Source organism: Nostoc sp. FACHB-892, assembly GCF_014698795.1.
GTDB lineage: Bacteria > Cyanobacteriota > Cyanobacteriia > Cyanobacteriales > Nostocaceae > Nostoc.
Genome location: NZ_JACJTR010000002.1, coordinates 346,029 through 403,092 on the forward strand (window position 1 = coordinate 346,029; position 57,064 = coordinate 403,092).

At 42.5% G+C, this 57,064-nt stretch carries 56 protein-coding genes, 1 tRNA gene and 1 pseudogene (2 of these 58 only partly in view); 39 read left to right on the forward strand and 19 right to left on the reverse strand.

Annotated features, from left to right (window positions below; translation table 11 throughout):
* Positions 1–1,077, reverse strand: the 5' portion of a protein-coding gene (locus tag H6G96_RS04205; RefSeq protein ID WP_190910282.1) for an NADH-quinone oxidoreductase subunit M. The gene continues 426 nt to the left of window position 1, outside the view; only the first 1,077 of its 1,503 coding nucleotides appear in the window; it begins with the start codon at positions 1,075–1,077; the stop codon falls past the left edge of the window.
* Between the two features lie 76 nt (positions 1,078–1,153).
* The gene (locus tag H6G96_RS04210; RefSeq protein WP_190910283.1) at positions 1,154–3,010 is read right to left on the reverse strand and encodes an NAD(P)H-quinone oxidoreductase subunit F; all 1,857 of its coding nucleotides are present in this window, start codon (positions 3,008–3,010) and stop codon (positions 1,154–1,156) included.
* Positions 3,011–3,671: 661 nt separating this feature from the next.
* Between H6G96_RS04210 and H6G96_RS04215 the strand changes: the two genes are divergently transcribed.
* The 11 genes from H6G96_RS04215 to H6G96_RS04265 all read left to right on the forward strand — a co-directional run bounded on the left by H6G96_RS04215 (position 3,672) and on the right by H6G96_RS04265 (position 14,817).
* Positions 3,672–3,980 carry a carbon dioxide-concentrating mechanism protein CcmK gene (locus H6G96_RS04215; RefSeq protein ID WP_012410633.1) on the forward strand — a complete coding sequence of 103 codons (309 nt, stop codon included), beginning with the start codon at positions 3,672–3,674 and terminating at the stop codon, positions 3,978–3,980.
* Between the two features lie 91 nt (positions 3,981–4,071).
* Positions 4,072–4,416, forward strand: coding sequence for a BMC domain-containing protein (locus H6G96_RS04220; RefSeq protein WP_039748664.1), 345 nt, complete (start codon positions 4,072–4,074; stop codon positions 4,414–4,416).
* 7 nt (positions 4,417–4,423) lie between these two features.
* Positions 4,424–4,726: a EutN/CcmL family microcompartment protein gene (locus H6G96_RS04225; protein WP_190910284.1), complete on the forward strand. Its 303-nt coding sequence runs from the start codon at positions 4,424–4,426 to the stop codon at positions 4,724–4,726.
* A 148-nt stretch (positions 4,727–4,874) separates the two neighbouring features.
* Complete coding sequence (locus tag H6G96_RS04230; protein WP_190910285.1) at positions 4,875–6,887, forward strand: ribulose bisphosphate carboxylase small subunit; 2,013 nt, start codon at positions 4,875–4,877, stop codon at positions 6,885–6,887.
* Between the two features lie 197 nt (positions 6,888–7,084).
* A complete protein-coding gene (locus H6G96_RS04235; RefSeq protein WP_190910286.1) occupies positions 7,085–7,867 on the forward strand; it encodes a transferase in 783 nt (260 codons plus the stop codon).
* A gap of 57 nt (positions 7,868–7,924) precedes the next feature.
* The gene (locus tag H6G96_RS04240; protein WP_100899924.1) at positions 7,925–8,713 is read left to right on the forward strand and encodes a BMC domain-containing protein; all 789 of its coding nucleotides are present in this window, start codon (positions 7,925–7,927) and stop codon (positions 8,711–8,713) included.
* Between the two features lie 247 nt (positions 8,714–8,960).
* Positions 8,961–9,902 (forward strand): LysR family transcriptional regulator, encoded by a 942-nt coding sequence (locus H6G96_RS04245; RefSeq protein WP_190910287.1) that lies wholly within the window; start codon positions 8,961–8,963, stop codon positions 9,900–9,902.
* A gap of 101 nt (positions 9,903–10,003) precedes the next feature.
* Positions 10,004–11,635: a mucoidy inhibitor MuiA family protein gene (locus tag H6G96_RS04250; RefSeq protein ID WP_190910288.1), complete on the forward strand. Its 1,632-nt coding sequence runs from the start codon at positions 10,004–10,006 to the stop codon at positions 11,633–11,635.
* A gap of 461 nt (positions 11,636–12,096) precedes the next feature.
* Positions 12,097–13,470, forward strand: a complete 1,374-nt coding sequence (locus H6G96_RS04255; RefSeq protein ID WP_190910289.1) for an alkaline phosphatase PhoX — start codon at positions 12,097–12,099, stop codon at positions 13,468–13,470.
* A gap of 119 nt (positions 13,471–13,589) precedes the next feature.
* The gene (locus H6G96_RS04260) at positions 13,590–14,090 is read left to right on the forward strand and encodes a GNAT family N-acetyltransferase (RefSeq protein ID WP_190910290.1); all 501 of its coding nucleotides are present in this window, start codon (positions 13,590–13,592) and stop codon (positions 14,088–14,090) included.
* A gap of 58 nt (positions 14,091–14,148) precedes the next feature.
* The gene (locus H6G96_RS04265) at positions 14,149–14,817 is read left to right on the forward strand and encodes a Uma2 family endonuclease (protein WP_190910291.1); all 669 of its coding nucleotides are present in this window, start codon (positions 14,149–14,151) and stop codon (positions 14,815–14,817) included.
* Positions 14,818–14,855: 38 nt separating this feature from the next.
* Here the strand turns inward: H6G96_RS04265 and H6G96_RS04270 are convergent, their stop codons facing one another.
* Positions 14,856–15,056, reverse strand: coding sequence for a hypothetical protein (locus tag H6G96_RS04270; RefSeq protein ID WP_190910292.1), 201 nt, complete (start codon positions 15,054–15,056; stop codon positions 14,856–14,858).
* Positions 15,057–15,257: 201 nt separating this feature from the next.
* Between H6G96_RS04270 and mnmE the strand changes: the two genes are divergently transcribed.
* The 4 genes from mnmE to H6G96_RS04290 all read left to right on the forward strand — a co-directional run bounded on the left by mnmE (position 15,258) and on the right by H6G96_RS04290 (position 18,435).
* Complete coding sequence (gene mnmE / locus H6G96_RS04275; RefSeq protein WP_190910293.1) at positions 15,258–16,679, forward strand: tRNA uridine-5-carboxymethylaminomethyl(34) synthesis GTPase MnmE; 1,422 nt, start codon at positions 15,258–15,260, stop codon at positions 16,677–16,679.
* Positions 16,680–16,774: 95 nt separating this feature from the next.
* Entirely contained in the window at positions 16,775–17,278 is a 504-nt protein-coding gene (locus tag H6G96_RS04280) for a GNAT family N-acetyltransferase (protein WP_190910294.1), read from the forward strand.
* Positions 17,279–17,284: 6 nt separating this feature from the next.
* Positions 17,285–18,055, forward strand: coding sequence for an SDR family NAD(P)-dependent oxidoreductase (locus H6G96_RS04285; protein ID WP_190910295.1), 771 nt, complete (start codon positions 17,285–17,287; stop codon positions 18,053–18,055).
* A gap of 50 nt (positions 18,056–18,105) precedes the next feature.
* Entirely contained in the window at positions 18,106–18,435 is a 330-nt protein-coding gene (locus H6G96_RS04290) for a hypothetical protein (RefSeq protein WP_190910296.1), read from the forward strand.
* A gap of 88 nt (positions 18,436–18,523) precedes the next feature.
* Here the strand turns inward: H6G96_RS04290 and H6G96_RS04295 are convergent, their stop codons facing one another.
* On the reverse strand, positions 18,524–19,222 hold the full coding sequence (locus tag H6G96_RS04295; RefSeq protein ID WP_206757662.1) for a DNA-directed RNA polymerase subunit alpha C-terminal domain-containing protein: 699 nt from the start codon (positions 19,220–19,222) through the stop codon (positions 18,524–18,526).
* A gap of 302 nt (positions 19,223–19,524) precedes the next feature.
* Positions 19,525–20,445 (reverse strand): alpha/beta hydrolase, encoded by a 921-nt coding sequence (locus H6G96_RS04300; RefSeq protein WP_190910298.1) that lies wholly within the window; start codon positions 20,443–20,445, stop codon positions 19,525–19,527.
* Between the two features lie 197 nt (positions 20,446–20,642).
* Between H6G96_RS04300 and H6G96_RS04305 the strand changes: the two genes are divergently transcribed.
* Positions 20,643–21,671 carry a 1-acyl-sn-glycerol-3-phosphate acyltransferase gene (locus tag H6G96_RS04305; RefSeq protein WP_242063162.1) on the forward strand — a complete coding sequence of 343 codons (1,029 nt, stop codon included), beginning with the start codon at positions 20,643–20,645 and terminating at the stop codon, positions 21,669–21,671.
* A gap of 69 nt (positions 21,672–21,740) precedes the next feature.
* Here the strand turns inward: H6G96_RS04305 and H6G96_RS04310 are convergent, their stop codons facing one another.
* Complete coding sequence (locus H6G96_RS04310; protein WP_190910299.1) at positions 21,741–23,390, reverse strand: hypothetical protein; 1,650 nt, start codon at positions 23,388–23,390, stop codon at positions 21,741–21,743.
* 87 nt (positions 23,391–23,477) lie between these two features.
* Here H6G96_RS04310 and H6G96_RS04315 point away from each other — a divergent pair, with 87 nt between their 5' ends.
* On the forward strand, positions 23,478–26,810 hold the full coding sequence (locus tag H6G96_RS04315) for an alpha-mannosidase (RefSeq protein ID WP_190910300.1): 3,333 nt from the start codon (positions 23,478–23,480) through the stop codon (positions 26,808–26,810).
* An 83-nt stretch (positions 26,811–26,893) separates the two neighbouring features.
* Here H6G96_RS04315 and psbN read toward each other — a convergent pair whose 3' ends face one another.
* The gene (gene psbN, locus H6G96_RS04320) at positions 26,894–27,025 is read right to left on the reverse strand and encodes a photosystem II reaction center protein PsbN (RefSeq protein WP_012410654.1); all 132 of its coding nucleotides are present in this window, start codon (positions 27,023–27,025) and stop codon (positions 26,894–26,896) included.
* A gap of 85 nt (positions 27,026–27,110) precedes the next feature.
* Here psbN and psbH point away from each other — a divergent pair, with 85 nt between their 5' ends.
* The 4 genes from psbH (at position 27,111) to pth (ending at position 28,711) form a co-directional block, all read left to right on the forward strand.
* Positions 27,111–27,314 (forward strand): photosystem II reaction center protein PsbH, encoded by a 204-nt coding sequence (gene psbH, locus H6G96_RS04325; RefSeq protein WP_100901200.1) that lies wholly within the window; start codon positions 27,111–27,113, stop codon positions 27,312–27,314.
* Positions 27,315–27,465: 151 nt separating this feature from the next.
* Positions 27,466–27,738 (forward strand): TatA/E family twin arginine-targeting protein translocase, encoded by a 273-nt coding sequence (locus H6G96_RS04330; RefSeq protein ID WP_190910301.1) that lies wholly within the window; start codon positions 27,466–27,468, stop codon positions 27,736–27,738.
* Between the two features lie 77 nt (positions 27,739–27,815).
* Positions 27,816–27,944, forward strand: a complete 129-nt coding sequence (locus tag H6G96_RS42280; protein ID WP_277932893.1) for a hypothetical protein — start codon at positions 27,816–27,818, stop codon at positions 27,942–27,944.
* A 125-nt stretch (positions 27,945–28,069) separates the two neighbouring features.
* Complete coding sequence (gene pth, locus H6G96_RS04335; protein WP_190910302.1) at positions 28,070–28,711, forward strand: aminoacyl-tRNA hydrolase; 642 nt, start codon at positions 28,070–28,072, stop codon at positions 28,709–28,711.
* A 265-nt stretch (positions 28,712–28,976) separates the two neighbouring features.
* Here pth and rpsU read toward each other — a convergent pair whose 3' ends face one another.
* The gene (rpsU, locus tag H6G96_RS04340) at positions 28,977–29,156 is read right to left on the reverse strand and encodes a 30S ribosomal protein S21 (RefSeq protein WP_190910370.1); all 180 of its coding nucleotides are present in this window, start codon (positions 29,154–29,156) and stop codon (positions 28,977–28,979) included.
* Between the two features lie 829 nt (positions 29,157–29,985).
* Here rpsU and H6G96_RS04345 point away from each other — a divergent pair.
* The gene (locus H6G96_RS04345; RefSeq protein ID WP_190910303.1) at positions 29,986–30,828 is read left to right on the forward strand and encodes an SPFH domain-containing protein; all 843 of its coding nucleotides are present in this window, start codon (positions 29,986–29,988) and stop codon (positions 30,826–30,828) included.
* 8 nt (positions 30,829–30,836) lie between these two features.
* Here the strand turns inward: H6G96_RS04345 and folP are convergent, their stop codons facing one another.
* Together folP and tpiA are read right to left on the reverse strand one after the other, a co-directional pair.
* Positions 30,837–31,685 (reverse strand): dihydropteroate synthase, encoded by an 849-nt coding sequence (folP, locus tag H6G96_RS04350; protein WP_190910304.1) that lies wholly within the window; start codon positions 31,683–31,685, stop codon positions 30,837–30,839.
* A gap of 52 nt (positions 31,686–31,737) precedes the next feature.
* Positions 31,738–32,469 carry a triose-phosphate isomerase gene (gene tpiA, locus H6G96_RS04355; protein ID WP_190910371.1) on the reverse strand — a complete coding sequence of 244 codons (732 nt, stop codon included), beginning with the start codon at positions 32,467–32,469 and terminating at the stop codon, positions 31,738–31,740.
* 217 nt (positions 32,470–32,686) lie between these two features.
* Here tpiA and H6G96_RS04360 point away from each other — a divergent pair, with 217 nt between their 5' ends.
* Entirely contained in the window at positions 32,687–34,168 is a 1,482-nt protein-coding gene (locus H6G96_RS04360) for a GTP-binding protein (RefSeq protein ID WP_190910305.1), read from the forward strand.
* Positions 34,169–34,306: 138 nt separating this feature from the next.
* On the opposite strand, the pseudogene H6G96_RS04365 reads toward H6G96_RS04360, so the two are convergent.
* Positions 34,307–35,134, reverse strand: a pseudogene (locus tag H6G96_RS04365) (DUF4351 domain-containing protein).
* Positions 35,135–35,374: 240 nt separating this feature from the next.
* On the reverse strand, positions 35,375–37,027 hold the full coding sequence (locus H6G96_RS04370) for a mechanosensitive ion channel (protein WP_190910306.1): 1,653 nt from the start codon (positions 37,025–37,027) through the stop codon (positions 35,375–35,377).
* A 255-nt stretch (positions 37,028–37,282) separates the two neighbouring features.
* On the opposite strand from H6G96_RS04370, the gene H6G96_RS04375 reads away from it, so the two are divergent.
* Positions 37,283–37,723: an SRPBCC family protein gene (locus H6G96_RS04375; RefSeq protein WP_190910307.1), complete on the forward strand. Its 441-nt coding sequence runs from the start codon at positions 37,283–37,285 to the stop codon at positions 37,721–37,723.
* 58 nt (positions 37,724–37,781) lie between these two features.
* Here the strand turns inward: H6G96_RS04375 and H6G96_RS04380 are convergent, their stop codons facing one another.
* Positions 37,782–38,606: a SirB1 family protein gene (locus H6G96_RS04380; protein ID WP_190910308.1), complete on the reverse strand. Its 825-nt coding sequence runs from the start codon at positions 38,604–38,606 to the stop codon at positions 37,782–37,784.
* 605 nt (positions 38,607–39,211) lie between these two features.
* Complete coding sequence (locus H6G96_RS04385) at positions 39,212–39,460, reverse strand: hypothetical protein (protein ID WP_190910309.1); 249 nt, start codon at positions 39,458–39,460, stop codon at positions 39,212–39,214.
* Between the two features lie 589 nt (positions 39,461–40,049).
* Here H6G96_RS04385 and atpD point away from each other — a divergent pair.
* The 4 genes from atpD to H6G96_RS04405 all read left to right on the forward strand — a co-directional run bounded on the left by atpD (position 40,050) and on the right by H6G96_RS04405 (position 42,911).
* Positions 40,050–41,498, forward strand: coding sequence for a F0F1 ATP synthase subunit beta (gene atpD, locus H6G96_RS04390; RefSeq protein ID WP_118167550.1), 1,449 nt, complete (start codon positions 40,050–40,052; stop codon positions 41,496–41,498).
* Between the two features lie 88 nt (positions 41,499–41,586).
* The gene (gene atpC / locus H6G96_RS04395; RefSeq protein ID WP_190910310.1) at positions 41,587–42,000 is read left to right on the forward strand and encodes an ATP synthase F1 subunit epsilon; all 414 of its coding nucleotides are present in this window, start codon (positions 41,587–41,589) and stop codon (positions 41,998–42,000) included.
* Between the two features lie 34 nt (positions 42,001–42,034).
* On the forward strand, positions 42,035–42,307 hold the full coding sequence (locus H6G96_RS04400) for a hypothetical protein (protein WP_190910311.1): 273 nt from the start codon (positions 42,035–42,037) through the stop codon (positions 42,305–42,307).
* A 109-nt stretch (positions 42,308–42,416) separates the two neighbouring features.
* On the forward strand, positions 42,417–42,911 hold the full coding sequence (locus tag H6G96_RS04405; protein ID WP_242063163.1) for a hypothetical protein: 495 nt from the start codon (positions 42,417–42,419) through the stop codon (positions 42,909–42,911).
* A gap of 10 nt (positions 42,912–42,921) precedes the next feature.
* On the opposite strand, the gene H6G96_RS04410 is transcribed toward H6G96_RS04405, so the two are convergent.
* Positions 42,922–43,221, reverse strand: coding sequence for a 30S ribosomal protein PSRP-3 (locus H6G96_RS04410; RefSeq protein ID WP_069071048.1), 300 nt, complete (start codon positions 43,219–43,221; stop codon positions 42,922–42,924).
* A 261-nt stretch (positions 43,222–43,482) separates the two neighbouring features.
* On the opposite strand from H6G96_RS04410, the gene H6G96_RS04415 reads away from it, so the two are divergent.
* Together H6G96_RS04415 and H6G96_RS04420 are read left to right on the forward strand one after the other, a co-directional pair.
* Positions 43,483–44,286, forward strand: a complete 804-nt coding sequence (locus H6G96_RS04415; RefSeq protein WP_190910312.1) for a TIGR01548 family HAD-type hydrolase — start codon at positions 43,483–43,485, stop codon at positions 44,284–44,286.
* 82 nt (positions 44,287–44,368) lie between these two features.
* The gene (locus H6G96_RS04420; protein ID WP_190910313.1) at positions 44,369–45,757 is read left to right on the forward strand and encodes a cytochrome P450; all 1,389 of its coding nucleotides are present in this window, start codon (positions 44,369–44,371) and stop codon (positions 45,755–45,757) included.
* Between the two features lie 58 nt (positions 45,758–45,815).
* Here the strand turns inward: H6G96_RS04420 and H6G96_RS04425 are convergent, their stop codons facing one another.
* Entirely contained in the window at positions 45,816–46,619 is an 804-nt protein-coding gene (locus tag H6G96_RS04425; RefSeq protein ID WP_190910314.1) for a tetratricopeptide repeat protein, read from the reverse strand.
* A gap of 149 nt (positions 46,620–46,768) precedes the next feature.
* Positions 46,769–47,869 (reverse strand): Holliday junction branch migration DNA helicase RuvB, encoded by a 1,101-nt coding sequence (gene ruvB / locus H6G96_RS04430; protein WP_190910315.1) that lies wholly within the window; start codon positions 47,867–47,869, stop codon positions 46,769–46,771.
* Positions 47,870–48,097: 228 nt separating this feature from the next.
* Here ruvB and hisF point away from each other — a divergent pair, with 228 nt between their 5' ends.
* The 6 genes from hisF (at position 48,098) to H6G96_RS04460 (ending at position 52,372) form a co-directional block, all read left to right on the forward strand.
* Complete coding sequence (hisF, locus tag H6G96_RS04435; RefSeq protein WP_190910316.1) at positions 48,098–48,871, forward strand: imidazole glycerol phosphate synthase subunit HisF; 774 nt, start codon at positions 48,098–48,100, stop codon at positions 48,869–48,871.
* Between the two features lie 99 nt (positions 48,872–48,970).
* The gene (locus H6G96_RS04440; RefSeq protein ID WP_100901219.1) at positions 48,971–49,165 is read left to right on the forward strand and encodes a hypothetical protein; all 195 of its coding nucleotides are present in this window, start codon (positions 48,971–48,973) and stop codon (positions 49,163–49,165) included.
* A gap of 94 nt (positions 49,166–49,259) precedes the next feature.
* A tRNA-Ala gene (locus H6G96_RS04445) sits at positions 49,260–49,332 on the forward strand.
* A 364-nt stretch (positions 49,333–49,696) separates the two neighbouring features.
* Positions 49,697–50,422: a GDSL-type esterase/lipase family protein gene (locus tag H6G96_RS04450; RefSeq protein ID WP_190910317.1), complete on the forward strand. Its 726-nt coding sequence runs from the start codon at positions 49,697–49,699 to the stop codon at positions 50,420–50,422.
* Between the two features lie 127 nt (positions 50,423–50,549).
* Positions 50,550–50,984, forward strand: a complete 435-nt coding sequence (locus tag H6G96_RS04455; protein ID WP_190910318.1) for a hypothetical protein — start codon at positions 50,550–50,552, stop codon at positions 50,982–50,984.
* A 554-nt stretch (positions 50,985–51,538) separates the two neighbouring features.
* Complete coding sequence (locus H6G96_RS04460) at positions 51,539–52,372, forward strand: AMIN domain-containing protein (RefSeq protein WP_190910319.1); 834 nt, start codon at positions 51,539–51,541, stop codon at positions 52,370–52,372.
* Between the two features lie 90 nt (positions 52,373–52,462).
* Here H6G96_RS04460 and H6G96_RS04465 read toward each other — a convergent pair whose 3' ends face one another.
* The gene (locus H6G96_RS04465) at positions 52,463–53,002 is read right to left on the reverse strand and encodes a DUF3172 domain-containing protein (RefSeq protein WP_012410728.1); all 540 of its coding nucleotides are present in this window, start codon (positions 53,000–53,002) and stop codon (positions 52,463–52,465) included.
* Positions 53,003–53,770: 768 nt separating this feature from the next.
* On the opposite strand from H6G96_RS04465, the gene H6G96_RS04470 reads away from it, so the two are divergent.
* Positions 53,771–54,601: an ABC transporter permease gene (locus H6G96_RS04470; protein ID WP_190910320.1), complete on the forward strand. Its 831-nt coding sequence runs from the start codon at positions 53,771–53,773 to the stop codon at positions 54,599–54,601.
* Positions 54,602–54,654: 53 nt separating this feature from the next.
* A complete protein-coding gene (locus H6G96_RS04475) occupies positions 54,655–55,128 on the forward strand; it encodes a GNAT family N-acetyltransferase (protein WP_190910321.1) in 474 nt (157 codons plus the stop codon).
* A 35-nt stretch (positions 55,129–55,163) separates the two neighbouring features.
* Here H6G96_RS04475 and H6G96_RS04480 read toward each other — a convergent pair whose 3' ends face one another.
* On the reverse strand, positions 55,164–55,640 hold the full coding sequence (locus H6G96_RS04480; protein WP_190727946.1) for an NAD(P)H-quinone oxidoreductase subunit N: 477 nt from the start codon (positions 55,638–55,640) through the stop codon (positions 55,164–55,166).
* Positions 55,641–56,596: 956 nt separating this feature from the next.
* Here H6G96_RS04480 and rplC point away from each other — a divergent pair.
* A protein-coding gene (gene rplC, locus H6G96_RS04485) for a 50S ribosomal protein L3 (RefSeq protein ID WP_190910322.1) crosses the window boundary here: on the forward strand, positions 56,597–57,064 show its 5' portion. 165 nt of this gene lie beyond the right edge of the window; only the first 468 of its 633 coding nucleotides appear in the window; its start codon is at positions 56,597–56,599; the stop codon falls past the right edge of the window.

A 57,064-nucleotide genomic window follows, 5' to 3' on the forward strand; every position in this document is an offset into this window, starting at 1 on the left:
TTGGAGAACTTCTAAATCCCGGCTTCCGGCTTTTTTATACACAACCCCTACCAGTAAAAACAGCATGGCGGAAATTAAGCCGTGGCTAATCATCTGCATCACAGCACCCAACACACTTAATGGTGTGGAAGCTGCCGCAGCTAAAAGCACATAGCCCATGTGTCCAATGGAACTGTATGCTACCATTTTTTTCATATCGGTCTGAGCGATCGCACATGATGCACCATACAATACACTCACTACAGCCCAAGTCGCTAACCAAGGAGCCACATAAGCCCAAGCTTCTGGTAATAAGTTCATACCAAACCGCAGTAAGCCATAAGTTCCTAACTTCAACAATACCCCAGCCAACAGCACAGAAATTGGTGTAGAAGCTTCAACGTGAGCATCTGGCAACCAAGTATGGAAGGGAACCAAGGGAATTTTAATGCCGAAACCTACCACAATCCCTGCTAGCAGTAAAAGCTGTGTCGCTAAAGGTAGAGTCGTAGAGTTCAAGGTTGATAGTGCAAAGCTAGAGGAACCACTCAGCCAAACCATACCGAGGAAACTTGCTAAAATCAAGATTCCTGAAACGGCAGTATAAATAAGAAATTTTGTTGCAGCATAACCCCGCTTTTCCCCACCCCAAATGGCTATCAAAAGATATAGCGGGATTAGTTCCAATTCGTAAAACAAGAAAAATAGTAGTAAATCCTGTGCCAGAAAAGCTCCAGTCACCCCAACGCTTAATAATAGTATCAAAGAGTAATAAAATTTAGGACGCTGTAGGGATTCGTCGCTGCTGTAGATGGCAATGCAAGTTAACAATCCATTTAAAACCAGCAGTGGCAAAGATAAACCATCTATTCCCAGATTATAGTTCAAGCCTAAAACATCTATCCAAGTTAGAGACTCGGCAAACTGTTGAGTTATTTCCCCTGGATGGAACTGAATTGCGAGTACTATTGTCCACAAGAAAGCGATACTGGCAAAGATTAAAGCCACCCCACGGGCAAATTTGTCACTGATGCCAGAGGGCGAGAAACCAATTAAAGCTGCACCGATTAACGGCACTAGAATTAAAACACTAAGCATAGACGGAATTCAGATTAGGGGAGCAGGGGGAGATGAGGGAGCAGGGGAGAGTAAAAACTTTTAACTCCTAACTCAGTTAAAAAGGTAATTTATCTAGCAAACCTAATGACCAGCTGATGAAAAAGCCCAGGACGCTAACAACTGCTAGGATGGTCAACATATAGCCCTGAGATTGCCCAGAAATACTGTACTTTAAAGTTTGTCCACCGAAAATAGTCGCAAATCCAACTAAGTTCACTAAACCATCGACTAAATAGCGATCACTCCAAGCAGAAATTTTAGATAGCAGTGCGACTGCACCCACTACCGTTACCCGATAAACTCGGTCAATATAAAAATCATAACCTAACAAGTCTTGCACAAATCTCCACGCCAAGATTCTGGATCTTGACCAAGCTTTGTGTAAATGAACTGTAGATCCTACGCCTACCCCAACAATAGTAGAAGTAAACAACGCTAATGCCACAGACCAATTAATACTTTCCCAATCTGGTAGCAAGTACCATTGCTGTAGCATCAGAGGCACAAGCAAAGTAAAGACTGTAAGAATCACCATTGGTAGGGCCATCTGCCAACCAACTTCTGGGGTACGACGCGTTTTCTGTTGCGGTTTCCCCCAGAAGACTAATCTAAATACTCTGGTCAAGTTTAATGCTGTTAAGCCATTAACCAATAATAAAACCCCAATTACCCAAGGGCTAATATTCACAAAACCGTCAGCCCATGCTAACATTGCCCAAAAGCTTCCTAATGGTAGGAGTGTTACCATTCCGGCTGCACCGACAATAAAAGCAGTAGTTGTGGCTGGCATCCTTGACCACAGACCGCCCATTTCTGTTAAGTCTTGGCTTTGGGTAGTCAAGATTACTGAACCGGAACTCATGAATAATAATGCTTTAGCGATCGCATGAGTTAACAGCAACATCAAGGCTACACCCCCTTGCTGCAACCCCACTGCCAAAAACACTAACCCCATATATGCACTGGTAGAATGAGATAGCGATCGCTTAATGTCAATTTGAGCTATAGATACTAATGTCGCCCCAATTGCCGTTACCGTTCCCATTACTACTAATACATTCAAGGCAACTGGCGACAGGGCTAACAATGGTTGAAGTTTATACAGCAAATAAGCTCCACCAGCTACTACTAGTGAGTTTCTCATTACCGAGGCGGGGTTGGGTCCTTCCATTGCCTCATCCAACCAAAGATGCAGGGGAAATTGAGCGCATTTACCCGCAGGCCCAGCAATTAACGCCAACCCCAACAATGTTGATGTTACTGGGCTTAAATTAGCCGTTTGCGCCCACTCATATAAATCCGAAAAGTTCAAGCTACCGGCTAAGGTAGAAAGCGTCACCACAGCCATCAGCAGCAACAAGTCTCCCACCCGTTTGGTTAAAAACGCATCCCGCGCCGCCGTCACTACTAGCGGTTGAGCATACCAGAATCCTACCAGCAAGTAAGTTGAAAGCGTCAGCACTTCTAAAAGGCAATAGCTGAAAAACAAAGAATCACTTATTGCTAAAGCACTCAGAGCTGCTTCAAAAAATCCCAGCAACGCAAAAAAACGTGCCAACGACCAGTCTTTTTCCATGTAACCCAGAGCATAAACTTGTGCAAGTAAGCTTAACCCTGTAATTAAAACCGTTGCCCCAATGCTGACTGCCGAAAGTTCCAAGGCAAAAGATAAGTCTAAATCAGCAGCTTTAAACCACGTCACCAGTAACTTTTCTGGTTCTCTATCCCAGATAATGTTAAATACAAACAGGCTATGGGCAAAAGCCAAAACACTCATCAACAAGTTTATGTATGCCGCAGGTCTTGGCCCCGTTCGCTGAATTATTCCTATTCCCCACGGCAACGTCAAAATTGCGCCTAATAAGCTATATAAAGGCACAAACCAACTTGTTGAAAATAGAAATTGATCCATTTAAATTCACCTTGACGACTCAGCCTTAATTTTAAAAAAGCTTTTATACAATTGTTTCTTTTACAAAATTAATTTAGTAGAAATATCAATATTTTTTTATTATTGTTCCAACTAAATTTTTATAAGTATTTTTACTTTTCTTTACCCTATTAAACTTTGATAAAATATAACTTTACATACGTTAAAGCATTTACTTGCTTTAAACTCACCTTTGTTTTTACATTTTTATTTCTACTTTCAACAAACTACTTTATAGGATATATTTGGAAAAATTATATATTTTTCACTTAGTCCTTGTTATATATAGCAAAAATTGGCAGAACCTTGACACAGCATAGTATAGAGCAGCTTGTCGTCCCTCCCCAGATAAAATTACCCTTGGTTATGAATGTCGTTTTGTAAATGAGATAAAGAAATTATAAATCATAAGTGGCTCCTCTAGGAATCAGTGAACTTTAATTGCTCAAGAGGGCAGATAAATTTTTGTTAAGTTTTTTAAAACTTTCTTATCATAAACTATTATAGTAATTTATATTGCCAGGAAGGCCAACCTTTCCTATGCTTAATTTGGAAGTGTTTTCTTAGCTATTAAGATCAAGCTCTCCCCGTCAAAAATTTTAAGCGACAGTACAGATTGGATTAATATTGTAGGAGTTCTGCGATGCCAATTGCAGTTGGGATGATTGAAACGAAGGGCTTTCCAGCAGTAGTGGAAGCTGCTGATGCGATGGTGAAAGCCGCCCGTGTGACTTTAGTAGGGTATGAAAAAATTGGTAGCGCTCGCGTCACCGTGATAGTTAGGGGAGATGTATCGGAAGTACAAGCTTCCGTAGCTGCTGGGGTTGAAGCGGCGAAAAGAGTTTTTGGTGGTGAAGTGTTATCCACTCACATTATTGCTCGTCCTCACGAAAACCTAGAATACGTGTTGCCAATACGTTACACAGAAGCTGTGGAACAATTCCGTACTTAAAAGCTGTTTAAACAAAGTAATTAACGCTCAAAACCTTTTTGAGCATCACTTTTGTCCAAGGCTAAAAACAATAAAAAAGGGATTAAAACTAATGTCAATTGCAGTGGGAATGGTTGAAACGCTAGGCTTTCCAGCAGTAGTGGAGGCTGCTGATGCAATGGTGAAAGCAGCCCGTGTTACTCTCGTAGGCTATGAAAAAATCGGCAGTGGTCGAGTTACCGTAATTGTTCGGGGTGATGTGTCGGAAGTTCAAGCTTCCGTGGGCGCAGGTGTTGAATCAGTGAAGCGAGTCAATGGCGGACAAGTTTTGTCTACTCACATCATCGCTCGTCCTCACGAAAACTTAGAATACGTCCTACCAATTCGTTATACCGAAGATGTAGAACAGTTCCGGGAAAATGTGAATGCTATTCGTCCTTTCGGTAGAAGACCGTAATTAAAGAATGCAAGTCGCTAAAGTTCGCGGCACAGTAGTTAGCACGCAAAAAGATCCAAGTCTTCGAGGTGTCAAACTACTGTTGTTACAATTAGTGGATGAAGACGGCAACATCTTGCCACAATATGAGGTAGCAGCAGATACTGTGGGAGCAGGAGTAGATGAGTGGGTACTTGTCAGTCGTGGCAGTGCCGCTCGTCAAGTTATTGGCAATGAACAGCGACCATTAGATGCAGTGGTAGTAGCGATTATAGATACTATTCACGTTGAAGATCGCCTAATTTACAGCAAAAAAGATCAATATCGATAAGTCATTAGTCATTTAATCATTAGTCACTTGTACTGAGCGACTTGCCCTGAAGGCAGTCGAAGGGAGCCGAAGTATTAGCTCTCGACAAAAGGCAAATGACAAAGGACAAATGACAAATGACAAATGACAATAGAGGAGGAATCTCGAAATGGCAGTCCGCAGCACGGCGGCACCTCCAACCCCGTGGTCGAGGAATTTAGCTGAAGCCCAAATCCATGAAACAGCCTTTGTACATTCATTTTCCAATCTGATTGGAGATGTACATATAGGTGCAAATGTAATCGTTGCTCCGGGGACTACGATTAGAGCGGATGAAGGCACACCTTTTTATATTGGTGAAAATACTAATATTCAAGATGGTGTTGTGATTCATGGCTTGGAGCAAGGTCGAGTAATTGGCGATGATCAAAATAAATACTCGGTGTGGGTAGGTAAAAACACTTGCATTACCCACATGGCTCTAATTCACGGTCCAGCTTATGTAGGGGATAATTCCTTCATTGGCTTTCGCTCTACGGTGTTTAATGCCAGGGTGGGTGCAGGTTGCATCGTGATGATGCACACTTTGATTCAAGACGTAGAAATTCCGGCAGGTAAGTATGTACCTTCGGGAGCGATCATTACCAATCAGCAGCAAGCTGACCGCTTGCCTGATGTGCAAGATCAGGATAAGGACTTTGCTCATCATGTGGTTGGGATTAATCAGGCGCTGCGAGCTGGTTATCTTTGTGCTGCGGATAGCAAATGTATTGCACCAATTCGGGATGAGAACACTAAATCTTATAAGGGTAATGGTGTTACTGTTTTAGAGCTAGAAAGGAGTAGTGAAGTGGCGAGCAATAGCTTGGGTGCAGAAACAATAGAGCAGGTGCGCTATCTATTGGAACAAGGGTATAAGATTGGTACAGAACACGTAGACCAGAGACGGTTCCGCACGGGTTCTTGGACTAGTTGCCAACCAATTGAACCGAGATCGATAGGTGAAGCGATCGCAGCATTAGAAAGCTGTGTTAGTGAGCATAGCGGCGAGTATGTCCGCCTGTTTGGTATTGACAAAGATAGACGACGTGTGTTAGAGAGCATCATCCAACGTCCGGATGGTAATTTTAAACCAGCTACCAATTTTAAGGCTCCGGCTAGTAGTCATAGCAATGGCAGCTACAGCAGTAATGGTAATAGTAACGGCTCTAGCAGCAGTGGCAAAGTCAATGGCGAAACTGTAGAGCAAATCCGCCAACTTTTGGCAGGTGGTTACAAAATTGGCATGGAACACGTAGACGAGCGCCGTTTCCGCACTGGTTCCTGGACTAGCTGCAAGCCAATTGAAGCAACTTCCATAAATCAAGTAATTTCCGGCTTGGAAGAATGTATAGAAAGTCATCAAGGCGAGTATGTGCGTTTAATAGGCATTGATACCAAAGCCAAGCGGCGGGTATTAGAAACGATTATCCAACGTCCAAATGGTCAAGTAGCCCCCTCTGGTAGTCAGAAATCATTTATTAGCAGTGGAACTTCTGGTAATTCTACGGCAACAGCTACTAGCAACCGTTTGAGTACAGAAGTGGTAGATCAACTCCGGCAATTATTGGCTGGTGGATATAAGATTAGCCTTGAACACGTAGACGAACGACGGTTCCGTACAGGTTCTTGGACTAGTACCGGTCAGATTCAAGCCTCCTCAGAAAGAGAAGCGATCGCAGCTATAGAAGGACACCTTGGCGAATACCAAGGGGAATATGTACGCTTAATTGGTATTGACCCCAAAGCCAAGCGTCGGGTATTAGAAACGATTATCCAACGTCCAAATGGCCAAGTAGCCTCCTCTGGCAGTCAGAAATCATTTACTAGCACTAGTAGCAGTGCGCCTTCTGCTACTGCAACAGCAACAGCTACTAGTACCCGCTTGAGTAGTGAAGTTGTAGACCAACTCCGACAATTATTGGCTGGCGGCTCTAAAATTAGCCTTGAACACGTAGACCAACGACGATTCCGGACTGGTTCTTGGACTAGTACAGGTCAGATTCAAGCCTCCTCAGAAAGAGAAGCGATCGCAGCCGTAGAAGAACACCTTGGCGAATACCAAGGGGAATATGTGCGCCTAATTGGTATTGACCCCAAAGCTAAACGTCGGGTATTAGAAACCATTATTCAACGGCCTTAAAAAGTTAGGAGTTAGAAGTTAGGAGTAGAGACGCGATTAATCGCGTCTGTACACGAGTTAGGAGTTAGGAGTTGAAAAAAATTGTTAATTCATAACTCTAAACTTAAAATTTATAACTCCTGACTTTTAATGAACTCCTAACTCTTCACTTATAACTCCTAACTCTCTATTTTCCGGCTTCCGAGGTTAAAATTTCCATGTCTGTGCCGCTACTGCGCCTCAGCAATAACTTTGATTCTTACATTAGTGGTGAGGTGACTATTCATCCAAGCGCAGTACTTGCACCTGGGGTGATTCTCCAAGCGGCTGTAAACAGCAAGATCATCATTGGGTCAGGGGTCTGTATTGGGATGGGAGCAATTCTCCAAGTCCATGAAGGAACCCTAGAGGTAGAAACAGGCGCAAACTTGGGAGCCGGTTTTTTGATGGTTGGCAAGGGCAAAATTGGAGCAAATGCTTGCATTGGGGCAGCGACAACAGTTTTTAACTGTTCAGTTGAATCTGGACAAGTAATTGCACCTGGTTCGATTTTAGGAGACACCAGTCGGCAAATTGCCCAAACAGCCCAAACAAAGCAACCAGAATCATCCACGAATAACCCTACGGCTACAAGCGCGCCACCGCAGAAGGAAGAGGAAAATGGCTTAGGGGGAGGTAAGGAAAAAGAAGTTTCCTCAACTAAATTCTCAGCTTCGGCTTTTGTGGATTTCAAACAAAATAAGTCGATTTCTTACTTTAAATCTCCCGCCACTCCAGAAAGCCAGCCTGCTCCCGTAAAGGAACCCGCCAATGATGCTGACTCCACCTTGCAACAATCTGCCCAAGAGTCTACAGAACATGACTCAGACCCCAATCAGCTAGTTACAGAACCCTCTAACGGTTTCGGGACTCAGATTTATGGGCAAGGGAGCATAAACAGACTGCTGACTACATTGTTTCCCCATAGACAATCCCTGAACGACCCAAACTCTGACGATTAGTCCAAGTAAGTGTTAATTGTAAGTTGTCAGCTTTGTGATTATCTGGGAAAGTTCATAATGGAAACATCTAATCAACGGTCTTTGAACGCCATCGAGGGAGTGAGTAATCGAGACACCTTCCAAGATACTGCTTTGGGTTTAGTTTCTACCCGCAGCTTTCCAGCAATAGTTGGGACGGCGGATATGATGTTAAAGTCAGCAGGAGTTCATCTAGTTGGGTATGAAAAAATAGGTGGTGGATATTGTACTGCAATAGTGCGGGGTGGAATTGCTGACGTGCGTCTTGCTGTAGAATCTGGTGTCCAAACGGCTGAACAGTTTGGTCAGTTGGTTTCTAGCTTAGTGATTCCCCGACCTTATCCCAACCTAGATATAGTACTTCCCATCACAACCCGTTTTACTAAATTGATGGAGGACGGCAATTACAGCCGTCTGAGTAATCAAGCAATTGGTTTGGTAGAAACGCGGGGATTCCCGGCGATGGTGGGCGCGTGTGATGCCATGCTTAAAGCTGCTGATGTTCATTTGGCTGCGTATGAAAAAATTGGTGGGGGTTTATGTACAGCCATTATTCGTGGTTCCGTAGCAAATGTAGCAGTAGCAGTAGAAGCGGGAATGTTTGAGGCAGAACGCATTGGGGAATTAAATGCAGTGATGGTAATTCCTCGTCCACTAGATGAAATGGAGCAAACCTTGCCATTAGCAAGCTGCTGGATAGAAGAACGCGAACCCTTAAACTTACCAGTGAATATTAAAGAACAAGTTGCCGAAATTGAGGTACTAAGATTACCTGATTTAACCAAGCTCCCGACAAAAATTGCAGAAGAATTATGGAATGATGAATGATGATAGATGAATTTTGAAAAATCATCATTCAGCATTCATCAGGAAGTAGAAGGAATCTTACGCTTTTCTTGTTGTTCTGATAATAGCTTCTTAAATGCATAAATAAAATACCTTTGTCTTAATAGAAATAATAGAGTTTTATCTATAGTGAAACTCATAAATTTCTATGAGTATTGCTATAGCATTTGCAAGTGTTCAGTAATACTAGTTTTATATCGATAAATAGCTATTTACAGGAGAACCAGATTTGAAGCAAGCGACGCTGCACCAGTTAAAGGTATTCGAGGCTGCGGCACGGCACAGTAGCTTTACTCGCGCTGCTGAGGAATTGTTTCTCACGCAACCTACCGTTTCTATGCAGATCAAGCAACTCACTAAATCGGTAGGGTTGCCATTATTTGAGCAAGTGGGGAAGCGGTTGTATCTCACCGAGGCAGGACGGGAATTATTTGCCACTTGTCGGCAGATTTTTGAAAGTATAGCCCAGTATGAAATGAAGGTGGCAGATTTAAAAGGGCTAAAACAGGGACAATTACGCTTGGCAGTGATTACAACTGCAAAATATTTTATCCCACGCTTGTTAGGGCCGTTTTGTCAACTTTATCCAGGAATTGATATCTCGCTGCAAGTAACAAATCACGAACAAATTTTGGAACGGATGAGTAATAACCTGGATGACCTATATATTATGAGTCAAATTCCAGAGAATATGGATGTAACTTACGAACCATTTTTAGAAAATCCTTTAATAGTTTTTGCACCGATTAATCATCCGTTATCTAAAGAAAAAAATATTCCGATCCAACGTTTATGTAACGAACCTTTTATTATGCGAGAACCTGGTTCTGGAACTCGTCGCGCCGTCCAAAGTCTATTTGAAGAACAAGGAGTGACAGTAAAAGTTAAGCTGGAATTGGGAAGTAACGAAGCTATTAAACAAGCGATCGCAGGTGGTTTAGGAATTTCGGTTTTATCTCGCCATACCTTACTATTAGATGCCTCAGAGTTTAGCATTTTAGATGTCCAACACTTTCCCATTCAGCGAAATTGGTACATGGTTTACCCAGCAGGCAAGCAGCTATCTATCGTCGCTCGTGCCTATTATGAGTATCTAATAGCTGCTGCAAAAGATTTTGTCAAGCAAAACCCTGATCCTGCTTCCACTACGCTTAAAGCAACTCACGGGTAAATAATTCGTAATTACGAAGTTACCTAAAGGGGTTGACTGTTAGACCAAGAAGCATTGACAATTAACCAGCAGAATCAATTAAAAATGGGGGAAAACTGGCAGTGGTTAACCCGGAAATACCGTCTTGGCGCAAAACAGTACAAAGCGAGATTGTAGCTGTTACAGTGTACGCTGACAGAGCATTAGTTACACGGCGGGGTGTAGTTGATTTAACAGGAATTGAACAGGAGTTAGTAATTACCTCACTGCCAGAGACTCTAGAAACTGAGTCTGTCAGGGTTAGTGGTACAGGGACGGTAGAGGTGCGCTTACTAGGAGTAAGTAGCGATCGCATCTATACCACTGAACCTGTAGCGGAGCGAGTCGCGCATTTGACAAGGCAAATTGAGCAGTTAGAAGCAGAAAAACGCCACCTGCAAGCCCAAGTAGATGCTTTAGCATTGCAGTCTAGTTTTATCGCCGGGTTACGTGAAAAGACAGAGGAACCCTTTGCACAGAGTTTGTCTCGGAAAAATCTCAGCCTTAGCGAAACTTTAGATTTTTTGAACTTTCTCGGAAGCCAGTATAGTGAGTATGCGATCGCATCTGAAGAGTGCAAAACCCAACAGCAGGAATTAGACAAAGAGCTGCAACTACTTTGGGCTTCATTGCAAAAAATCCAAACACCTCATCCTAAAGAGAGTTTTAGCTTAGTTGTAGGAGTTGAAGTTGCAGGAGAAGGCGAGTTTGAGCTAGAGCTTTCCTACCTAGTGAATTGCGCCAGATGGACTCCTTTATATGACTTGCGTTTCAGCACTACCAGCGATATTGTACATCTGAGCTACCTTGCAGAAATTACTCAAAGCACCGGCGAAGATTGGATTGGTGCAAATCTCACCCTTTCTACCGCTAAACCAGGATTAGGTACACTTCCACCCAAACTTGAACCCTGGTATATTGATGCACCACGTCCACAAATGTTACGACAACGACAATTGGTTGCCCAGCGACCACTGTTACCTCCCATACCAGAACAAGCTGCTCCTGCTGCCAAAGCAGATTGGCAAGAAGAAGACGAAGTTGCACAGGATAATTTCATTCCAGCAGAAACCATTACAGCAGAAGTATCCAAAGAAGGGAATGTAGTTACCTTTAAATTGACTGGTGGCAGTAACATTCCCAGTGATGGCGCACCTCATAAAACTACAATTTTCAACGATAATTATCCTTGTAGCTTCGATTATGTGGCAATGCCACGCTTGGTAAGTTTTGCTTATCTACAAGCTAATGTAAAGAATAGTTCCAACGGCGCTACTTTGTTGCCAGGCAAAGCGAATATTTTCCGCGACAATGTTTTTATTGGGACAAGTCAGTTAGAAAATATTGCACCAGGGCAAGAGTTCAAACTGAACTTAGGCATTGATGAAGGTTTGAAAATCGAGCGCGACTTAGTTGAACGGCTGGTAGACAAAAGATTGATTAGCAACCAGCGCCGGACTACTTATAGTTATCGATTATTGATTACTAACTTAATAGATAAAGAAGTGAAGCTGGAAGTAACTGAACAATTGCCAGTTAGCCGCAATGAGCAAATTAAGGTGCGCCTTAGCCGTAGTAACCCACAAATTCAACTTGGTGAAATGGGGATTTTAGAATGGCGGTTAACTCTTCCACCACAGGAACGAAGAGAGATATATTACCAGTTCAATGTTGAACATCCGCCTGAATTAATGGTAGTTGGATTAGATATTTAGAATCGAAGTGAGCGTTAAGCAGAAAATTATAGCAGTTTTTAATTGGATACAATGAACTCTGGTTTGGGAAGAAAGGAGTCAGAATATTCTGACTCCTAATTTTTTTGCTAGTGTATTTTATTCATCTGATCGCTATATTGTTTCCGATAACAGTAGTTTGCTAGTTAATAATCAAATACAGTTCAGTTAAGCATTTATTTCTTCTCTCGGTGTCCTCTGTAATTCTTTAAAAAATTTTGATTTTATTCATTGAATATCTCTTTTTTCTGCACTGCTATAATATTTAACTTTTTTTTCAACCTATTGTAATCAAAAAAATTAAGTTAACAATCTACTTAATTGCAACTTACTAAAAACACAGTAATTTCATATTTAAAATCTTTTTATTAACGGTTTCTTAATTATTTCTTAAAATTCAACTTTTACTATTAGGATTCCAAAGTTTTGCTGACAGTATACTCATGAAATTATCAAGACGTAACTTCTTTACATTAGCTGGTGCGAGTGCTGTCGGTGTTACAATGCTTTCTCCTCTGGAAGCCTTATATGCAAGACGTGCTAATGGCCAAGTTGTAGGATTAACTGATGGTTACGGTCCATTAGCACCTAAGCTAGCCGAAAATGCAGATGAACTCCAAAGTGTCATTCTGAATGGTATTAACTTAGGGAATACTCCCATTTTGCAGCTTCCTCCTGGCTTTAATTACACAGCGATCTCAATAAGAGGTCAGGCAATGAGTGATGGTGGTACTGTGCCTGGGAATCATGATGGCATGGCTGCATTCGAGGGTCCTAAGAACACCACAATTCTGGTACGGAATCATGAAGTAGGTGCTTTGGGTTCTAACCCAGTTCGTGTAACTCAAGACAAACTATACGATCGCCTGGGTGGCGGCACGACAAATATTGTAGTTGGGCCCAATCGTCGGGTAATCAAGGATTTTGCTTCTCTGGGCGGCACAATTCGTAACTGTGCGGGTGGTCCCACTCCCTGGGGTACCTGGGTTACCTGTGAAGAGGACGTAACGCTTCCCTCATCTGGTGGAGCAACCAAAAGGCATGGCTATAATTTTGAAGTGCCAGCCACGGACGAAATTCAGGTTGCCGACCCAGTGCCTCTGGTTGCTATGGGACGTTTTAACCATGAAGCTGTTGCTGTTGATCCGGCAACTGGATGGGTCTATCAAACCGAAGACAGGGGCGATAGCTGTTTCTATAGGTTCCGCCCTAACCAGGAAGGTAACTTGCAAAGTGGTGGCGTGCTTGAGGCGCTTGTAATTGTAGGCGCGCCTGCGGATACGCGCAAAGGCTACCTCGGCTATAAGAATATAGCGTTGTCAACCACCTGGGTTCCAATTAACAACGTTGATCCTGATACCGATACTGGTTCTGCTTCAGTGCGAGGACAAGCGCAAGCAAGCGGTGCTGCAATCTTTGCGCGGGGTGAAGGTGCTTGGTATGGCAATGGCGCGATCTACTTTACCTGTACCAGTGGTGGCGACGCTGGTTTTGGTCAAGTTTTTGCTTACAATCCTAGTAACGGCACATTGACTTTAGTCGTTGAGTCTCCTGCACAAAGCGTACTAGACTTCCCTGATAACATTACAGTTGCTCCTTTTGGTGACCTGATTCTTTGTGAAGATGGAGGCGGAGACAGTTATATTGTCGGCGTTAATCAAAGCGGCGAGCTGTATCAGTTTGCAAAAAACAATATCAATCAAAGTGAATATGCAGGAGCCTGCTTCTCACCTGATGGCCGCACAATGTTTGTCAATCTTCAATCTCCTGGAATTACCTGTGCAATTTGGGGGCCTTGGAACAGAAACCGAGCATAAGGTTAGTTATATCTAAGTGATTTGATCGCTTACAGGGCTACTCCAAGAATAAACTGGAGTAGCCCTATTTTTAGTAGGTTTTGAATGAGATTCCAGGAATACAGAGGAGACAACTAGAAATGAATCTGCTGGTTCGAGAAGTACAATCCAATGATGCTGCGGCGATTATTGGCATTCTGAACCCTATCATTGAAACCAGTATATACACTGCCTTTGATACACCGCTCACAGTCGATGCCGAACGGGAGTATATATTAAATTTTCCCCAGCGTGGGGTGTTTCATGTTGCTGTACGCTTTCCAGAGCAGACGGTTGTTGGGTTTCAAACTATGGAACCATTTGCGACCTTTACAAATGCCTTTGACCATGTGGGAATCATCGGAACATATGTGAATCTTTTGTACCGACGACAAGGCATTGGTAAAAGTCTGTTTGAGGCTACCTTTGAAACCGCTCGCATCAAAGGATACGAAAAAATTTTAACCTACGTTCGCGCCGATAATGCCCCTGCGTTAGCTAGTTATCTCTGGCATGGTTTTCGCATAGTTGGGACGGCACAAAGACAAGCCAAGATTAAAGGAACGTATATAGATGAGATCATCATTGAACGGTTTTTGTAGATAGCCTCTATGCTTCTCACTGCTACGCTAAACTTATAGCACTGAGACACTTGCCGCTATGTCTGTCACTAAAGATTTTCAAGCTTCAAAAGATGTTATATTTCCGCCAGGGGATTTATATAGTGACGAACCGCCTTTGGAAACTGACTTACATCGGCTACAAATGACGTTGCTGATTCAATGCTTAGAGTGGTTGTGGCGAAATCGCAACGATTTTTATGCATCAGGTAATCTTACCATCTACTACAGTCCACGCCAGCGCAAATCAGAAAACTTTCGGGGGCCAGATTTTTTTGTAGTACTGGGAACTGAACGCAAACCCCGTAAAAGTTGGGTTGTTTGGGAAGAAGATGGAAAATATCCTAATCTAATTATAGAAATTCTCTCAGATAGCACAGGGGACACTGACAAGGGGCTAAAAAAACAAATTTATCAAGATATCTTTCGCACACCAGATTACTTCTGGTTTGACCCAGAAACACTAGAATTTACAGGGTTCCATTTGCTTGATGGTGAATATCAACCGTTGGAACCCAATCCTCAAGGCTGGTTGTGGAGTCAACAGCTAGGTTTGTATTTGGGGGTTTATCAAGAAAATTTACGCTTTTTCACTCCTGAAGGAGAATTAGTTGCAACACCGGAAGAAGTTGCACAACAAGAGAAAAAACGCAGCGATCGCTTAGCAGCAAAACTGCGAGAATTAAATATAGATCCAGATACTATTTAGCCTCCACGCTGTTTTGCTTAAAGCTGTTGGCGCGAATGCTATATATCTTCAGGAAAAACCCATTTTGGTGGTTCCGTTATTTTCTTCCGCAGACGTTCTTGCGCCAACTCCAACATTTGGTCTAAGGGAGTCTCTTCAATAAATTTTGCTGCGGCTTCTCTAAACTCGATATTGGGGCATTTATCCCCTAAAACACATCCGTTAACACAGGCTACAGCACAGTTAATTTTTTGCTCCACAGTAAATTCCTCTCTCTAAAAGTTATTAGTTATGAGTTGTGAGTTATAACATTCCATCCCTAACTATTCACCCTTTACCCTCCAGGTAAATTTTACCTTGCTAGTTGTCATCTCATTAGTCTAAATACTTACCATTTAGAAAGTTATCAGTTATGAGTTATGATTTTGACTCCTAACTTCTCACTCTTATGAAGGGCGCTCATGTCAGAAGTTTTTGCTACTACTGGAACTATCGCTGCGATCGCTACTGCTGTCGTCCCCCAACAGGGTAGCGTTGGTATTGTACGGGTGTCCGGTTCCCAAGCAATGGCTCTAGCCCAAACTCTTTTTCAGGCTCCAGGACGGCAAACTTGGGAAAGCCACCAGATTCTCTACGGTTACATTCGCCATCCCCAGACCCAACAACTGGTAGATGAAGCCCTGTTGCTGATTATGAAAGCACCCCGTTCTTACACTCGTGAAGATGTAGTGGAATTCCATTGCCACGGGGGAATTATGGCAGTGCAGCAGGTATTACAACTGTGTTTGGAAAACGGCGCGAGACTTGCCCAACCAGGAGAATTTACTCTCCGCGCTTTTTTAAATGGACGATTGGATCTAACTCAAGCCGAAGGTATTGCGGATTTAGTGGGAGCTAAATCGCCTCAAGCTGCCCAAACAGCCCTAGCTGGTTTACAGGGGAAATTAGCTCATCCGATCCGGCAGTTACGCGCTAACTGTTTAGATATTTTGGCAGAAATCGAAGCTCGAATCGATTTTGAGGAAGACCTGCCTCCGTTGGATGATAAAGCAATAATATCAGAAATCGAGAAAATTGCCGCCGAAATAACTAGATTATTGGCAACCAAAGACAAAGGTGAGTTGCTACGCACAGGTTTAAAAGTGGCAATTGTGGGGCGGCCGAATGTTGGTAAGTCGAGCTTATTGAACGCTTGGAGCCAGAGCGATCGCGCTATTGTGACTGACTTACCCGGTACAACCCGCGATGTGGTGGAATCGCAATTAGTTGTTGGGGGAATTCCCGTACAAGTGCTAGACACAGCCGGGATTCGGGAAACAACAGACCAAGTGGAAAAAATTGGTGTAGAGCGATCGCGTCGTGCTGCCAATGCCGCTGATTTAGTCTTGCTTACCATTGATGCTTCAGTCGGTTGGACAGAAAGCGATCAAGAAATTTATGAACAAGTGCAACACCGTCCATTAATTCTAATTATTAACAAAATAGATTTACTAGAAGAAAGCGAAAGAAAAATTCTTCAATCCCAAATCCAAGTTGCGCTGGAAGCGCACCAAAGGTGCGGCCCAAAATCTCAAATTGTCACAGCCGCCGCCCAAAATCAAGGCATTGATGCTTTAGAAAAAGCGATTTTGGACATAATTAAATCAGGAAAAGTTCAAGCTGCTGATATGGATTTAGCCATTAACCAAAGGCAAGCAGCAGCCTTAACTCAAGCTAAAATTTCCTTGAAACAAGTAGAAGCAACAATTGCCCAGCAACTCCCTCTTGATTTTTGGACAATTGATTTACGTGGTGCAATCCAAGCACTAGGAGAAATTACTGGTGAGGAAGTAACAGAATCAGTTTTGGATAAAATTTTTAGTAAGTTTTGTATTGGTAAATAAAGAGTAGATTGGCAAAAGCGAAATGCAAACCAACATTTATACTAATCTTTGTGAAGTTTTACTATTGTTCAACTTAACCTGCAATTGATAACTAAATGTACATATCAATTCGTCAAGCAACCATACAAGATACGGTGATAGTCTCGGATGTATTGTTAGAAGCAGCTTTGTGGCTCCAAGAGCGTGGTATACCTCTGTGGGGTGATAGCGAGGTATCGCTAGAAAGTATCTCGGAAGATGTTGCTAACGGCTTGTTTTTTATTGCTGAATGGGCAGGTGAACCAGCTGGTACAATCAAGTTTCAGCTTGAGGATTTACTTTTCTGGCCAGACATTTCTCAGGTAGAGTCAGCATTTGTACATCGCCTCGCAGTTCGACGACGCTACTCTGGCGGGAAAACCTCTTCAGCACTGTTGACTTGGGCTGTTGAATACGCACAAACACTTGGTAAACGTTATTTACGTCTAGATTGCGATGCTTCGCGTCCGCGCTTGAAAGCATTATATGAAGATTTTGGTTTCCGTCATCACAGCGACAGACAAGTTGGTGCTTATTTTGTCTCCCGCTACGAATATGAAATACCTCCACAAGTGACCTAAATTAATATGTCTTTTATCGATGAAATTAATCCCGTCAACGCATTGATTGTGGGAGCCAACCGAGGTATTGGTTTGGGTTTTGTGAAAAAATTGCTACAAGATCACAGAATAGCCAAAGTTTATGCAACTTATCGTCAACCAGAGTCAGCCTCAGAGTTAATATCTCTTGCAGGCGAACATTCTGAGCGATTAATTTGTCTTGAAATGGATATTACTGACGAGTTACAAATTATTGAAGCTGTTCAAAAAATACGTACCCAAGTTGACAAACTGCATTTGGTAGTCAACTGTGTAGGACTGTTGCATGAAGATACTTTACAACCAGAAAAAAGCTTAAAACAGATCAATTCAGAAAATTTGCTGCGTTACTTTCAAATAAATAGTATTGGTGCTGTCTTGCTAGCTAAACATCTATTGCCTTTGTTTCGTCATGGAGAACGCAGTGTGTTCGCTAGTATTTCTGCTAAATTGGGCAGTATTGGCGATAACCAACTTGGTGGATGGTATGGCTATCGGGCTTCTAAAACAGCACTTAATATGTTGATGCGAACTGCGGCAATTGAGTATAAAAGAAGTTGTCCTAAAGCATTAATAGTAACATTGCACCCTGGTACAACTGATACGCGCCTTTCCCATCCTTTCCAGGGAAATGTACCTACGGAAAAATTATTCTCAGTGGAACGCACTGTTAACCAATTATTGGCTGTGATTGAACAGCTTCAAGAAGGCGATAGTGGACAGTTTTTCTCGTGGGATGGGAGCAGATTGCCTTGGTAACTGCGTTACGCTGGTGCTAGTGAAATTTACGTTACTTGTAACCAAAGCCTATGAAGTTTTTTGTGCCAGCAGCCAAGGATGATATCAAAGCAGAGCAGGTGTATAGTGCTTTTGCTCGGTCTGTGAAAGCACCAATAACCGAAAAGCGTATTTGGAAGTTACAGTGGCGCGATCGCGAAATTGATATGAAATGCGAGGTAGGTAAACCCTTACCATCCTCTTATCAAACGGGGAAAGAGCTAGTTATGGCAATCTTTGAGTGCGAAAACCTTTATAAAATTTGTACTCTTACCCGTGGGGGAGTAAAGGGAGAACCTATCTTAGTTGGCAAAAACTCTGTATCTTCAGCAACGTGTTTTTCAGATAATGTACATAACTGACTCTGCTAGAAAGTTTGAAACTCAAAAAAGTTGATTAACACCATTAAGATAATTATTTTTCTTACCGCTTAACGGTAAATCAACGGTTTTATGGCAACGACTTATTAAATCTGGAATCCATTTGCTCAGTGTGTTCCGGGTCTGGTAACTCTGGTAACTCAATCCCTCGGTTTTGCAATGCTTCAACTATCTGAGATACAGATTTATTTCCCAGATTTTTCAGCGTTCGCAAGCCTGTGACACCATATTTATTTAAATCTTCTATTGTGTTAACTTGTGCATCGAGAAGCGCCGTATAAGTATTTCTTTTCAAATTCAATGACTCAATACTGTTTTCATCAACAACGTCATTCGGTTTATTATCCCCATTTATTTCCTCTACGGGATGTACATTACTGTTGGCAACTTCTACAAGCTGATTATCCAGCGAGATTGAGTCTACGCTTTCAGGGAAGCTAATTTTGTCAACACTGTCTACATTGTCATCAACAATGCTTACAGGCTTATTGTCCTCAAGTATTTCTAGAACTCTATCTATTTTTGCTAGTTGCTCATAAACAGTATTTACACTCACAGTCGGTTCTACACCAGCATCAACAGAGGCTAACCAGTCATTTTTGATTAGGTTGGATAACTCTGACTTTATATGGTTAGGCTTCAATCTGCCTTCTGTAATTAGCTTTTCGACAACAGAATGTGGCACACGGAAGCTTACAATAGGCGATTCCTTACTTTTTTTCCCCATCTCTCTCCATGTCGTCAACAGCGTACACAGTAAATATAGCATTGTGTATACACTGTTGACAATCTTTAACAACTTCGCCGCAATTACTGCATTCTTTACTCGTGTATGCAGGATTTACCGTAATTTACATTGTCATAGAAGCGAGAAATTGCTGCCCACGCTCTCTCTGCGCTAGCTTGTCTTGCCATTGCGCCTAACTTGTTTGCAAAGTCAAACTCTTTAGCCCAAATTGCACAGTATTTAGAGAGATCAAACCAAGATTTTGCGCCACCATCCATCCACAAACGAATCGATTTATTGCGAATGAATTGACAAATTCTAATCGCTTCGTCCTGTACTGAAAGCTAAGAACTGGGAAACTCTAACTCAGCGCTTCCTTTTCCTAACTGCGCTGTCTCAGGTGGTAGATGTCGCTCTAACCAATCCTCCAAATCAGCCATTACCTCTTGATAATTGAGGTCACGCTGAATTTCATGATAGGCTCCCGGATACTCGATTCTCAGCTTATCTGTGCAGTTTACCCGTTGGTAAAATGTGTCACTTCCCGCAGGTAAAGCAACTCGGTCTGCACCACCGTGGAGAATTAACAATGGTAATTGCCAATCACCTACGTGAGCATTAATCCAATCAACTGTTGCAAAGAATTCTGTAGCCAGACGGGCGGTAGCAAGGGTATGTCGCAGTGTATCCTGAGCGATCGCAGCTAAAACCTGCGGATCTCGTGAACCAGTGCTCATGTCAATACCTGTATTCAAGGTGAAACGTGGCCACACCCGTGAGAGCATTCTTCCTAAAAGCACCCGAACAGGTGAAACCCCAACTTTCCCCAAGGTTGGTGCTAGAGCGATCGCACCTTGCAAAACTGATGCTTGTTGGGGATAGCGGAGAATATAATCTAAGACAATCATCCCGCCTAAACTATGACCTAAAAGAAAAATTGGGCAGCCAGGATTGTGAGCCTGAATTAACTGTAAAAAGGCTTTCAAATCTTCTCGAAACTCACTCCAAGCGTTGATATAGCCTCGCTGGCCTGGTGAGCGCCCATGACCACGCAAGTCTAAGGCATAGATGGCATATTGTTTGGGTATCAAATGCTGAATTACATTACTATAGCGATCGCTGTGCGCTCCGAGTCCATGCACAATGGCTAATATTGCCCGTACTTTTCCTTCTGGATACCAGCTTTGGTAATATAGGTCAAGTCCTCCAACTCCTTGGAATGTGCCTTCTTTACGAGACACGACGCGATCGCTATGGTCAATCATAGGGCTAATTTTTTAAGTATTTTCCCAGCAAGCTACTAAGATATCAACACTTATTGTAGTAAAAATAGCTTCTGGCTATGGGAATAATTACAGTGAATTGAGTTACTCTCATATATTTAAAATTATAGATAAAATAATTCCACAGCTTCTAACTGTAGGTTAGTCAATAATATGACCTCAAGAATTATGATTTATTTATGAATTCTAAAGAGGCTTTTATCAAAATTTATTCTAGGGAATCTGTTAAGGAAGACCTAGCTGATGGAGTAACTTCCGAAGTTGATACAGACTCAAAATCTAGCCATCAGCAGGAAGATAGTACACAATTACAAACATTGACTGCTGCAAGTATCAAGCGGGTAAAAGAAGGTGTAGCTGCGGCTAGCGATCGCGCTGTTCGGCAAATTATCGAGGAAACTCTGAATCGTCTGGAAGCTATTAATCAGGGAGATTCCGAACCTAGAGCTAACTCTGGGCTGCGTCGTGTTGTAATGCGATCGCTTATCCATTCGTTTTTCAAGGTACGGGTTGAACACCTCGAAAGAATACCTCAGCAACCTGCAATTTTGGCTGTCAACCATCTCCACCATATCGATCCCTTACTCCTTCTAGCGGAACTCCCTACCCAACCCCACTATTACATCCTGGGCGATGCTCGTACTCTTTATAATAAGTGGTGGAAGCGCTTCATCCTGGGTTTTGCAGGGGGCGTGATTCCTTTGGAACGGGTGTGGAAAGAAGAAGTTGCTGTTATGGAAGCGGCTAAAGCAGGAAGGCAAGATTTAGTTGAGCTAGCCACAGCAATTAAACAGACAGTACCGACAGGGGAAAATATACACACACTGCGACAAATAGACCGGATTATTCTGGCAATTTTGGCTCGTGGGGATGGAATGATTCTCTTTCCCGAAGGACGACTAGGAACTGCTGAGGGTAAGTTGCATCTTCCCTTGAAACGCGGGACTCTGATTTATGCCTTGCGGGCTGGTGTACCGATTATCCCAGTTGCACTAATTGGGACTCATGACCTTTATTTAGGAAAAGAATTAACAATTCGGGTAGGTGAACCGTTACACTTTGCCCAAACAACCAGACCAAAACGCCAGGAAGTAGTCGTAGCTTTAGAAACGTTACAGGATGCAATGCTGGCTCTGTTGCCAACTAACTATCAAGAACCAACAGGAGCCAAACTGTTAAGTTCTTTCCTCAATCATATGTTGTGGTAAATTTCTAAACCTAAATAAAATTTGACGAATTTTAATTACGAATTACGAATTACGAATTACGAATTAATATTATTTTCTCTGCCACATCTGCCGTAAGGACTGAAAAATCTTTACAAATCTCTCTTCGAGCCAGAGCATTACATAATCAACCCATTCCAAAAGTTGCTCTAAAGGGTGCTTTTCATAACCTGTTGAAGTTGCTTTGGTTTCTATCCAGTCTGGCTGCGCCTCAACTTGACTGCTGCGATCAAATTGCCGATGCAAAATTTCCCCTTTACGACTCTCGCTTTTAGTTTGGGAAATGCGGGTTTCGGTTTGTTTTGCAGAGACGACTTTTTGAGATGTCTTTTGACTTGAGGCGAGATTACTAGTTGATTGTTTCTTTCGCACCAAGCCAGATCCGATTTTAGGCTGTTGTACAGTTAAATTATTTTGTGGAAAATATCTTACTGATAAACTTGAGGCTAAAGCAGGATTTGTCTTTTGAGAAAGTGTAACTGGCTTGTCAGTGACTGTTTCGGTATCACCAAATAAATCATTCCATGTTAGCCAAGGATCAGCAGCTAAATCTTGCTTTTCTAACTGACGGCTTTTGGACAATGCCTTTCTAAGGCGTGATGGTAATATTTTACTTGACAACTGCTCATTACTATTTGTTGGTTCAAGTGTTTTTCTATTACCAACACCAAAAAAGTAATTAAGCGCCGCTTCAATCAAAGCCTGAAGATTCAGTGTATGAGTTTCCAAACCGTCAGCAGCGGCTGTAATTTCTCCTTTAATAGCTAATTGCTCTTTGCCATAAAGAAATATGTTTAACTGAGTTTGGGCAACTTGGACAATCTCTTGGCTGCGTTCTTGCACAGGGAGTAAAGCATTAGATTCCAACTTAGCAACGGTTATATCTAGAAATGCTAATAATCTATCTGTATTAAGTAAATCTTTTGGTATTGCCTCGGCTAACACTGGAATTTTGGTTGGATTTCCATCAGTAAGTTTTGCTAATAATCGGTTAATTTGTGGTAATAGCTCCGTTTCTTTTTTAGCTATAATCAACCGCCAATGCTGCCAATAATTAGCAACTTCGTTAATAATCCGATCTTCTAATTCTACTTGCTGCTGTGGTGTCAAAATATCTAAAATTTCATTGTCAGCAGTAACAAGGACTAAACTACGATTCATCAAATCTGTGGCAATTCCCCGCACTACTGGAAGATGTTGCTTGAGGGCATTCTCTAGCTGTGAAAGGTTGAGATTTCCAACTTTATTCTCTCTAATATCCGTGGATTGTGTAAGACTAGCGTTATTTGTAAAATTATTATCAACCAATTTCAGCCGAAAAACTTCCAAAAAAGCCAGGGGTTTGAAACGGTAAACTGTTTTTCCGGGAGTAAAAGCGGCTTCATCAGATGACAGATAATTGACTGCCTCTAGTATATGTTGAATGGGACTATCAACATTTGGAATTTCGGGCTGGGAATCGGTATCATTTGGTTGTAACTTTAGTCTAGTTTGTGGTTCTTTGGTCTGTAGCGTTTTCCCAGATGATTCAGATGCCTGAAACAGTAGATACACTGGGTAAAGTAGTACCTCCACACCCCACTTAGTAGCAACTTGCAAATGCCGGAAGGTGTGTTCCCACTGTTGTGTCACCCGCCGAGATTGCTGGTGAACAAAGTTAAATAGTCTGCTTTGATAACGACCAGAGGAACCAGAAGACATAGTAGTAATTTTTTAGTCCAAGTCTTGTTAAGTTGTGAGACTCGCGCCAAACAATAAAAACGACCAACACCTCATCTTAGCGAATATATGACCCCGACTGTCTCTCAATCCCAGACCAAAATCATCTCACAAGCAATTGAGCAACTACGCTCTTTTTGTCAAGTTAATCTTCAGTCTAGTTGGCTATACCAGGAATCTGACCTGATAATTACTGATGTTGTAGCTGCTGATGTGTCTAATTGGCAACCTGTCCAGTTGAATGCTAAAGAACATATCGCTTGGACAGGTGGGAAAAAAGCGCTATGGCTAGTGCAAAGATTGGTGGTTCCCCAAGATTTACAGGGCTATCCTTTAACTGGGCTATCTTTGCGGCTGGCGCTGGTTTGGTGGGCAGATTCTGCTGAGATTTATGTGAATGGAGAGTTAGTGCTGGAGGGTGATTTATTTGATTGTTCGCCTAGAGTGCTTATTAGTCAGGGGGTGAAGCCAGGGGAAGAGTTTCTTGTGGCTTTGCGGTTAGTGAGTCCGGGACATTGTGATGGTGCTTTAGTGCGATCGCTTTTAGTTTATGAGTCTACTGTTGATAATAATCCCGATCCGGGTTTTGTGGCTGATGAGTTAGCTGTGGCGCAACTTTATTTGGAAAAGTTTGCGCCGGAGAAGTTGGATGTTTTGGCGGCGATGGTGGCGGAGGTTACGAACCACAGAGGCGCAGAGGACACAGAGGAAAATAAGGGAGAGTTGGTATCGTTTTTATCTCTACGCCGAAATTTAATTCAATCCGACATCTTAGCCCCCCTTTTGAAGGAGGGTTGGGGAGATCAAAAATCTAAAATTTTCTTATTGGGTCATGCTCATTTAGATTTAGCATGGTTATGGCCTGTGAGTGAAACTTGGAATGCGGCGCAAAACACTTTTGAGTCGGTTCTGAAGTTGCAAGAAGATTTTCCAGAGTTAATTTTTTGTCATTCAACTCCGGCACTTTATGCTTGGATTGAAGAACATCGCCCGGATTTATTTAGGGCAATTCAAGCACAGGTAGCTGCTGGACGTTGGGAAGTTGTCGGCGGGATGTGGGTGGAACCAGAACTCAACTTAATTGCTGGTGAATCAATAGTCCGTCAGCTATTGTATGGTCAGCGCTATATCCAGGAAAAATTTGGCACGCTTTCAACTGTGGTGTGGGTTCCAGATTCTTTTGGTTTCTGTGCAACTTTACCGCAGTTTTTCGCTAATGCCGGAATTGAATATTTTGTCACGCAGAAATTGCGGTGGAATGATACTACTAAATTTGATTATGGGGCTTTTTGGTGGCGATCGCCTGACGGTAGCGAAGTCTTTAGTTTGATGTCTGCACCTATCGGTGAAAGCATTGACCCAGTTAAAATGGCATCCTACGCTCTTGAATGGCAATCCCAAACTGGTTTACCAGAATCCCTCTGGCTTCCCGGTGTCGGCGACCACGGCGGCGGCCCCACCCGTGATATGTTAGAAACCGCCCAACGCTGGCAAAAGTCACCTTTCTTCCCAGACTTAGAATTTACGACAGCTGAAAAGTATTTACAGCAAATCAGTAAAGAAGGTAGAAGGCAGGAGTCAGAATTCAGGAATTATTATTCTCCCCCTGCCTCCCCTGCTTCCACTGCTTCCCCATCCCCCTCATTCCCTACTTGGAATGATGAACTATACTTAGAATTCCATCGCGGTTGCTACACTACCCACGCAGACCAGAAACGCTGGAATCGTCGTTGTGAAAATTTATTGTATCAAGCTGAACTATTTGCTACCTTAGCAACTGTAAGCTGTGGTGTGACATATCCTAAGGCAGAAATTGAAGCAGCTTGGAAACTGGTGTTATTTCAACAGTTTCACGATATTTTACCTGGTTCTTCAATTACCCAAGTTTATACAGATGCGTTGCCCCAGTGGCAGCAGGTGGAACAAGTGGGAACGAAGATATTACAAGAATCACTTTTAGCGATCGCATCTCACATTACCCTATCAGAACCACCAAAACCCCATAGTTTGCCTATTTTCGTTTTTAATTCTCTCAATTGGCAGCGTTCTGAGGTAGTCTCTGTAGCCTTACCCACACCAGAGGAATGGCAGATTTATGATACTTCTGGAAAGCAGCTTATCTCTCAATTATCTGAACCATCAACCCTACTATTTCTCGCCACTGAAATTCCACCCGTAGGCTACCGCATATTCTGGCTTTCCCCCTCATCCTCCTCATCCTCCTCATCCCCCTCCTCTCCACTCCTGCCAGACTGGATTTTAGAAAATGAATTCTTGCGAGTTATCATTGACCCTGATACTGGAGATTTATCAAGTATTTTTGATAAAATTTATCAGCGAGAAGTTTTGAGTGGCGCAGGGAACCAATTACAAGCTTTTAAAGATAGCGGTCAATATTGGGATGCTTGGAATATTGACCCCAATTATGCCCAACATCCTTTACCCTCAACAAATCTTCAATCTATTCAGTGGTTAGAACAAGGCCCGGTGCAAAGCCGTGTGCGCGTGGTGCGTCAGTTGGGGGAATCGGAATTTTGCCAAGACTATATTCTGCAAGCTAGTTCACCTCTGCTAAAGATAGCTACTACTGTCAACTGGCAAGAAAATCATGTATTGGTGAAAGCTGCTTTTTCTCTGAATGTTGAAGCAGATTTTGCTACCTATGAAATTCCCTGTGGTGCGATTCGCCGCCCAACTCAACCCTTCGGGTTCGCAGTCGCCTACGGAGGGAAACCCTCCCGCAGCGCTGACTCACCACAAACCCCCGTAGAACAGGCAAAATGGGAAGTCCCTGCTTTGCGTTGGGCTGATTTGACAGGAGAAACACAGGAGGGTATTCACGGAGTTAGTTTGCTAAATGATTGTAAATACGGTTACGACAGCAAACCAAATCAACTCCGTCTGACACTCTTACGCAGTCCTAATTGGCCAGACTCAGAGGCTGATAAAGGTTTTCACGAGTTTACATATACCTTGTATCCTCATGTTGGTAGCTGGGAATCAGCCCATACAGTACGGCACGGCTATGAATTGAATATACCGTTGCAAGTGATATTGAATCCTGGTAATCAAAACCCACCCAAAAATCCTCCCCTCTCTGCTGGTAAAGAGGGGTTGGGAGTGAGGTTCCTAGATTTATCAGCTGAAAATTTAATCTTGATGGCCTTGAAGCCATCAGAGGATGATCCACAGCAGTTAATTCTGCGGTGTTATGAATCTCACGGAGAAACAGCCGAGTTATCTTGGCAAAGTGATTTAGGGTTGAATCTAGGAGATACAGTAGATTTGTTAGAACGTTCCTCTACTACAGAATTCTCATCTGGGCAACAAAACTTGACGATACAGCCTTGGAAAATCGCCAGTTTCAAGGTAATCCCAGCGATTAATTCCAGGCTGGAGTAATCAACTAGTGCTATGTCAGTGGTCAGTTGTGGTTTTCCACAGACCATTGACAAATGACAAATGACTAATGACTAATGACTCTTTTAATCTTCATGATCATCAAACGGATCGTTCAATTCCTTGCTAGGAGGGCCAAAGGAGGTATAAATCGAAATTCCAGTGATGGCAACCACCACGGCAGCCATAGAAATGCTAAGAACTATTGCGGGTTCCATAATTGAGAGATAGATGATGAGTGCTATTCTTATAGAATATTACAGAAGATTAAAAAAAGCTTTGGCAAGTAATATTAGGTGAACTATGGCACAAAGGACTCGGTTGGGAGATATCCTAAAACCACTTAACTCTGAGTATGGGAAAGTGGCTCCAGGTTGGGGTACTACCCCTGTGATGGCTGTTTTTATTTTGCTATTTTTCGTGTTTCTGCTGATTATTCTGCAACTTTACAATAGAACACTGTTAGTTCAGGATGTAGTAGTCGATTGGCGGAGTTTAGGGCGCTAACAGATACACAGCTATCAAGTTTGGATAACAAGTTATGTTACACCCGGTTCTTCCGGGTTTTTTTGTCAAGGCTCAGTGCATACTAAGCATTGAGTAGACTAAATAATATCTGAGTTTCTATAGTGGTTCTATAAGTTTACAGGAGACAAAAATGAATATATTTGGTATCGGTCTGCCGGAAATGGCTGTAATTATGACAGTAGCACTGTTAATCTTTGGCCCAAAGAAGCTGCCAGAGATTGGCCGGAGTGTGGGCAAAACAATTCGTAGTTTTCAAGAAGCTTCTAAGGATTTTCAAAGCGAGTTTCAAAAAGAAGCAGAACAGTTAGAAGAAGTTGTTAAGACTACTGCTGAATTGGAACCTAAGCAAATCTACCCTGCTAAATCTGAGCAGGATACTGCTAGTTCTTCCCAACCTGGCTAGGAAATCATACCGATTTTGAATTTTGGACTTTCCTGCGGAACGCTACGCGTAGCTTGCTTCCCTGGAGGGGTACGGCTATGCTCAGTCGAACGGTTTTGGATTTTAGATTGTTTTCCGGTTCAGAGCAATGTCTTTGGTGGATGAAACAAATCCAAAAGACGCTCGTAAGCGGTAGCGTTGTGTTAGCCATGCAAGAGCGTCTCTAAGAGTTGCTATGCCCAAAGCTTTACGCTGCGCTATTGTCAATCTAAAATCACCAAGTATAACCTTGTGATCTATTTCAATCCAAAATTGCAAATCTAAAATCTAAAATTGATCGACTGTAGACAAAATGACAGAAGCTGTTACGCAAGCAGCTTTGGTGATTCCCCAGCTAATTGTCGGGTTGGGGAATCCAGAAGCTAAATATGACCAAACGCGCCATAATATCGGCTTTGCTGCTGTAGAAGCTCTCTCCCGTTCTTGGCGCATTCCCTTGGCAGAAAACCGCAAGTTTCAAGGTGAGTATGGCGAAGGTATGGTTCCAAGTAGAGGTAAGATTCGCTTGCTAAAGCCGTTAACTTATATGAATCGTTCAGGACAAGCAATACAAGCGGTGACAAGTTGGTATAAATTGCCGCCTGAGTCAGTGCTGGTAATTTATGACGATATGGATTTGCCCTTGGGAAAAACTCGTCTGCGCTTATCTGGTTCGGCTGGAGGACATAACGGTATGAAAAGTGCGATCGCACATCTTAGTACCCAAAACTTTCCCCGTTTACGAATCGGTATTGGTAAACCCAAAGGTGCAGCTAATAACGATGATTCTGATGCTGTTTCTCATGTGCTGGGGCGATTTTCTGCTGCCGAAAATCAGCAGATGTCTCTTGTACTTCAGTTCGTGGTTGAGTGTATTGAACTAAGCCTCAAGCAGGGAGTAGAAAAGGCAATGAATGTTTGTAACAGCCGCACCATTAATAATTCTGAGTCTTAGGGTTAGATGAATACTGCCTTGTAAGTTTGGCAAAGGCGTTTATTTTGGTTGATGGGCAGCGACTTTAGCTTGCTCCATCCAACTTAGATAAAGCCTATTAATGCCTTCTAGGAAAGTGATTCATCTATACCCTAATTTGGGGTGCGGCATACTTTACTTAAGTTTTGCAAAAATAATGGCGATGTCTACAACGGGCTACGCCTATGTGCTGCTGCCTATTTTAGGTTATAAATCTCAAGCAACGCCAGTACTACACCAAATAGGTTTATTTAAAATGTCTTTTGCGTCTAGCTTCCACTGCCTTACGTTTGCGCTTTTCTATTGGTGTTTCAAAGTGCCGATGATATTTAACATCAGCTAATATCCCAGCTTTGGAAACCTGACGTTTAAACCGACGCAAAGCTGAGTCTATTGCTTCATTCTCTCCAAGAATCACTTGGGTCATTCTTGCCTGTTCCTCATAATCAATAGTTTCTATTTTAATACTACCTTCAACCTTAGTAAAACCCCTCTGAGCTAAAGTCATGATTAAGAGGCTATTCATCCGGTTAAGGCAGCTTATGTCTGCTTCTGCCTAGCGAAATCGGTGCTTAACTAAATGTTAATCTAAATAGCCTAATGCACTCTTCAGAAGCAATAGAGAAGATGGGAAAATTATAATGCTAAATTTTTATCGCTCTACTATCAACTGGGCAAGAATGTAGTATTAATTACTAAAAAGATGAGAGTATATAATGATATTTACAGATTTTAAAAGTTAATTCTGCTCTGATTTAGTAATTTATAGCGTTTCCTAATCACCAAAAAAGTATAAGCCTATGAAAAGTAGGATTAAACCTATAAGTTGATTAACAACCTGCCTATAATATTTTTACATTTTTAATGGCTGAAGCTAATTTAGCTCCGATTAGAGTGGAGTTTTTAAAATTCTACTTAATTTGACCTTAAATTAGATTAGCTTGCGTGAATATACTGCTAAATGCCCCAGACTGTCTAAAGATGTCAGTACAAGTAATGTTGATTACATAAAGTAGTCCTTGCCAGCATTTTATCAAGGTGCTTTAATAGCGATGTCTAACGACAAGAAGCAGAGCTTCTACGCATTCTGCGAAACAGCCTACTTACAGAATATGTACAAGACACGCAGCAACTTGACATCAGACATCGCTGCTGGTGTATAAAATTACAGACTCAAAACATTAAACTCAAAGATATGACAAGCTATTAGCATATCTTTGACACTAAATTCTCCCAAAAGCTGAATAGGAGTATATATGGAACCAATCATTTTTATAGTTTTAGTGCTTATAGGTTATGCCTTAGGTTCTGCAAAACTGATTAATCAAGGGAATGAAGCTCTAGTCGAACGCATGGGGCGGTATCATCGTAAACTTAAGCCAGGGCTAAACTTTATTGTTCCCTTCGTAGATCAGATTGTGATGGAAGATACTACACGAGAGCAGTTTATAGACATCAAACCTCAGAATGTGATCACCCAAGATAATATTTACGTGGAAGTTGATGCTATTGTGTATTGGCGTCTTATAGATATTGAGAAAAGCTTTTATGCTATTGAGGATCTCCAAGGGGCACTGACACAGATAACTACAACCACGCTCCGGGAAATCATTGCTCAAAACACCTTAGAGCAGACCAATGTCTCCAGAACGGAGATGCACTCAGCTATTATAGAGCAGTTGAATGAGGTAACGGAAGATTGGGGAGTTGAGATTCTCCGGTTAGACCTTCAAAGAATTACCCTACCTGAAAGTGTACGAAAGTCTAGGGAAGAGGAGCAAGCCGCCGTAATCAAAAAACGGGCACTGATTACCGAAGCAGAAGGGGAAAAGGAAGCTGCTATTAAAAAAGCAGAAGGAACTATGGCTTCAGTACAAATCATCTCTCAAGCTCTCCGTTCCAATCCAGATAGTAGGGACATTCTGCGGTATCTTGTGGCTCAAGATTATGTAGATGCTAGCCAAAAACTTGGTGAGAGCAATAATGCCAAAATTGTCTTTGTAGACCCAGCTAACTCAAGCGAAATGTTTCAGGAGTTGATAGCTGAATCAGTAAATACCGAAGATAACGGCAAAAAACGCGAGAACGGTAATACCTAACAATCACGCTATGTAGGTTGTCTCAGTAGCGCATCGGCTACTAGTGAAACATCATGCATTTCTTGAACATCGTGAACTCGGAGGATATCAGCGCCATTAAAAATAGCAGCACAACAAGCTGCTGCCGTTCCCCAAGCTCGTGCTTTTGGATCTGGTTGATTTAAAATGCGACCAATGAAACTTTTACGGGATGCTCCTACCAAGATAGGGCAGTTGAGTTGTGAGAGCGATCGCAAGCGGCGAAAAATTTCTAAATTTTGCTCATAGTTCTTAGCAAAACCAATACCAGGGTCAATAATAATTTTATTCAGGTCTATGCCCGCAGTCGTTGCTACCTCAATTTGCCGAGCCAAAAAACTATAAATCTCTGTGAGCAAATCTTGATAATCAGTTTGTTGTTGCATTGTCTGTGGTGTTCCCCGGATGTGCATTAAAATAATCGGCACACCTAACTCTGCAACTGTTGGTAACATTTCTGAGTCAAAAGTGCCGCCAGAAATATCATTAATCATATCCGCTCCAGCTTGTACAGATGCCTTGGCTACAGTAGCACGGGTAGTATCTACAGAAATCGGGACTGAAATTTTTGGTCTTAACACCTGTAACACCGATAAAACCCGGTCAAGTTCCTCCGCCAGAGTTATTTGCTTTGCCCCTGGTCGAGTTGATTGACCGCCTACATCGATAATGTCAGCACCAGCAGCTACCAGGGCTTGCGCCTGTACTAAAGCAGCAGAGGTAGTGTTAAACTCACCCCCATCACTAAAGCTATCAGGCGTTACATTCAAAATCCCCATCAAATAAGTTCGCTGTCCCCACTCGAAACAGCGTCCCCGAATTATCAAGTTACTTGGCATAAATCTACATTAGGCATTCCCATGCTCTGCATGGGAACGAGAAAAAAACACATTACACTGACTTAAAATTCACAATTCTAGCAAAACTCTCAGGTTCCAGACTTGCACCTCCCACGAGAACACCATCAATTTCTGGTTGAGCCATGATCTCATCAATATTATTTGGCTTAACTGAGCCACCATATTGAATTGATACATTTGAATTACTTAACTGGCTACGAATTAAGCCAATAATTCGATTAGCTTCCACTGCTTCACAAGTTTCACCAGTGCCAATCGCCCAAATCGGTTCATAGGCAATCACCAAATTACTTTGATCAATATCTAGTAAGCCTTTGTCGAGTTGGAGAGCAATCAGTGATTCAGTTTCTCCCGCATCTCGTTGTTGTTTACTTTCGCCAACACAGAGAATTGGGGTCAAACCAAACCTTTGAGCAGTTCGGAGGCGCAGATTAACGGTTGCGTCCGTTTCACCAAAGTATTGTCGTCGTTCGCTATGACCGACAATTACAAAGCGCACACCACTTTCTGTCAGCATTGGCCCAGAAATCTCACCTGTATAGGCTCCATATTCTTCCCAATGGATATTTTGTGCCCCCAGTTGGATGAGGCTACCGTGCAAAGTCTTGGACAAAACACTTAAATCAGTGAAAGGAGGGCACAATATCACTTCTCGCCCTTGGGGGGTTTCCTCTAAGTGGGGCAGAAATCCTCGGAGAAACTCTTGGGTTTCTGCCTGGGTTTTGTACATTTTCCAGTTGCCGGCAATAACGATTTTCCGCACAGGTAATTTAGTCAAGATCCTAACGATTTATTTAGATGCATTTTTCAGTTTATGACTTTTTGTTAGTCATTAGTCTATGAATTGGGTATTGGGCATTGGGCATGGGACATACTTATTCCCTTTGTCTGCGTCGTTATCTCGCCAAACCGCTTGTAAAAATAACTAGGATAGTAAATGAGGTGTATCTAAAATCTAAAAACTAAAATCTAAAATTAATATGACTTCGACATTGCCCGTACCTGAACCTCATCAAAGCGATTCCGCCAACACTGACGCAAATTCTCTTAGCTGGGAGGAAGAACTGGATAGTGCCATTTTCAGTTTTGAAGATATTCAGACGGAATTGAATTATAAACAAGCACAAACGGCGCTGCGAAACTTGGTTACCAATCTCGACCTCACCCCCCAAGAAAAAACCGGATTGGAGACGGAAATTGCTGATTTGGAAACCATGCTGGGGAAGTTAGACCGCATGGTGGTGCAGATTGCGGCTTTTGGTATGGTGGGACGTGGTAAGTCTTCTCTACTCAATTCTTTGGTTGGGCAAACAGTATTTGAAACTGGGCCGCTGCATGGTGTCACTCGTGCTGCACAAAGAGTTAATTGGAGTATTAGTGAGGAAGCGATTGGAGAAACTGAACGTGCTTTGCGAGTTACTCTTCCTGGCGTAGGTCAATCTCAGGTGGAATTAATTGACACTCCTGGGTTAGACGAGGTAGATGGTGCAACCCGTGCTGCGTTAGCTGAACAGATTGCAAAACAAGCGGATTTGATTCTGTTTGTGATATCTGGCGATATGACAAAGCTAGAACACGCCGCTCTTTCTCAGTTGCGGGAAGCAGGTAAACCGATCATCCTGGTATTTAACAAAGTAGACCAGTATCCAGAAGCAGACCGGATGGCAATTTATCACAAAATTCGCGATGAAAGGGTGCGGGAATTACTCACCCCTCTAGAAATTGTTATGGCTGCGGCATCGCCATTGGTAAAGACCGCAATTCGTCGTCCTGATGGTACTAGGGGCATACAGTTGCGTACAGGTAATGCCCAAGTCGAGGAACTGAAGCTAAAAATCTTGGAGATTCTGCATCGTGAGGGTAAAGCCTTAGTTGCTCTTAATACTATGCTTTATGCCGATGTTGTAAATGAGCATTTGGTAGAGCGAAAACTGATGATTCGGGAACAGAATGCCGATCAGTTGATTTGGAAGGCTGTGATGACCAAGGCATTAGCGATCGCACTTAATCCCGTAACTGTGGTAGATATTTTGAGTAGTGTGGTAATTGATATTGCTCTGATTTTGGGTTTATCTAAACTCTATGGCTTCTCTATGACTGAAGCCGGGGCCGTACAACTGTTACAAAAAATCGCCCTCAGCATGGGCGGAATCGGTGCAAGTGAATTGTTAGCAAATTTAGGCTTGAGTGGATTAAAAACTGTACTTGGTATCTCTGCAACAGCTACCGCAGGTGTTGCCCTTGGCCCTTATATATCAGTGGCAATCACACAAGCAGGGGTAGCTGGTGTTTCTTCTTACGGTATTGGACAAGTTACCAAAGTTTATTTAGCCAATGGCGCGACTTGGGGGCCTGATGGACCGAAAGCAGTGATTAATCGGATTTTGGCAAACCTGGATGAGACTTCAATTCTCAACCGTATTAAAGATGAATTGCTGTACAAGGTAAAACTCAGAAAGTGATGCATAGACGTGGAGTTAATCAGGTTAGGTTAGCCATGTTAATCCCTAGAAAATCCTCCAAACCCACACCACTTATTTTTCATGTTCAGAGACGTTGTATGTAAGCTTGCTTTAAATAATTTGTAATTACGAATTACTTCAAATGCTTGTATTTTTTTCAAGCCAAGCAACTAAATCAGATACATTTGAAAAATCTAAAAATTCTTCTCCTAATTGTTCCAATTGTTCAGTAGATAAAACTCGAATTCTCTCAAATATTGATGAATCGATTTCTCCAAACCGCCGATTTAACTGACGATTTAAAAAGCGTAAAGCTTCTTTTTGTTCTCCCTTCTGCAAAATATCCTGATAAATTACTGATTCTTGCATAATATCTTCCCGCAATAATTGACGAATAAAATCTTTCTCAAACTTCAACCCTGCTAAAATCTCCGTGTAAGCAGCAGTATTTTGTCTAGTCTCGATATCTAGAATTTTAGCAATTTCTTCGGTAACCTACGATAACAATACTTGAGCTGAATCTGTTTGCGTTAATGGTGCTAAAGGTAATAACGCCACATTGCCAAGAAATATTGCCGAATCTTGCTCCCACATTCGGATAACTCGATAACGGTGGGTTGTGACTTCACTGACATATTCTTCGGTAAAAGCGATTTCGTCACTTGTTTCTTGCAAGAAAATCACTATTTGCGTAACAGGAACTTGATATTTCCGTGTCAATCGGACATAGTAATCTAGCATCCGCAGAGAAATTGGTTTTTGGGATTTGACTGTGGTTTGGAATTCTAAATGTAAGATCCGATTCTCTGTTTGTAAAAATGTCACTGAATCAGCACGTATCGGTTCGATGCTCAATTCGGTTTTTAAGATTTCAATTGTTCGCGGTTCTTGATTTAATAACCAACGGATAAAATCACGAGGATATTTTTCTACAAGTATTTTAGAAAGGTTGTCATATTCTGCCATCTATGTGTGCCTGATTTGATTATTTTAGAGGCGATGTCTGCAACGGGCTATTGCGCGCCACAGCTTGATTTGGGCACATTTTTTTTAATCTCTGAACTCGGAACTTGAGCTTTAGAATTTGAAATTTCAAGCCCTACGCTCAAATTCCGAGCTTCTAAACTATAACTTTCAACCTTTTAGGCAAAATTGCTGATAGATTTTCTCCACTACTGATGCTTACGGCTGCACTTTCATCAACTTTTAATTTCTACCTTTGAAAGAGTTTAACCATTCTTGAACTTGCTCACGGGCAATATCGCGCCCTCCAAGGCCAAAGGCTAGGGCAATAGCAACTGCGATCGCACCTAGTAAAAGTCCAAAGGCTAAATTCACAATATCACTGGCAACTCCAATCTGTTGCAGCGCCATTGCAGAGACTAAAACAATGATGGAAATCCGCGCTACTTGACCTAAAATTTGTGCCTGGCGATCGCCGGAACTGGTAATAATGTTAAAAGCCAGATTTGCCAGGAATAAGCCAATAGCAAATATTATCAATCCCGCTAAAATCCGCCCGAATATAACCACGATACCAGATACTAATGCTGTCAGGGCTGGAATATTCAGGATATTTACCGCCGCCACTGTTGCAAACAGCATGATACCCACTAAAGCAACAATGCCTGCAATTTCCGATGGAGTGCGGGTTGGAGTAGGTTCAACTGTTGGTTCTGTTGAAATTTCGATTCGTCTACTGGGTCTTCTCAGACCCAATATAGTGAAAATGTTATTAAAGCCTAAATTGGTGAGGATACTTGTAACTAGATCCCCGACAAAGCGCCCCACGAAATAGGCAACAATCCAAATTGCAACGGCTGTAAAGATGGCAGGTAGCGCGTTGAGAATTTGTTGCAGCATTGCGATCGCCGGCACAGATATCGCATTAATTTGCAAGGCATTGAGGGCTGCGATCGCTACAGGAATCAAAATCAAAACATAGACAATCGTGCCGATAATACTCGATAGAGGTTGCACCCCCGCAGTGGAAGATAATCCCAACCGACTACCTAAATGGTCAATACCAGTTGTCGCCAGCAAGTTCGTCACAATCCGCCGCACCACATTAGCTATGAACCAGCCAACGACAGCAATTAATATCGCTGCTAAAATGTTCGGCAGAATTAGCAGAATTTCTGTAATTAGAGCTTGTACTGGTTGTAGAGCCTGCCTTAGTTCGAGAGTATCCAAAACTGGGGCAAGGAACAATAAAAATATAAACCAATACAGAGCATTGCCAATTGTTTCACTCAGAGACAATTGATTAAGGCTGGGTGCGCTGTCTGCTGGTTCTGGATTCAAACGCTCATCCAAGTTAAATGCCTGTAATGAACGAATAGTGATAATCTTCACAATGGTCGCCAAGAACCAAGCGGTTAGCAAAATAATTCCAGCACCAACCAACTTCGGCAAAAAGCCAATAAGTTGATTGAGAAAATTATTAAGGGGCCGAGATGCTATCTCCAGATCCAATGTCTGTAAAACAGCTACTGCCGTCAACAAAAGAATGCTCCAAAAGACTATGCTGGAGATAAATTTCTCCACTTGGGGAACATCTTGACGGCCTGTTATCCCTGCGGCAATACGGTTATCAATGTTTGTGCGATTAAGGATTCCTCGCGTCACTGCTGCTGCGATCGCTGCAATTAGCCAACCTACTAACAAAATTGCTACTGCCCCTAGCAGACGGGGTGTAAACAAAATCAACTGTTGAACAATACTTTGCACATCAGCGATTCCTTGGTTCACTGCTGGTTGAACCTGTTGCAAGCTGGGCGATTGTGCCAAAAATTGCTGTCCCCTCATCGATAAACCAATATCTATCAACTGGGTTATTCCCTGCCAAGTTGTGTTCATGGTTTTCCGGTATTAAGGTTTTAAGTGTTTCGTCAAAAACACTGGCATACTTATGAGGTGCTTAGATTTGAATAATTTTGCGCCCCAGTAAGTTTACTAGTATTTTGCCTATCAATTTACCAGCAAATTACCCGTAAACTCATTTTGTTTGTTATTTACCCTTTTTTGTTGCCAGATACCCCATGCCCAACTAATCTGCTGAAAGTGCTTGATTTTGGGTTATTCTAAGTGCAGCAACAGCATAAAAAATGTAGAATGTCCCAAGTTTTGGAACAATCGATTCAAATTAATGCTACAGCTACGGTAGTGGAGTGCTGTATTACTGATCTAGCCTTGATGCACCGTTGGCTGAATCCCGTCCTCCGTTGCGAACCTGTGGGCGACACTTGGAGTACCGATGTAGGCAGCCAAAGTCGTTTTATTATTCAAATTCCTCTACTAAAACCCACGTTGAACAGCGTAGTTGTAGAACGACAACCGGGTTTGATAATCTGGGGATTTGAGGGATTTTTTCAAGGGCGCGATCGCTGGGAATGTCAACCCACAGAAAAGGGAACGCTCCTACTCAACCGTTTTGAGTACGATATCCCTAACCCTTTAGTTAGTTGGGGTTTTAACACCTTTGCCGCATCTTGGACACAAGAAGATATGCAAGCCCAACTGCGTCGCCTCAAACGAGTTGCAGAAAATTTGTAATTCGTAATTGGGCATTGGTTCTTCTTGCTCCCCCTGCTCCCCCTGCTCCCCTTACTCCCTACCTATCCTTACCCAATTCAGTAAGTAGCCGCCGAATTACAGATGCATCGTCGGCATCAGGAACTTTTGCTAAATATTTTTGAAAGTCGTCTATGGCTTGGGGATAGTAACCAAGTTGATAAGAGATCAAACCGCGATCGCGTAATTCTAAAGTTAAATCAGGAAACAGCAACAAAATTCGTTCAACTGCTGCCAGCGTCTTTTCTAACTCTTGCTGTTTGAGGTAAATAAATTTTAAATTTGTCAGCATCCGTGCTAAAAATTGCCGATTACTGACTACAGCTAAAAATTCTGGTTGTAGCGTTACAGGTTGCTGATAAAGCTGAGACAGGCGTTCTTCGCAATCTTGGGTAAATATTATTTCACCACCATTGAAAGCATCGACAAAAATCTCTATATCTTCAATATCCGGGCGGATTAGGAAATGTCCTGGCATCCCCACGCCCACCATTGGAAAATCAATCCGTTTGGCAACCTCCAAGTAAACTAACGCCAAGCTAATAGGAATCCCCAGCCGTCGGTCAATTACATCATTGAAAAAGCTGTTGCGAGGATCATAATAGTCAATTTTATTACCAGAAAACTTTAAATCTTTGTACAGATATTGATTAATACTTTGAACTATCCGCAAAGGATATCGTGAATCAGGTAGGCGTTCTTGAAGCTCTGATGCCATTGTGTCAAGAGCGTTGAGATATTCCTCTGCATCTAGCTTGGGATATTCTTCTTGTGCAATATACAAAGCCGCCTTTGCTAAATCAATGTCCTCGTCAGACTGTTGAATCTCCTGGTAAAAGTATTGTCGCGCCGACGAGAAATTCATAAGGTTTTGCTCGGTGGAAGTGTGAGGATGAAGACGCAATTAGATTCAAAGCACCCATCGCGGCTTGGATGAACTAAAAACAGTTTCCTATACCTATTTTTATAAAGTTTATCTAACTTTTGGGCTAATAGACATCTTGCAAAAGGTTAGTACTTTTCATGTATCCATTCGCTAATTTTCATAGCTTGTAATATTTTACATAATGTCTTTTGACAAAGCGGTAGATTTCTGCATAGCTAGGTTCTATAAACTAGGCAAGAATTAAATCTTTTTTATCTATTAATTATTTAATTTTTTTATGAAGGTATTTAAAACAAATTTTCTGGTCAAATATTTGACCCCTAGATTTGAATACTGCCAATGTCTCAACAAAACAAAAGCAAGCCGTTTTTATTTCTGTATTGTTGGTGAAATGGATGGAACAGAAGGTGTTCGATTAGTTTGATAGCTTGTAAATCCCAAGTATCCTAAGAAAATAACTACCCCAACTAAAGTAACTATCTGAATAGATTTTTCAACCGTGATCAAGCTACTTACAAACTTCTCCATTAGAATCCTCCCGGTTTTATGATAGTCTTTTTCTCGAGCATGTTAAGTAGCAAGGCTTAAAGAGCAGAGGAATTTAATACCTGCATCACCGCGTCAATAAATTTTTCACCCCAAACGCTTGCTAGTAGCCCACAGGATATAATCAGCAACGATGCAATGCCTACTTGAACTAAGTTCAAATCTATGGATGACCCATAGGAGATAGGAATGATTACCACAAAAGCACCAAGCGCCGCACCCCCAAGAAATCGATAGATAACTTTAGTACTGAAACGAAGTTTTAGATCACTATCTTCAGAAGTCATAAAGGGTTCCTTCAAAATCCTACCTAAACATAGATATCTATGCACTATTGACATTTATTACATAGATTTGACTGACCTTGATGGTGTGGGTTCCCAAACCTATTAGGATTCATTGTTTTGTAGAAAAAACTATCAGGCGATCGCCTCCCATTGCCAACATAATACTCTTCTAAAAGCTTGCTCTTAGGGAATTAAGGGGAGCCAATACGGAAACAACACTACTTGCTGGATACTGGAAAACCTGTCCACCACAGGCGTGCCTCAGGAGCAACTTGCGTATGAGGCGTAATGAGTGTGATTAGCATAACTAAATGATGCTGACATGATATAAAGCCTAAAATTATTCCTAACTGACTTTAAACACTGCCGCGTCTGCAACATCCTAACACAGCAACAGCAGTATTGATTTTCAGTCTTCTCCACTCCCTATGCTAAAACTTACCTTAATTTTGCTCCCTAAGCCCCAGTCTTAAGGATCAATTTATGGCGTAGAGTAGGGTCGTTCAGTGCTAATCTGAAAGGTGACATTCCTTAATTTTATGTCTTCTCCGACCGGATCTGAAATATAGCTTCAATCATTAGGCGCAGCATGGTCACAACCGCAGAAAAAACAAACATTGGCTACATTACCCAAATCATTGGCCCAGTTGTAGACGTTAAATTTCCCGGCGGGAAATTGCCACAAATCTACAACGCTTTGAAAATCGTTGGCACCAACGAAAGTGGACAGGAAATCAACATCACTGTTGAAGTACAGCAACTGCTGGGCGACAACCAAGTGCGGACTGTTGCGATGAGTTCCACTGAAGGCTTAGTGCGCGGTTTTGAAGTCACCGATACAGGCGCTCCCATTACCGTGCCAGTTGGTAAAGCCACTTTGGGCAGGATTTTCAACGTCCTTGGCGAACCTGTGGATAACAGGGGCCCAGTAAATGCTGAGGCAAGTTTACCCATCCACCGCTCTGCTCCCAAATTCACCGACCTGGAAACCAAACCTTCCGTGTTCGAGACTGGGATTAAAGTTGTTGACCTTCTGACTCCCTATCGACGCGGCGGTAAGATTGGTCTATTCGGCGGTGCTGGTGTTGGTAAAACCGTGATCATGATGGAATTGATCAACAACATTGCTACCCAGCATGGTGGAGTATCCGTATTTGCTGGCGTGGGTGAACGCACCCGTGAAGGCAATGACCTCTACAACGAAATGATTGAATCTGGGGTTATCAATAACGAGAACCTCAACGAATCAAAAATTGCTCTAGTTTACGGTCAAATGAACGAACCACCCGGAGCTAGAATGCGGGTTGGTCTTTCGGGATTAACAGTAGCAGAGTACTTCCGGGATGTGAACAAGCAGGATGTGTTGCTGTTTATTGACAACATCTTCCGGTTTGTGCAAGCAGGTTCTGAAGTATCCGCGCTATTGGGACGGATGCCTTCTGCGGTAGGATATCAGCCCACATTGGGAACCGACGTAGGTGAACTGCAAGAGCGGATTACCTCGACAACAGAGGGTTCCATTACCTCCATTCAGGCAGTGTACGTACCTGCGGATGACCTCACCGACCCCGCACCTGCTACCACCTTCGCCCACTTGGACGGAACCACAGTACTGTCTCGCGGTTTGGCAGCTAAGGGAATTTATCCCGCAGTTGACCCCCTTGGTTCCACTTCCACCATGCTTCAACCAAATATTGTAGGTGAAGAACACTACAATACTGCCCGTGCGGTGCAATCAACTCTGCAACGTTATAAAGAACTCCAAGACATTATCGCCATTCTCGGTTTGGATGAATTGTCTGAAGAAGACCGTCTAATCGTGGCGCGGGCGCGGAAAGTTGAGCGCTTCTTGTCTCAGCCGTTCTTTGTAGCAGAAGTATTTACCGGTTCTCCTGGTAAGTATGTGAAGTTGGAAGATACCATCAAAGGCTTCCAAAAAATTCTGTCTGGTGAGTTGGATGCTCTGCCAGAACAGGCTTTCTATTTGGTTGGCGATATTAACGAAGCGATCGCTAAAGCTGAAAAAATCAAAGGTTAGTCATTAGTCATTAGTCATTAGTCATTAGTTCAACTGCTAATGGCTAATGGCAAATTGCAAAAGACACAGGACAAAGGACAAAAGACAAATGACATTAACCGTTCGTGTAATTTCCCCAGATAAAACAGTCTGGGATGCCCCAGCTGAAGAAGTAGTTTTGCCTAGCACCACTGGTCAACTAGGTATCTTAACTGGACACGCACCACTTTTGACCGCTCTAGATACTGGTGTAATGCGAGTTCGCGGCGCGAAAAATCAGAATTGGGAAGCGATCGCTCTTTTGGGCGGCTTTGCCGAAGTCGAAGAAAATGAAGTGACAATTCTGGTTAATGGCGCTGAACGTGGCGACAAAATTAACCTTGATGAAGCCCGTACTGCTTACAACCAAGCAGAAGCGCGTCTAAGTCAAGTGTCAGCAGAGGATCGCCAAGCCCAAATCCAGGCAACTCAAGCCTTCAAACGCGCCCGCGCTCGGTTTCAAGCGGCTGGTGGTTTGGTCTAATTTAACTTTCTATTTCAAGTTTGTAGGTTGGGCAATGTCCAACCTACAAAGTATTTATGAAGAAGAACTTGCCCACCTTGTAGGTAGGGGAATTTTACTTTTACAACGTTATCGTTTAATCAAGCAGATTGGTAAAAAGGGATTCTATAAAACTCAGATTTGGCAACTGTTAGAAGATTTGTTGCCAGTTTTTCAATTTATTAGCGATCGCAACATCATCCACCGCGATATTAAACCCCAAAATATCATTCGTAGATCCCTAATTACAAAAAAAGGGGATTTCGTCGGTAAATTCAGTAGTATTTAGTCCCCAAGGAAAGCTTTTAGCCAGCGCTAGTCATAACAGAACAATTCGTTTGTGGCAGATACCTGCATTAGAAAGAGGCAGAAAAGCAGCAAGCAGGAAGCAGGGGGATATGAATAGTGCTGAGTTAAAAGACCACTCACAAGGGGCGGAGGACATTCCCGCTTTCCTTTTGCTCGCTTCCCCCTTGCCTCCTATTGAAAACCGCCCATGCTGTAGCTTGTTAGGCACCCTTTTGGGTCATGCATGGGCGGTTTTGACAGTCGCTTTTAGTCCTAATGGGAAAATTTTGGCGACGGGTAGTGATGATAACACTATTAAATTGTGGGAGGTAAACACTGGTCAGCTAATTAGCACACTTGTAGGCCATTCCTGGTCTGTGGTGGCTGTGGCTTTCACCGCCGATGGCAAAACGCTCCTGAGTGCAAGTTGGGACAAAACAGTTAAACTTTGGAGGGTAAGCACAGCAGAAGAGATTGTTACTCTCTCTGGTCATGTAGACTCAGTATCTGCTGTTGCTGTGAGCAAAGTTACACAATTAATTGCAAGTGGCAGCCGGGACAAGACTATCAAACTGTGGCAGCTTGTAGAACAGCACAATAGCTAATTTTGTAATATCAGGCGCTACCTGTGAAGGCAACTTCTGGAAATTTCAATTGAGCTTCTGCCATTGGACGGTTTCTGCCTTCCTCTTGCCAGTAGTTAATCACTTCTGTTGCTTTATTAAGCAACTCGACACGATCCACGTCAGTAATCCAATGTTTGGACTCTAATTCTTTTTTTAACTCTTCCCAGGCATCATTTCTGGGCCAAAAGAAGTACTTAGTCAAGGGACTTGTGCCTTTGCCGACAATTTGATCGACTGCTAGAGCAACGTTTTCGTCTAACCACAGAATTTTCAAAATAAACTTTGTCAATCACACCTCCGGGAATCTCCGGGCATTACTGAACTAGGATAGCGATCGCTTATTTTAACGCAATACCCTATCAAATGACCAAACAGTGATTGGATTGGACTAGCATAAGGTGTAGTCGGCGCTAACTACAAATGCTTATGACTGCCCAACTGCCCTAATCTCAAACCACCACATCTGGTTCAGATTTGTATGAGCAAGATTTTTACCTGAGTCATAATCTCACGTTTTATGATGATGTAAAACTCTTTTGCTTCTTACCTCATGACTCAACCAACTTCTGCAAAAGCGATCATTGTTTTTGATATTGATGGCGTTGTGCGCGATGTTAGCGGTTCCTATCGTCGGGCGATCGCAGATACCGTAGAATATTTTACCACCCAAGCATATCGTCCAACCCCACTAGATATTGACCAACTCAAGTCTGAAGGTGTGTGGAATAACGATTGGGAAGCATCAGAGGAATTAATTTACCGCTACTTTGAAACCCAAGGACAGAGCCGAGAACAACTGCAACTAGATTACAGTGCGATCGTTGCTTTTTTTCAATCGCGTTACCGAGGCTCAGATCCAAATAATTTTACAGGGTATATCTGTAATGAACCCTTATTATTACAACCTAGCTATTTAGAACAACTTACCCAAGCCGGGATTGCGTGGGGATTTTTTAGCGGTGCAACTCGTGCTTCCGCCAACTATGTATTAGAAAAACGCCTGGGTTTGGAATCTCCGGTGGTGATTGCGATGGAAGATGCACCAGGTAAACCTGACCCCACTGGACTTTTCGCTACAGTTCGTGAGTTAGATAATGGAATTGAGCAAAAATTAGCGATCGTATACGTAGGAGATACGGTAGCAGATATGTATACCGTTGAGAAAGCACGGGGTCTAGATTCTTCTTGCACTTGGCTTGGTGTAGGCGTTTTACCACCCCATGTGCAGGAAACAGCAGCGCGTAGTGATGCATACAGTGAGACACTAATAGCAGCAGGAGCAGTAGTAGTTTTGCGTAATGTGCAAGAATTGACTCCGAAGCAGATTCAAGAATTGGTAAGTTCATTTGCTTGATCTGTGGTCTAAGATTAATCAAGCTAGGGGTGCATGACTGGCTGATAACAATCTTGCTTTAATCATTGGGAGATTAATAAAAATGTCTGCGCTTAAACTGCCTAACGGTCCTCAAACTCACCCTTGGGTACAGACGTATCAGTGGCTAACTAATCCCTTAGAATACATGGAAGACTGTGCTAAACGCTATGGTGATATCTTCACTATTCGGATTGGCCCTGTTTTTACTCCGCAAGTATTCATTAGTAATCCCCAGGCGATTCAGCAGATTTTTACCACAGATCCCAAACAGTTAGATTCTGGTGCAGCAGCAGGTTCAGGAACGCCTTTATTGGGGCCAAATTCTTTACTATCCTTAGAAGGAAAACCTCACCAGCGCCAGCGTAAACTGCTGACACCTCCTTTACATGGGGAAAGAATGCAGGCTTATGGTGATTTAATTAGTGAGATCGCCAAGCAAGTAACTAGTGAGTGGCCAGTGGGGGAAACCTTTACAGTCTTGTCATCCATGCAAGAAATCTCCTTTCAAGTGATTTTGAAGGCTGTATTTGGTCTAAAGGAGGGACTTCGTTATGAAAAACTCAAAGAAATCCTGATTGCTATCCTGAATCCAAAAAGACCTATTTTGCGGGCAATATTCCTCTTGTTCCCATTATTACGGCAGGATTTAGGGCCTCGCAGTCCTTGGGGAAGTTATCTACGTTTGCGGCAGGAAATGGATGATCTCATCTATGCTGAAATACAAGAGAGGCGATCGCTTGCTGACGAGTCTCGAAGTGATATTCTGTCTTTAATGATGGCGGCTCGTGATGAAGCAGGTGAGCCGATGACAGACTTAGAATTACGTGATGAATTGATGACTTTGTTGGTTGCAGGTCATGAAACTACGGCTAGTTCTTTGGCATGGGCGCTGTACTGGATTCATCATCAGCCTGAAGTCCGTGAAAAACTGTTGCAAGAACTGGATAGCCTGGGTGATAACAAAGACCCAAACGCTATTTTCCGATTACCCTATTTGAATGCGGTTTGTTCAGAAACAATGCGTCTGTATCCGGTGGCGATGTTGGGATTAAATCGATTGGTCAAATCACCTCTAGAAATTGCAGGCTACAAATTTGACTCTGGTACTATATTAGTTCCTTGTATTTATTTGAGCCATCATCGAGAAGATTTATACCCCAATTCAAAGCAGTTTCAGCCGGATCGTTTTCTAGAACGCCAATTTACTCCATCTGAATATTTGCCCTTTGGTGGTGGTAATCGTCGCTGTATTGGCATGGCATTTGCCCTGTTTGAAATGAAACTAGTATTGGCAACTATACTATCTGATTGGCAAATGAAACTAGCTGATACACAGCCAGTACTGCCAGTTCGCAAAAGCTTCCTATTAGCACCAGGCGGTGGTGTACCAATGGTGGTAACTGGAAAGCCTCAGCAAAATCAGCGAGTTCTTGAGACTAACTTAGTGTAAAAAGTATCAGAATCAGGTGGGAGCGATCGCTTCGCTTCCCCTTTTATTTACCTGTTAATTACTGGATTTTCAAGAATTTATCCAAAGCTGTAACTAGGCTGGGAGGCCAACGGCGAATATTTTTTACCCAGTCGATATCTTTATAGCGGCTATCAAGTCCATAAGCTGCTACCCAGTTGCTTTCGGCTTCACCTTGTTCTCCATTTACCCAATATGCAGCTGTAAGGGCGGCACGAACATCAGCAAACTTGGAGTATTTACGGGCAATATTTCGCATTTCGCGGATTGCTTGCTCTTTTTGACCAGTTTCGTAGAGAGCAAGAGCATAGTTAGCACGGGCGAAGGCAAAATTTGGGGCTATCTCGTTAGATTTTTTGTAGTCTGCGATCGCATCTTCCCATTTTCCTAAACCTGTTTTGGCATTTCCCCGATTGTTATACGCCATCGCATCGTTAGGATCGAGTTCTAAGACATGATTGTAATCTGCGATCGCATCGTCCCATTTTCCTAACCCTTCCAACGCCGCACCCCGATTTAAATATGGATCGGTGACATTCGGTGCTAGTTCTATAGCTTTGTTATAATCTGCCAGCGCCTCTTGTAATTTGTTCTGACTCACCCGTGAATTTCCCCGGTTACTCCACGCCCCTGCATTAGTGGGAAATTGCTCAATAATCTTTGTCCAGTAAGTTTCAGCCGTCGCAAAATCACCTTGATTCGTCGCTGTAAACGCTTGATTTGCCCACTCATCGCCTTGTTTTAACTGTTCTTCAGTAATGGGCGGTTGAGATTGTGCCATGACTGGAGTACCCCAGCTAAACACAAGTAACAAACTGAGAAAAATACCAATCAACTTAATCATCTAGGTTTACCTGTGTCTATCTTGAAGATGGGGAGTAGGGAATAGGGAGTAGGGAGTGGGGGAAGACGGGGAGATAAGGGGAACAAGGCCAATAACCATACCCAATGCCCATTAACCATTCCCCACTCCCTACTCCCCACTCTTCATAATTACAATAATGACAATTGTTCATTAGGCGGCGTGAATCCTAAATGCTTATATGCAGCCTTTGTCGCCATTCTTCCACGATGAGTCCGAGTTAAATACCCAATCTGCATGAGGTAAGGTTCATATACCTCTTCAATTGTTTGGGTATCTTCACCCGTCGCTGCTGCCATTGTTTCTAACCCTACTGGCCCACCATTAAATTGTTCAATTAACACACTTAGCATCTGACGGTCTGTCCAATCTAAACCGCATGGATCTACTTGGAATAGTTGCAATGCCTCAGATGCAATGCTTTCATTAATCTCTCCAGACAACTTTACTTCCGCATAATCACGGACTCGCTTAAGTAATCTATTAGCAATTCGTGGCGTTCCGCGTGAACGACGGGCAATTTCTGTGGCACCATCTTCTGTAATAGGGGTTTTGAGTAATTGAGCGGTTCGCAATACAATTTGAGTCAGTTCGTCTACTTCGTAAAATCGGAGTTTTTGAATCAAACCGAAGCGATCGCGCAGTGGTGAAGTTAAAGCACCGACACGGGTTGTAGCACCCACTAAGGTAAACTTTGACAGAGGCAAACTTCTAATCCGAGCGCTAGAACCCTTACCAATAGTAATATCTAAGCGATAATCTTCCATCGCTGGATAGAGAATTTCCTCTGTCATCCGTGAGAGGCGATGAATTTCATCCACAAATAAAATATCTCCTGGTTTCATGTTCACCAGTAGCCCAACAATATCCCGTGGACGTTCTAGGGCTGGCGCACTGGTAATTTTGTAATTTACCCCCATTTCCGATGCTAAAATCATTGCCATTGTAGTTTTGCCCAATCCCGGCGGCCCATACAGCAGCAAGTGATCCAACACCTCACCACGAGACTTGGCTGCTTTGATGGCAATATCTAGCACATCCTTTAAATCTTTTTGCCCAATGTAATCAGCAAATCGGTGCGGTCGAATACCCTCTTCCTGCTGTTCTTGTTCATCAATAGCAGCTTCAGGCTGCAAAATATTTTCTGTAGAAGGTGTCCTCGCCGACTCTCGACGCTGCTTTGGTTCTCCGTTGGGTTCTGGAGGCTGTTTTTTCGAGGAGATTATCGCCATAATTCAGCTATCTACTTTTAAGGGACTAGGGAGTGGGGAGTGGGGAGTGGGGAGTAAAGAAGGGAATAGGTTACAGGTGACAGGGTACAGATTATTCTCTATAACCTTTACCCTGTCACCTCTTTCCTAATCCCAATGCCCCATGCGCGTGAAAATTTTCGTTTGGAAATACCCGCGCCAATTTAAAATTTAAATTCCGGTCAATTACCCAGAAGTACAAAAGTTATTATGTTATCTAAAAGAATCTTACCGTGCTTAGATGTGAAGGCGGGACGGGTTGTAAAAGGAGTTAACTTTGTAAATCTCCAAGATGCAGGCGATCCGGTAGAGCTGGCAAAGGTTTACAACGAAGCCGGTGCTGATGAGTTAGTATTTCTGGATATTACAGCTACTCATGAAGACCGAGCTACTATTTTAGATGTGGTCTACCGGACTGCTGAACAGGTCTTTATTCCATTGACTGTGGGTGGTGGCATCCAATCCTTAGAAAATGTTAAAGCTTTGTTACGAGCAGGCGCAGATAAGGTTAGTATTAATTCTGCGGCGGTGCGTGATCCAGACTTGATTAATCGGGCAAGCGATCGCTTTGGTAATCAGTGCATAGTTGTTGCTATTGATGCCAGACGCAGAAATAACCCGGAGAATCCAGGTTGGGATGTGTATGTGCGGGGTGGCAGAGAAAATACAGGCTTAGATGCTCTACTTTGGGCACAAGATGTTGAAAAACGGGGGGCCGGTGAACTGCTAGTCACAAGTATGGATGCTGATGGAACCCAAGCCGGGTATGACATCGAGATCACACGGGCAATTGCCGATGCTGTAGAAATTCCAGTCATTGCTTCTGGTGGTGCAGGTAATTGTGAACATATCTACACAGCCTTAACTGAAGGCAAAGCTGAAGCAGCATTACTCGCATCCCTGTTACATTACGGACAATTAAGCGTAGCAGAAATCAAAAATTATTTGCGCGATCGCAATGTACCAGTAAGAACATTATCTTAAACCACAATTTACTGTTTAATGACATCTATCTAGGGTTAGCTACACTTCCTGAAAAGGGTGTTAATATTATTTTATAAGTATTAACAAATATTAAAAAATATGTTGCTTCCTATATTACTTTTTGATGTAGCCTTGGTAGCGTGGTCGCTGCACTTAATGGAAAGAGCCTACGAGAGTAAAGAATTTTCTTTAATGTTGGCTGGTACATTGGTTGCTCTGGCTGCTGCTGCCATGTTAGTAGTTTACTTCTTGATGGGGCACTGTATGACCTATTTGTTACAAGTGTCGTTGTGAATGCTGAGTGGTAGAGAAAATATTAAAAATTTAGTTTCCAAAAAAAGCTTGACAAGGTAGTAACAATTAAGCGATTATGTATAATGGATTTTAAGGGGTTATAGCGCAGTTGGTAGCGCACCTCAATGGCATTGAGGGGGTCAGCGGTTCGAATCCGCTTAGCTCCATTCTTGAAGCACAAAGCCTTCCCATTAGCGGAAAGGCTTTGAAAATGTTAAGAGAGTTTTATTTTCTGTCTACCTAGCTAGTTTGGAAAGTTGGAGTGATAGAGACTGTAAGGGTTTTATGGGGCAATTTGTGGTTGCTGTAAGAACTCTAACCAATCTCATAGCACTTCTTCAACTTCATACTCATCAGTATCAATGATTTGTGCGATCGCTCCTTCTTCCTCTGTATCCTTTGCGGTTTCGACAATATTAACTTTGCAACCATATTAATAACTAAAACCATAGATGCTTGGATCTTAAAATATAGGCATCTATGGTATAGAAATGTATAGAATCTTGTAAAGATATAAAATATAGTTCTTAAATGCACACATTTCTAGCTTCTTCCTCAATGCAGCTGTCTGTACCACCAAATCACTTTCAGCCAATGAAAATTGTCGCGCTGGGGGACAGCTTAATTTATGGATTCGGCGATCCGGAAAAGGGAGGCTGGATCGAGCAACTACGGCGATGGTGGATGTTGCCAGATAGTGCGGGTCATGTTCTTTATAATTTAGGGGTAAGAGGCGATCGCACGCAACAAGTAGCCCAACGGCTAGAAGTTGAGTTCCGCCACCGGGGTGAACTGCGAAATCGTGTCCCCGACTTGATTATTTTATCAGTAGGCGTGAATGACTCAGCGCGGTTGGCGCGTCCCGATGGTCGAAGTTACACAGATTTTACATTGTTTGAAAAAGAAATTGCTTCTCTGCTAGATTTAGCACAGCAACTATGTCCTGTGTTATTTGTGGGCATGGTGCCAGTGGATGAAGCCAAGATGCCATTTTTAGATTGTTTTTACTATAATCATGCCGATCAGTACCGCTACAAAGAAGCAACTCGAATTGCTTGTACCAAACGGCAGATTCCCTATTTAGATATTTTTGAGCAATGGATGGAACGCGGTGAAAATTGGCGGCTTAAACGCTTGAGTGAAGATGGTCTTCATCCCAATACACTAGGTTATCAAGCTTTGTTAGAAGATGTGATCAATTGGGATGCGATCGCAACTTACCATTCTAAATTTGATTACCACCTTAAGGGATCGTAATTAGATAAATATCTTAATGTCTTTAGGGCTAACCTAATATTCTCCTATCTCCCATCCTTACAAAAAGCACTACAATAGTGCTGAATTTTTAAATCCATCTTTTCCCTATTTTATATTCAGTACTTTTATGACACCAACTTTATTTGGTCGTTGGCAAACTCGATTATTATTACTTGCGACGGTGGGTGTAATTGTGTCTTTGCCTTTTGCAATGGGTTTGATTGGTTCTAGCACTAACTCAGTTTATTTTTGGATACTTGGTTATGTCGCCATCCTTGGCTTAGGTTGGGATGTACTTTATAACTATCTTCAAAAATTCCGATGGGACAGGGATTGGCCAGCAGCTTATCAACTTTTAGCTGGTATATGGGAATTAGTATTTGTATTCTGCGGAATAAAACTGTTTGGCTTTTTACCAATACCTTTACCTAAAGAAGAACTACCGTTAGTAGTTTTTTTATTGCACTATAGCGTCGTGTGGCTAGCAGTTTTTATTAGTTCACAAAGTTTGATGCGAATTATCTTTCCCCGTTGGCGTTTTCGCGGTGGGGAATGCTTGTAAAACCTCAAACCCTTCAAATATTCAATTTGTTTTCACCTAGTAGGGGCATCAATTAGCCATCCAACTCAAGGTTCCTCCTCCAATTAACGGTTGGTATCGTCTAAGATTATGCCCACATAATTAGTTATGCTAACCACAATTATTATACCCCTCCTCGCTTGCGGGGAGGGGATACAAAGCGTAGCTTTGGCGGGGTGGGGTTTTCTGGGTTTAATAATTAATCAAGCAGACATGATATAACCCCATCCCGATAATTTGCCGAACTGGGAAAAATCGGATAATCTGACGTTAAACATTTAACAATCCGATATTTACTTAAATACCTTTGTATTATCGGCAAACGCTAACGCCGATACTGACGAAAAGCACTCTCTGGCAGGCATCTTCAGAAATCAACAGTTAAATTTATGTGGAAAAGTTGGCAGATCAATCCTTTGTAATATTCTTCGCCCGAAAAAGATAATTGAATTAGGGATTGGAGAGTAGGGATTGGAAGGGCGAATTAAACAGCAATGTGAGCGCATTGTATGGGTTTCATGGAGCAAATAAAAAGAATGAATCAGGGATTAAAGACTAGGCAATTCTACCAATGGCGCAAGCAGCTATTTAGCATCAGTCTATTAGGTTTTTGTGCAGCGATCGCCCTCGAAACTTGCACTACTGCTGCTACACCAGTGGCAAAGCTAGATAATTGGCGTTTTTCCCCCAAAACACAGCAACTCGAAATCACCCTCTCAGCAGGCACAACCCCTCGTTATTTCTACCTTACCGAACCCTCTCGGCTTGTTGTAGATTTACCGAATACTAAGTTGGGCAAAGTTACAACACAACAAAATTATTCTGGAGCAATTAAAACTATTCGCGTTTCTCAATTGAACGAGAACGACACACGCATTGTCCTAGACTTAGCACCAGGAACTGTTTTTAATCCTAAAAAGGTACAACTGCAACCCGTTTTCCCAAAAAACTCTACTCGTTGGGTGTTTCGTCCGGTTATTTCTGGTAAAACTACTGCCGTGAAACCAGGAAAGTCCCAACCTTCACCCAAGAAACAACCTCAAACACCCCAAAAGCCGCCTAGTAACCCACCGATAACCACTACTAATCCACAACTACCCTTACTCACAGTTCCGCCTCCATCCAATGAACTGCCCTCAACAATTACTACTAACTCAGGACAGCCTTTTGTCACTGTTCCTCCCCTAACTCCTAATATATCCTCTCAACAACCTAGTCTGATTCTTCCCCCTCCGTCTTTCCCAAATCAACCCGGTAACTTGAATAACATTCCTCCTTTCGGTATGTCGGAATTCCCAGTTCCAACAATCCGCAATGCTCCCAATCCCCAGGTGATAGAGTTTGGTCAACCCCTTCCTAAAAATAAATAGTGGGGAGTGGGGGGATGAGGGAGCAGGGGAAGCAGGAGGAGAAGAATAACTAATGCCCAATGCCCAATGCCCCATTCCCCATTCCCAAATCTAAAATCTATCAGTTTCCTGAGGTGTTCCAACTGCTCCTGGTTGAGCCGTAAAGAAGTTTTGAGCAGCTTCATTTTGATATATACACCTAATATCAGGTTGGCCACTGTCCAAGTTACCTGTGAATCCAAAGGTATTCAGGCGATTTTTGCAATCTCTTACCTGATCGGATGTCACCAGCTTACGGTTCTCTAAAAGCGCCCAGTTATTTTGTCTGATTACGCATCCAGGACGCATACTCGGCTGGGCAACATAAACATTAAAAGGGTTGAGAGTAACGAACAGTCTAGCGTCCATCACCATTGCGCTGGCTCCATACTGCACACAAATTTCCGGGTTTGGTGCTTTGGTATCAATGAATTCACGAGAAGCCACATTTGATGGGGCCAACGTAGTTGTAGAACTAAAAGCAATGCCAATCCCAATTCCCAAAATCAACACCCCTCCCATAATTGCAATGGTGAAGAGGTTAAACATTGGGGATTGAAAAATAGAGGGTTTAGAAGTAGTAGCCGATCTACCAGTGGGTTTACGTCTCATTGTTGCTTAATCACCTTCACGCCGATTTGGCAGGGAGTGGTCTAAAGTTTTCTCCCTCTTTCAGTATGCCTATTCTTGACTGTAATTGTCTGCAAGTTTGAGGGCAGTATTGTTCTTAAATGATAAAAATATAACGCTTTATAATCACATGAGATACATCAGAGCAAACTCCTCGCTTGCAGGGAGGGGATTAGGGGTGCAGTTCTTGTACCCCACTCAACCAAGAACCGCTATAAAAACTTATCTAGATATATGGACAGAATTTCAACCTTATCGGTTATTGTTTCCATCTTAAAGAATTGGTGAGTATTTTTATTTATTTGCCAATTTAGGGTACTGTTATTGGCTTTGTGCTTCACATGGAAATCACAAAGTAACTCTCTTTAAAGCTCGATATTTTATTAACCAATAATAGCATATTTTTGATGTTTATCATAGATTGGCTTAATTCAATTTTCACAAATGATGCAGTCAGAATGCTTGGATTATCTAGCTTTTTATTCGTAATTTTGCGGAAAGTCTGAGTGGAGGAAACCTGTGCTTATAACTTTCCAAGACAAATTTTTCGTATTCTTCTTAGATATTTTGCTTACCTCTAGTAATTAATATGGTGGTTCTGGTTTACGTGAGGTACAACCGTAAGGACACGGCAGTGCCGCGTCCGTACACCTCGCAACGTAATGTTGTACTGCATCTGAATGGGAAACGCTATATGTCAAACAATGTAAATTAAAATTTAAGTAAGTTTTAATAATTAATTAGAAGCAAGTGGCATCTCAAAGAGCGTTATTCTCAACAAGCAAGAAGTTCAAAACTTCGCAACTTCAAATCCTTCTAGCTGATAGTCTGACTATTTTTTGGGGAGATTGGTTAGATTTACGTATTAGAATTGTGCAAATTGCTGCATCAGGCTTAATATCCCCACTGATATATATTTTAGCTTTTGGCTTGGGTTTAGGTAGTTCCATCAAACCCGGATCAGGGATTAGTGGTAATTATAACAACTATTTAGAATTCATATTACCGGGGATGGTGGCGCTATCGTCGATGACGATTAGCTTTGGTGGAACGACATTTTCGATTTGTGGAGATAGATTATTTACTAAAACCTTCGAGGAATTATTGTTAACTCCCATACACCCCTTAGCGTTGCATATCGGAAAAATGCTGGCGGGAGTAGTGCGAGGGTTGATGACATCTGGTTCCGTAATTTTGGTCGCGGTATTATTGACTGGAAACTGGAATTTTCTCAACCCGCTATTTTTACTGTTGGTAATACTGAATTGTTCAGTATTTGCTGGGTTAGGGGTGATTGTGGGGTTGAGTGTGCGATCGCTTGAATCAGTCGGACTCTACAACAACTTTATAATTATCCCTATGTCTTTCTTAGGGGCAACCTTCTTTGACCCTAGTACATTACCAGCTGCCTTGAAAGTCGTCGTTTACCTATTACCCTTAACCTATGCCAGCATCGGACTACGTGCAGTTGCTCATTTACCCTTATCCCAGTTTCCTTGGTACAGCATACCGATTTTGCTGATGATTGCGATCGCACTTTCACTGTGGGGTGCTTATAAATTCGCTCACCAACAGGATTAAAGCCTTAATTACAACCTATGCTTTAACAGTTTCTGCAACAAATTCCAGAACTTATGCCGATCCGCCCTGCTACAAAAGCTGACGTACCCGCAGTTTTACCAATGGTTACCAAAATTTGTGCTTTGCACGAGTCTTGGGATTCCGCTAAGTATGGTTTTCTGCCGAATCCAGAACAGCGTTATGAACAATGGTTGACACGGTTGACAAATAGCGAACGCAGCATATTTCTAGTATCTGAAGATGAAGGGAAACTTGTAGCTTTTCTGGTAGCAACGATTGAGCGAGAAATACCAATTTATCGGTTACAGGAATTTGCTTTTATTCACGATATCTGGGTTGAGCCGGAATATCGCCAAAACGGAATTGCGCGGCAGATGGTGATGTTAACTATTGAACGCTTTCATCAAATGGGCGTTAAGCAAATTCGTCTAGATACAGCAGTTGTTAACGAAGCTTCACGGCGATTGTTTGCATCTTGTGGCTTTCGACTCAGCATTATTGAAATGCTGATTGAATTAAGTCATTAGTCATCAGCAAATGACTAATGACTAATGACAAAGGACTAACTAGCTAACAGAGTTTTTTCGAGAGAAGTCCAACGGAAAGCGCGATCGCCCCCTCTCTCAATCACTACTCTCACTCGTGGTTCTAGCTGAGGCAAATTCGCTAAATACTCAAGTTCCTGATTGGAAAGAATATGCCCTTCAATAATCCACAAAACCAGCCCCTTTGACTTTGGTGGTAGCTGTTCTAGATGAGAATTGATAACTGGGGGTAAATAGTATACATAACCTACTGCCGCACCACTACCATTACTTTTTTTACCAAGATGAGGAGGTCTGACTCCATGAACTCTTGTAAGATACGCAGCTACGTCGCCCAGTCCTCTGGCGGTAATGTGAAGGGTAGTATAGCCAGCTGCGCGTAGTCGGCGCTGATATCGACCTTCATAACCCCCTTCCAGAGGTACATACACCCCAAGAGCGCCAAATTTTTCTAGATCGCGGATTAAACCGTTGCCAGTGGTAATTAGTGCCATAGATTTTCGTCTTGTCCCACTTAGATATCTCTATTATTTACCCTGAACCGATAGATTAAAAGCATTTTCTTTGGGCATGGGGCATAGTTATTCTCCGTAACATTCTGTCTCCTCTGCCTCCCCTGCTCCCCCTGCTCCCCTGCTTCTTCCCCACTCCCCAAAAATAACTCTATAAATTACTAGACAAACATAAATAAATAATTTATATTATTAGATTGTGACTAAAAACGCAATTTAGGCTGCCTTCTTACTGCCATTCTGAGGTAGTGTTAGCATGATAAGCTGATAACTCAATCTAGATTGGATAATCTAACTTAGATTGAGCTATAGACTGGTAAACTAAGAAAGCTTTCAGGTCAACAATGGAGCTTATGGACGAACAACCAAAGCCGATCCTAAGCTCCAGGGTAAGTTTACTTCTGTGCCTCTCAAAGGTAGGCAAAATCTTAAACAATAGTTTAAGGTATTTAAGGAAGTATAAACTGAGCAGCAATGTGGTTTCATGGCATTACGTCAGTCTCAGTTAACGGATACTGGGCGGTAAAAACTGCTTAAGTCCAACTGCAACAGGGCAGTAGCCAGCCTCTGGGAAGCCGTCTCATGGGCGTCTAAAAATCGGAAAACCCGCCGACAGCGCTGCCTCCAGAAAGTGCCAGAGCAATTGCTTGGACGAAAGCATTGCTGCACACAGCTTTAAGCTGTAGCGCCTTGCATTGATTCCAGAAGTTACTCCTTCCCAACGGGAAGGGAATTGTAGCTGTTCTGGTGATCTATTGAGTGAAGCTAAACAGATTCACCAAGCAGTACGGACACGGTTTGTTGTGTCCGAAAGCATTTGGACTGGTTTACTAAACCATCCAAATTTCGCAGGCTAACCAGCCTAAACTGATGCGTACAAAGCGTGTCCTCTAGAGTCCAATTCCAAGGTCAGCAAGTAGAAAGGAGAACCAGTTACTGTGTCTGTAGGTATTCTCGGCACCAAGCTGGGCATGACTCAAATATTTGACGAAGCAGGAGTAGCTATTCCTGTGACTGTCATTCAAGCAGGGCCATGCACCGTAACACAAGTTAAAACAAAACAAACCGACGGTTACTTTGCCATTCAAGTTGGTTATGGCGAAGTTAAACCCAAGTCACTCAACAGACCATTACTGGGTCATTTGGCTAAATCATCTGCCCCAGCATTACGTCACCTAAATGAATATCACACCGAAAGTTCTGGTGATTATGCTTTAGGTCAAGAGATTAAAGCAGATATTTTTAGCGCAGGTCAGATTGTCGATGTAGTTGGCACAAGCATCGGTCGCGGCTTTGCGGGTAACCAGAAGCGGAACAACTTTGGTCGCGGGCCCATGTCACATGGTTCCAAAAACCACAGAGCGCCCGGTTCTATTGGTGCTGGTACAACACCAGGTCGTGTCTAT

Excerpts from the sequence above, each read along its gene's own strand:
- hisF (WP_190910316.1), top strand. The coding sequence starts at position 48,098 with ATGTTATCTAAAAGAATCTTACCGTGCTTAGATGTGAAGGCGGGACGG.
- H6G96_RS04290 (WP_190910296.1), top strand. The coding sequence starts at position 18,106 with ATGAAGTTTTTTGTGCCAGCAGCCAAGGATGATATCAAAGCAGAGCAG.
- H6G96_RS04360 (WP_190910305.1), top strand. The coding sequence starts at position 32,687 with ATGACTTCGACATTGCCCGTACCTGAACCTCATCAAAGCGATTCCGCC.
- H6G96_RS04370 (WP_190910306.1), bottom strand. The coding sequence starts at position 37,027 with ATGAACACAACTTGGCAGGGAATAACCCAGTTGATAGATATTGGTTTA.
- H6G96_RS04460 (WP_190910319.1), top strand. The coding sequence starts at position 51,539 with ATGAATCAGGGATTAAAGACTAGGCAATTCTACCAATGGCGCAAGCAG.
- H6G96_RS04235 (WP_190910286.1), top strand. The coding sequence starts at position 7,085 with ATGTCTGTGCCGCTACTGCGCCTCAGCAATAACTTTGATTCTTACATT.
- H6G96_RS04375 (WP_190910307.1), top strand. The coding sequence starts at position 37,283 with ATGTCCCAAGTTTTGGAACAATCGATTCAAATTAATGCTACAGCTACG.
- H6G96_RS04260 (WP_190910290.1), top strand. The coding sequence starts at position 13,590 with ATGAATCTGCTGGTTCGAGAAGTACAATCCAATGATGCTGCGGCGATT.
- H6G96_RS04210 (WP_190910283.1), bottom strand. The coding sequence starts at position 3,010 with ATGGATCAATTTCTATTTTCAACAAGTTGGTTTGTGCCTTTATATAGC.
- H6G96_RS04330 (WP_190910301.1), top strand. The coding sequence starts at position 27,466 with ATGAATATATTTGGTATCGGTCTGCCGGAAATGGCTGTAATTATGACA.
- pth (WP_190910302.1), top strand. The coding sequence starts at position 28,070 with ATGACAGAAGCTGTTACGCAAGCAGCTTTGGTGATTCCCCAGCTAATT.
- H6G96_RS04225 (WP_190910284.1), top strand. The coding sequence starts at position 4,424 with ATGCAAGTCGCTAAAGTTCGCGGCACAGTAGTTAGCACGCAAAAAGAT.
- H6G96_RS04415 (WP_190910312.1), top strand. The coding sequence starts at position 43,483 with ATGACTCAACCAACTTCTGCAAAAGCGATCATTGTTTTTGATATTGAT.
- H6G96_RS04465 (WP_012410728.1), bottom strand. The coding sequence starts at position 53,002 with ATGAGACGTAAACCCACTGGTAGATCGGCTACTACTTCTAAACCCTCT.
- H6G96_RS04220 (WP_039748664.1), top strand. The coding sequence starts at position 4,072 with ATGTCAATTGCAGTGGGAATGGTTGAAACGCTAGGCTTTCCAGCAGTA.
- psbH (WP_100901200.1), top strand. The coding sequence starts at position 27,111 with ATGGCACAAAGGACTCGGTTGGGAGATATCCTAAAACCACTTAACTCT.
- atpD (WP_118167550.1), top strand. The coding sequence starts at position 40,050 with ATGGTCACAACCGCAGAAAAAACAAACATTGGCTACATTACCCAAATC.
- H6G96_RS04265 (WP_190910291.1), top strand. The coding sequence starts at position 14,149 with ATGTCTGTCACTAAAGATTTTCAAGCTTCAAAAGATGTTATATTTCCG.
- H6G96_RS04215 (WP_012410633.1), top strand. The coding sequence starts at position 3,672 with ATGCCAATTGCAGTTGGGATGATTGAAACGAAGGGCTTTCCAGCAGTA.
- H6G96_RS04295 (WP_206757662.1), bottom strand. The coding sequence starts at position 19,222 with ATGCTATATTTACTGTGTACGCTGTTGACGACATGGAGAGAGATGGGG.
- H6G96_RS04385 (WP_190910309.1), bottom strand. The coding sequence starts at position 39,460 with ATGACTTCTGAAGATAGTGATCTAAAACTTCGTTTCAGTACTAAAGTT.
- H6G96_RS04450 (WP_190910317.1), top strand. The coding sequence starts at position 49,697 with ATGCACACATTTCTAGCTTCTTCCTCAATGCAGCTGTCTGTACCACCA.
- atpC (WP_190910310.1), top strand. The coding sequence starts at position 41,587 with ATGACATTAACCGTTCGTGTAATTTCCCCAGATAAAACAGTCTGGGAT.
- H6G96_RS04420 (WP_190910313.1), top strand. The coding sequence starts at position 44,369 with ATGTCTGCGCTTAAACTGCCTAACGGTCCTCAAACTCACCCTTGGGTA.
- H6G96_RS04300 (WP_190910298.1), bottom strand. The coding sequence starts at position 20,445 with ATGATTGACCATAGCGATCGCGTCGTGTCTCGTAAAGAAGGCACATTC.
- folP (WP_190910304.1), bottom strand. The coding sequence starts at position 31,685 with ATGCCAAGTAACTTGATAATTCGGGGACGCTGTTTCGAGTGGGGACAG.
- H6G96_RS04455 (WP_190910318.1), top strand. The coding sequence starts at position 50,550 with ATGACACCAACTTTATTTGGTCGTTGGCAAACTCGATTATTATTACTT.
- H6G96_RS04380 (WP_190910308.1), bottom strand. The coding sequence starts at position 38,606 with ATGAATTTCTCGTCGGCGCGACAATACTTTTACCAGGAGATTCAACAG.
- rpsU (WP_190910370.1), bottom strand. The coding sequence starts at position 29,156 with ATGACCCAAGTGATTCTTGGAGAGAATGAAGCAATAGACTCAGCTTTG.
- H6G96_RS04255 (WP_190910289.1), top strand. The coding sequence starts at position 12,097 with ATGAAATTATCAAGACGTAACTTCTTTACATTAGCTGGTGCGAGTGCT.
- H6G96_RS04280 (WP_190910294.1), top strand. The coding sequence starts at position 16,775 with ATGTACATATCAATTCGTCAAGCAACCATACAAGATACGGTGATAGTC.
- H6G96_RS04315 (WP_190910300.1), top strand. The coding sequence starts at position 23,478 with ATGACCCCGACTGTCTCTCAATCCCAGACCAAAATCATCTCACAAGCA.
- H6G96_RS04475 (WP_190910321.1), top strand. The coding sequence starts at position 54,655 with ATGCCGATCCGCCCTGCTACAAAAGCTGACGTACCCGCAGTTTTACCA.
- H6G96_RS04425 (WP_190910314.1), bottom strand. The coding sequence starts at position 46,619 with ATGATTAAGTTGATTGGTATTTTTCTCAGTTTGTTACTTGTGTTTAGC.
- H6G96_RS04310 (WP_190910299.1), bottom strand. The coding sequence starts at position 23,390 with ATGTCTTCTGGTTCCTCTGGTCGTTATCAAAGCAGACTATTTAACTTT.
- H6G96_RS04305 (WP_242063162.1), top strand. The coding sequence starts at position 20,643 with ATGAATTCTAAAGAGGCTTTTATCAAAATTTATTCTAGGGAATCTGTT.
- H6G96_RS04480 (WP_190727946.1), bottom strand. The coding sequence starts at position 55,640 with ATGGCACTAATTACCACTGGCAACGGTTTAATCCGCGATCTAGAAAAA.
- mnmE (WP_190910293.1), top strand. The coding sequence starts at position 15,258 with ATGTCAGAAGTTTTTGCTACTACTGGAACTATCGCTGCGATCGCTACT.
- H6G96_RS04440 (WP_100901219.1), top strand. The coding sequence starts at position 48,971 with ATGTTGCTTCCTATATTACTTTTTGATGTAGCCTTGGTAGCGTGGTCG.
- H6G96_RS04230 (WP_190910285.1), top strand. The coding sequence starts at position 4,875 with ATGGCAGTCCGCAGCACGGCGGCACCTCCAACCCCGTGGTCGAGGAAT.
- H6G96_RS04400 (WP_190910311.1), top strand. The coding sequence starts at position 42,035 with ATGTCCAACCTACAAAGTATTTATGAAGAAGAACTTGCCCACCTTGTA.
- H6G96_RS04345 (WP_190910303.1), top strand. The coding sequence starts at position 29,986 with ATGGAACCAATCATTTTTATAGTTTTAGTGCTTATAGGTTATGCCTTA.
- H6G96_RS04285 (WP_190910295.1), top strand. The coding sequence starts at position 17,285 with ATGTCTTTTATCGATGAAATTAATCCCGTCAACGCATTGATTGTGGGA.
- H6G96_RS04405 (WP_242063163.1), top strand. The coding sequence starts at position 42,417 with ATGAATAGTGCTGAGTTAAAAGACCACTCACAAGGGGCGGAGGACATT.
- H6G96_RS04240 (WP_100899924.1), top strand. The coding sequence starts at position 7,925 with ATGGAAACATCTAATCAACGGTCTTTGAACGCCATCGAGGGAGTGAGT.
- psbN (WP_012410654.1), bottom strand. The coding sequence starts at position 27,025 with ATGGAACCCGCAATAGTTCTTAGCATTTCTATGGCTGCCGTGGTGGTT.
- H6G96_RS42280 (WP_277932893.1), top strand. The coding sequence starts at position 27,816 with ATGCTCAGTCGAACGGTTTTGGATTTTAGATTGTTTTCCGGTTCAGAG.
- ruvB (WP_190910315.1), bottom strand. The coding sequence starts at position 47,869 with ATGGCGATAATCTCCTCGAAAAAACAGCCTCCAGAACCCAACGGAGAA.